Source organism: Streptomyces sp. NPDC008086 (assembly GCF_042957325.1).
Classification (GTDB): domain Bacteria; phylum Actinomycetota; class Actinomycetes; order Streptomycetales; family Streptomycetaceae; genus Streptomyces.
Genome location: NZ_JBIBIA010000007.1, coordinates 1 through 56,043, shown reverse-complemented (window position 1 = coordinate 56,043; position 56,043 = coordinate 1). Strand labels below are relative to the sequence as shown.

General features: G+C 70.8%; 53 protein-coding genes (1 of these 53 only partly in view). 23 read left to right on the top strand and 30 right to left on the bottom strand.

What is annotated here, in order from left to right; all coding sequences use genetic code 11:
* A protein-coding gene (locus ACFZBP_RS24775) for an FAD-binding oxidoreductase (protein WP_391416192.1) crosses the window boundary here: on the bottom strand, positions 1-96 show its 5' portion. The gene continues 960 nt to the left of window position 1, outside the view; 96 of the gene's 1,056 nt are visible here — the first part of the coding sequence; its start codon is at positions 94-96; its stop codon lies off the left edge, out of view.
* Positions 97-183: 87 nt separating this feature from the next.
* On the opposite strand from ACFZBP_RS24775, the gene ACFZBP_RS24770 reads away from it, so the two are divergent.
* Together ACFZBP_RS24770 and ACFZBP_RS24765 are read left to right on the top strand one after the other, a co-directional pair.
* A complete protein-coding gene (locus ACFZBP_RS24770; protein WP_383460611.1) occupies positions 184-1,323 on the top strand; it encodes a PucR family transcriptional regulator in 1,140 nt (379 codons plus the stop codon).
* A gap of 184 nt (positions 1,324-1,507) precedes the next feature.
* Positions 1,508-2,722 (top strand): macrolide family glycosyltransferase, encoded by a 1,215-nt coding sequence (locus ACFZBP_RS24765; protein ID WP_391416189.1) that lies wholly within the window; start codon positions 1,508-1,510, stop codon positions 2,720-2,722.
* 284 nt (positions 2,723-3,006) lie between these two features.
* On the opposite strand, the gene ACFZBP_RS24760 is transcribed toward ACFZBP_RS24765, so the two are convergent.
* Entirely contained in the window at positions 3,007-3,696 is a 690-nt protein-coding gene (locus tag ACFZBP_RS24760; protein ID WP_391416187.1) for a DUF4097 family beta strand repeat-containing protein, read from the bottom strand.
* 240 nt (positions 3,697-3,936) lie between these two features.
* Between ACFZBP_RS24760 and ACFZBP_RS24755 the strand changes: the two genes are divergently transcribed.
* Positions 3,937-4,677, top strand: coding sequence for a helix-turn-helix domain-containing protein (locus ACFZBP_RS24755; RefSeq protein WP_383460602.1), 741 nt, complete (start codon positions 3,937-3,939; stop codon positions 4,675-4,677).
* A gap of 78 nt (positions 4,678-4,755) precedes the next feature.
* Here ACFZBP_RS24755 and ACFZBP_RS24750 read toward each other — a convergent pair whose 3' ends face one another.
* Positions 4,756-5,802, bottom strand: coding sequence for a LacI family DNA-binding transcriptional regulator (locus ACFZBP_RS24750; protein ID WP_383460713.1), 1,047 nt, complete (start codon positions 5,800-5,802; stop codon positions 4,756-4,758).
* Positions 5,803-6,089: 287 nt separating this feature from the next.
* Between ACFZBP_RS24750 and ACFZBP_RS24745 the strand changes: the two genes are divergently transcribed.
* The 4 genes from ACFZBP_RS24745 to ACFZBP_RS24730 all read left to right on the top strand — a co-directional run bounded on the left by ACFZBP_RS24745 (position 6,090) and on the right by ACFZBP_RS24730 (position 11,037).
* The gene (locus ACFZBP_RS24745) at positions 6,090-7,421 is read left to right on the top strand and encodes an extracellular solute-binding protein (protein WP_391416184.1); all 1,332 of its coding nucleotides are present in this window, start codon (positions 6,090-6,092) and stop codon (positions 7,419-7,421) included.
* 11 nt (positions 7,422-7,432) lie between these two features.
* Entirely contained in the window at positions 7,433-8,473 is a 1,041-nt protein-coding gene (locus tag ACFZBP_RS24740) for a carbohydrate ABC transporter permease (RefSeq protein ID WP_383460593.1), read from the top strand.
* Complete coding sequence (locus ACFZBP_RS24735; protein ID WP_391416182.1) at positions 8,470-9,309, top strand: ABC transporter permease subunit; 840 nt, start codon at positions 8,470-8,472, stop codon at positions 9,307-9,309. Before ACFZBP_RS24740 ends, ACFZBP_RS24735 begins: the two co-directional genes overlap by 4 nt.
* Before the next feature lie 84 nt (positions 9,310-9,393).
* The gene (locus tag ACFZBP_RS24730) at positions 9,394-11,037 is read left to right on the top strand and encodes an alpha-amylase family glycosyl hydrolase (RefSeq protein ID WP_391416179.1); all 1,644 of its coding nucleotides are present in this window, start codon (positions 9,394-9,396) and stop codon (positions 11,035-11,037) included.
* 152 nt (positions 11,038-11,189) lie between these two features.
* Here the strand turns inward: ACFZBP_RS24730 and ACFZBP_RS24725 are convergent, their stop codons facing one another.
* The 6 genes from ACFZBP_RS24725 to ACFZBP_RS24700 all read right to left on the bottom strand — a co-directional run bounded on the left by ACFZBP_RS24725 (position 11,190) and on the right by ACFZBP_RS24700 (position 16,897).
* Positions 11,190-11,783, bottom strand: coding sequence for a hypothetical protein (locus ACFZBP_RS24725; protein WP_391416176.1), 594 nt, complete (start codon positions 11,781-11,783; stop codon positions 11,190-11,192).
* Positions 11,784-12,205: 422 nt separating this feature from the next.
* Positions 12,206-13,627: an ATP-binding protein gene (locus ACFZBP_RS24720; protein ID WP_383460581.1), complete on the bottom strand. Its 1,422-nt coding sequence runs from the start codon at positions 13,625-13,627 to the stop codon at positions 12,206-12,208.
* Positions 13,628-14,356 (bottom strand): response regulator transcription factor, encoded by a 729-nt coding sequence (locus ACFZBP_RS24715; RefSeq protein ID WP_383460579.1) that lies wholly within the window; start codon positions 14,354-14,356, stop codon positions 13,628-13,630.
* A 142-nt stretch (positions 14,357-14,498) separates the two neighbouring features.
* Complete coding sequence (locus ACFZBP_RS24710; protein ID WP_391416173.1) at positions 14,499-15,113, bottom strand: CE1759 family FMN reductase; 615 nt, start codon at positions 15,111-15,113, stop codon at positions 14,499-14,501.
* Positions 15,110-16,198, bottom strand: a complete 1,089-nt coding sequence (locus ACFZBP_RS24705) for a CE1758 family FMN-dependent luciferase-like monooxygenase (RefSeq protein WP_391416171.1) — start codon at positions 16,196-16,198, stop codon at positions 15,110-15,112. The genes ACFZBP_RS24710 and ACFZBP_RS24705 overlap by 4 nt, the downstream gene beginning before the upstream one ends.
* A gap of 81 nt (positions 16,199-16,279) precedes the next feature.
* Entirely contained in the window at positions 16,280-16,897 is a 618-nt protein-coding gene (locus ACFZBP_RS24700) for a TIGR03086 family metal-binding protein (protein ID WP_391416169.1), read from the bottom strand.
* Positions 16,898-16,959: 62 nt separating this feature from the next.
* Between ACFZBP_RS24700 and ACFZBP_RS24695 the strand changes: the two genes are divergently transcribed.
* On the top strand, positions 16,960-17,880 hold the full coding sequence (locus ACFZBP_RS24695; RefSeq protein WP_391416167.1) for a DUF6597 domain-containing transcriptional factor: 921 nt from the start codon (positions 16,960-16,962) through the stop codon (positions 17,878-17,880).
* A 72-nt stretch (positions 17,881-17,952) separates the two neighbouring features.
* Here ACFZBP_RS24695 and ACFZBP_RS24690 read toward each other — a convergent pair whose 3' ends face one another.
* The gene (locus tag ACFZBP_RS24690; protein WP_391416165.1) at positions 17,953-18,843 is read right to left on the bottom strand and encodes a zinc-binding dehydrogenase; all 891 of its coding nucleotides are present in this window, start codon (positions 18,841-18,843) and stop codon (positions 17,953-17,955) included.
* A 123-nt stretch (positions 18,844-18,966) separates the two neighbouring features.
* On the opposite strand from ACFZBP_RS24690, the gene ACFZBP_RS24685 reads away from it, so the two are divergent.
* Positions 18,967-19,374: a winged helix-turn-helix transcriptional regulator gene (locus ACFZBP_RS24685; protein WP_391416163.1), complete on the top strand. Its 408-nt coding sequence runs from the start codon at positions 18,967-18,969 to the stop codon at positions 19,372-19,374.
* A gap of 21 nt (positions 19,375-19,395) precedes the next feature.
* Here the strand turns inward: ACFZBP_RS24685 and ACFZBP_RS24680 are convergent, their stop codons facing one another.
* Positions 19,396-19,884 (bottom strand): hypothetical protein, encoded by a 489-nt coding sequence (locus tag ACFZBP_RS24680; RefSeq protein ID WP_391416161.1) that lies wholly within the window; start codon positions 19,882-19,884, stop codon positions 19,396-19,398.
* A 122-nt stretch (positions 19,885-20,006) separates the two neighbouring features.
* Between ACFZBP_RS24680 and ACFZBP_RS24675 the strand changes: the two genes are divergently transcribed.
* A complete protein-coding gene (locus ACFZBP_RS24675) occupies positions 20,007-20,342 on the top strand; it encodes a YnfA family protein (protein WP_383460558.1) in 336 nt (111 codons plus the stop codon).
* 19 nt (positions 20,343-20,361) lie between these two features.
* Here the strand turns inward: ACFZBP_RS24675 and ACFZBP_RS24670 are convergent, their stop codons facing one another.
* The gene (locus ACFZBP_RS24670; RefSeq protein WP_391416159.1) at positions 20,362-20,790 is read right to left on the bottom strand and encodes an SgcJ/EcaC family oxidoreductase; all 429 of its coding nucleotides are present in this window, start codon (positions 20,788-20,790) and stop codon (positions 20,362-20,364) included.
* A gap of 134 nt (positions 20,791-20,924) precedes the next feature.
* On the opposite strand from ACFZBP_RS24670, the gene ACFZBP_RS24665 reads away from it, so the two are divergent.
* The gene (locus ACFZBP_RS24665; RefSeq protein ID WP_391416157.1) at positions 20,925-21,704 is read left to right on the top strand and encodes an SDR family NAD(P)-dependent oxidoreductase; all 780 of its coding nucleotides are present in this window, start codon (positions 20,925-20,927) and stop codon (positions 21,702-21,704) included.
* Positions 21,701-21,829 carry a hypothetical protein gene (locus ACFZBP_RS24660; protein WP_391416155.1) on the top strand — a complete coding sequence of 43 codons (129 nt, stop codon included), beginning with the start codon at positions 21,701-21,703 and terminating at the stop codon, positions 21,827-21,829. Before ACFZBP_RS24665 ends, ACFZBP_RS24660 begins: the two co-directional genes overlap by 4 nt.
* A gap of 32 nt (positions 21,830-21,861) precedes the next feature.
* On the opposite strand, the gene ACFZBP_RS24655 is transcribed toward ACFZBP_RS24660, so the two are convergent.
* Positions 21,862-23,055 carry an RtcB family protein gene (locus tag ACFZBP_RS24655; protein WP_383460548.1) on the bottom strand — a complete coding sequence of 398 codons (1,194 nt, stop codon included), beginning with the start codon at positions 23,053-23,055 and terminating at the stop codon, positions 21,862-21,864.
* A 215-nt stretch (positions 23,056-23,270) separates the two neighbouring features.
* Here ACFZBP_RS24655 and ACFZBP_RS24650 point away from each other — a divergent pair, with 215 nt between their 5' ends.
* The 3 genes from ACFZBP_RS24650 to ACFZBP_RS24640 all read left to right on the top strand — a co-directional run bounded on the left by ACFZBP_RS24650 (position 23,271) and on the right by ACFZBP_RS24640 (position 26,612).
* Complete coding sequence (locus ACFZBP_RS24650) at positions 23,271-24,137, top strand: DUF3558 domain-containing protein (protein ID WP_391416153.1); 867 nt, start codon at positions 23,271-23,273, stop codon at positions 24,135-24,137.
* 137 nt (positions 24,138-24,274) lie between these two features.
* Positions 24,275-25,174, top strand: coding sequence for a DUF3558 family protein (locus ACFZBP_RS24645; RefSeq protein WP_391416151.1), 900 nt, complete (start codon positions 24,275-24,277; stop codon positions 25,172-25,174).
* A 166-nt stretch (positions 25,175-25,340) separates the two neighbouring features.
* Entirely contained in the window at positions 25,341-26,612 is a 1,272-nt protein-coding gene (locus tag ACFZBP_RS24640) for a DUF2637 domain-containing protein (RefSeq protein ID WP_391416149.1), read from the top strand.
* A 75-nt stretch (positions 26,613-26,687) separates the two neighbouring features.
* On the opposite strand, the gene lysS is transcribed toward ACFZBP_RS24640, so the two are convergent.
* Positions 26,688-28,433, bottom strand: coding sequence for a lysine--tRNA ligase (gene lysS, locus ACFZBP_RS24635; protein ID WP_383460990.1), 1,746 nt, complete (start codon positions 28,431-28,433; stop codon positions 26,688-26,690).
* Between the two features lie 251 nt (positions 28,434-28,684).
* Between lysS and argS the strand changes: the two genes are divergently transcribed.
* Positions 28,685-30,442 carry an arginine--tRNA ligase gene (gene argS / locus ACFZBP_RS24630; protein WP_391416146.1) on the top strand — a complete coding sequence of 586 codons (1,758 nt, stop codon included), beginning with the start codon at positions 28,685-28,687 and terminating at the stop codon, positions 30,440-30,442.
* Between the two features lie 78 nt (positions 30,443-30,520).
* On the opposite strand, the gene ACFZBP_RS24625 is transcribed toward argS, so the two are convergent.
* Positions 30,521-30,985, bottom strand: coding sequence for a peptidoglycan-binding protein (locus ACFZBP_RS24625; protein WP_383460996.1), 465 nt, complete (start codon positions 30,983-30,985; stop codon positions 30,521-30,523).
* A gap of 313 nt (positions 30,986-31,298) precedes the next feature.
* Here ACFZBP_RS24625 and ACFZBP_RS24620 point away from each other — a divergent pair, with 313 nt between their 5' ends.
* Genes ACFZBP_RS24620 through ACFZBP_RS24610 form a run of 3 tightly spaced genes read left to right on the top strand, consistent with a single transcriptional unit; the run spans position 31,299 to position 33,850 of the window.
* Positions 31,299-32,147: a peptidoglycan-binding protein gene (locus ACFZBP_RS24620; RefSeq protein WP_391416143.1), complete on the top strand. Its 849-nt coding sequence runs from the start codon at positions 31,299-31,301 to the stop codon at positions 32,145-32,147.
* On the top strand, positions 32,144-32,983 hold the full coding sequence (locus ACFZBP_RS24615) for a helix-turn-helix domain-containing protein (protein WP_391416141.1): 840 nt from the start codon (positions 32,144-32,146) through the stop codon (positions 32,981-32,983). The genes ACFZBP_RS24620 and ACFZBP_RS24615 overlap by 4 nt, the downstream gene beginning before the upstream one ends.
* A 36-nt stretch (positions 32,984-33,019) precedes the next feature.
* Positions 33,020-33,850: a DUF4253 domain-containing protein gene (locus ACFZBP_RS24610; protein WP_391416139.1), complete on the top strand. Its 831-nt coding sequence runs from the start codon at positions 33,020-33,022 to the stop codon at positions 33,848-33,850.
* 42 nt (positions 33,851-33,892) lie between these two features.
* Here the strand turns inward: ACFZBP_RS24610 and ACFZBP_RS24605 are convergent, their stop codons facing one another.
* Both ACFZBP_RS24605 and hemB read right to left on the bottom strand, forming a co-directional pair.
* Positions 33,893-35,104 carry an aminotransferase class I/II-fold pyridoxal phosphate-dependent enzyme gene (locus ACFZBP_RS24605; RefSeq protein WP_391416138.1) on the bottom strand — a complete coding sequence of 404 codons (1,212 nt, stop codon included), beginning with the start codon at positions 35,102-35,104 and terminating at the stop codon, positions 33,893-33,895.
* Positions 35,105-35,777: 673 nt separating this feature from the next.
* The gene (hemB, locus tag ACFZBP_RS24600) at positions 35,778-36,776 is read right to left on the bottom strand and encodes a porphobilinogen synthase (RefSeq protein WP_383461010.1); all 999 of its coding nucleotides are present in this window, start codon (positions 36,774-36,776) and stop codon (positions 35,778-35,780) included.
* Between the two features lie 223 nt (positions 36,777-36,999).
* Here hemB and ACFZBP_RS24595 point away from each other — a divergent pair, with 223 nt between their 5' ends.
* Positions 37,000-38,403 carry an FAD-binding protein gene (locus ACFZBP_RS24595; RefSeq protein ID WP_391416135.1) on the top strand — a complete coding sequence of 468 codons (1,404 nt, stop codon included), beginning with the start codon at positions 37,000-37,002 and terminating at the stop codon, positions 38,401-38,403.
* A 183-nt stretch (positions 38,404-38,586) separates the two neighbouring features.
* Here ACFZBP_RS24595 and ACFZBP_RS24590 read toward each other — a convergent pair whose 3' ends face one another.
* From ACFZBP_RS24590 to ACFZBP_RS24570, 5 genes are all read right to left on the bottom strand, one after another.
* Positions 38,587-40,293 (bottom strand): uroporphyrinogen-III synthase, encoded by a 1,707-nt coding sequence (locus ACFZBP_RS24590; protein WP_383461015.1) that lies wholly within the window; start codon positions 40,291-40,293, stop codon positions 38,587-38,589.
* Positions 40,290-41,249, bottom strand: a complete 960-nt coding sequence (gene hemC / locus ACFZBP_RS24585) for a hydroxymethylbilane synthase (protein ID WP_391416132.1) — start codon at positions 41,247-41,249, stop codon at positions 40,290-40,292. The genes ACFZBP_RS24590 and hemC overlap by 4 nt, the downstream gene beginning before the upstream one ends.
* On the bottom strand, positions 41,246-43,006 hold the full coding sequence (locus tag ACFZBP_RS24580; protein WP_391416129.1) for a glutamyl-tRNA reductase: 1,761 nt from the start codon (positions 43,004-43,006) through the stop codon (positions 41,246-41,248). The genes hemC and ACFZBP_RS24580 overlap by 4 nt, the downstream gene beginning before the upstream one ends.
* Positions 43,003-43,782, bottom strand: a complete 780-nt coding sequence (locus ACFZBP_RS24575; protein WP_383461023.1) for a redox-sensing transcriptional repressor Rex — start codon at positions 43,780-43,782, stop codon at positions 43,003-43,005. Before ACFZBP_RS24575 ends, ACFZBP_RS24580 begins: the two co-directional genes overlap by 4 nt.
* Positions 43,783-44,081: 299 nt before the next feature.
* The gene (locus tag ACFZBP_RS24570) at positions 44,082-44,372 is read right to left on the bottom strand and encodes a glutaredoxin family protein (protein WP_383461026.1); all 291 of its coding nucleotides are present in this window, start codon (positions 44,370-44,372) and stop codon (positions 44,082-44,084) included.
* A 131-nt stretch (positions 44,373-44,503) separates the two neighbouring features.
* Between ACFZBP_RS24570 and ACFZBP_RS24565 the strand changes: the two genes are divergently transcribed.
* The 3 genes from ACFZBP_RS24565 (at position 44,504) to ACFZBP_RS24555 (ending at position 48,506) form a co-directional block, all read left to right on the top strand.
* Positions 44,504-45,427, top strand: a complete 924-nt coding sequence (locus tag ACFZBP_RS24565) for an HAD family hydrolase (RefSeq protein WP_383461029.1) — start codon at positions 44,504-44,506, stop codon at positions 45,425-45,427.
* A gap of 806 nt (positions 45,428-46,233) precedes the next feature.
* Complete coding sequence (locus ACFZBP_RS24560; protein ID WP_079056454.1) at positions 46,234-47,007, top strand: ECF subfamily RNA polymerase sigma factor, BldN family; 774 nt, start codon at positions 46,234-46,236, stop codon at positions 47,005-47,007.
* Positions 47,008-47,258: 251 nt separating this feature from the next.
* On the top strand, positions 47,259-48,506 hold the full coding sequence (locus ACFZBP_RS24555; protein WP_383461032.1) for a DUF5667 domain-containing protein: 1,248 nt from the start codon (positions 47,259-47,261) through the stop codon (positions 48,504-48,506).
* A gap of 96 nt (positions 48,507-48,602) precedes the next feature.
* Here ACFZBP_RS24555 and ACFZBP_RS24550 read toward each other — a convergent pair whose 3' ends face one another.
* From ACFZBP_RS24550 to ACFZBP_RS24515, 8 genes are all read right to left on the bottom strand, one after another.
* Entirely contained in the window at positions 48,603-49,655 is a 1,053-nt protein-coding gene (locus ACFZBP_RS24550) for a 1-acyl-sn-glycerol-3-phosphate acyltransferase (RefSeq protein ID WP_391416125.1), read from the bottom strand.
* A gap of 14 nt (positions 49,656-49,669) precedes the next feature.
* The gene (locus ACFZBP_RS24545) at positions 49,670-50,728 is read right to left on the bottom strand and encodes an NAD-dependent epimerase/dehydratase family protein (RefSeq protein WP_391416123.1); all 1,059 of its coding nucleotides are present in this window, start codon (positions 50,726-50,728) and stop codon (positions 49,670-49,672) included.
* Positions 50,729-51,007: 279 nt separating this feature from the next.
* Positions 51,008-51,106, bottom strand: a complete 99-nt coding sequence (locus ACFZBP_RS24540) for a 30S ribosomal protein bS22 (RefSeq protein ID WP_003948845.1) — start codon at positions 51,104-51,106, stop codon at positions 51,008-51,010.
* Between the two features lie 157 nt (positions 51,107-51,263).
* Entirely contained in the window at positions 51,264-51,476 is a 213-nt protein-coding gene (locus ACFZBP_RS24535) for a helix-turn-helix domain-containing protein (protein ID WP_004984898.1), read from the bottom strand.
* A 129-nt stretch (positions 51,477-51,605) separates the two neighbouring features.
* Positions 51,606-52,421, bottom strand: coding sequence for a phosphatase (locus ACFZBP_RS24530; protein WP_383461040.1), 816 nt, complete (start codon positions 52,419-52,421; stop codon positions 51,606-51,608).
* A 405-nt stretch (positions 52,422-52,826) separates the two neighbouring features.
* Positions 52,827-53,999 carry an acetoin utilization protein AcuC gene (locus tag ACFZBP_RS24525; protein ID WP_383461043.1) on the bottom strand — a complete coding sequence of 391 codons (1,173 nt, stop codon included), beginning with the start codon at positions 53,997-53,999 and terminating at the stop codon, positions 52,827-52,829.
* The gene (locus ACFZBP_RS24520; protein ID WP_391416121.1) at positions 53,950-55,194 is read right to left on the bottom strand and encodes an MFS transporter; all 1,245 of its coding nucleotides are present in this window, start codon (positions 55,192-55,194) and stop codon (positions 53,950-53,952) included. Before ACFZBP_RS24520 ends, ACFZBP_RS24525 begins: the two co-directional genes overlap by 50 nt.
* A 66-nt stretch (positions 55,195-55,260) precedes the next feature.
* The gene (locus tag ACFZBP_RS24515) at positions 55,261-55,929 is read right to left on the bottom strand and encodes an HAD-IA family hydrolase (RefSeq protein ID WP_391416119.1); all 669 of its coding nucleotides are present in this window, start codon (positions 55,927-55,929) and stop codon (positions 55,261-55,263) included.
* Between the last annotated feature and the right edge of the window lie 114 nt (positions 55,930-56,043).

Sequence of the window (56,043 nt, the reverse complement as noted above, 5' to 3'; positions counted from 1 at the left end):
CGGGCTGACCAGGTCGAGGTAGTCCGACGGCAGCAGCGGTGTCGTGACCATCTCCAGCAGTTTCCACGCCCTGCCGCGGAGGGCTGCACTCGTCATGACTCCAGCTTGCTGTGCCTCAAGGCGTAAAGTCCTGACCGCAGGACGTGAATCTGGTCGGCTGAATTGTTCGCAGGGAACAAAAACATGAGCCATGCAATCCAGAGGGCCACCGAGCTGGCCCTGGATGAGACGACGGTCACCGCACTGCGGGCCGTGCTGAGGACCACCGCCGACGAGGTCGTCCAGGCGATCATCGACGAGGTCCCTCCGTACGCGGGCGCCCTTTCGGGCCGCATGGGCGGCACCATTCGCCGAGCCGTCCGCACCGCCCTGGGTCACTATCTGGACCTCGCGAGCGGGAACGCCACGGGCGGTGACGCCGGTGACGCAGCCTACGAGCTGGGCCGCGGCGAGGTGCGCGACGGCCGTTCGATGGACGCCCTCCTCAGCGCCTACCGCGTCGGCGCCCGCGTGGCCTGGCGATGCCTGGCAGCGGGTGCCGTACCCGCAGGTCTGCCCGCCGCCGAGGTCGCCAAGTTCGCCGAGCTGACCTTCGCCTACATCGACGAGCTCTCGGCCGCGAGCGCCGCGGGCCACGCCGACGAACTGGCCGCCCAGGGCCGGGCCCACGAGCGCCACCTGGAACACCTGGCCCGCGACCTCCTCGCCGGCGCGAGCCCGGACGTACTGCTTGCCTCTGCTCAACGGGCCGGGTGGCAGCCTCCGGTTTCGCTGACGGCGGTCCTGCTGCCCGCCGCCCAGGCCCGGCCTGCCTACCGCGCGCTCGACCCGAGCACCCTCGTCCTCGACGATCTGCCGGACGCCTCCGGCGTGCTGCTCGTCCCCGATGCCGACCGCGCCCATCTCTTGCGGCAGCTGACCGACCGCACCGCCGTGGTCGGACCGGCCCGGCCATGGACGCGTGCGTCCGCCTCGTACGCCCGAGCCGTACGCGCGCGCTCCCTCTCCTCCGATATCCGCGACACCGAGGACCACCTGCCCGAGCTGGTGCTGAGCGCCGACGCGGACGCTTTCGCAGACCTGCGTGCCCGAGCCCTCGCACCGTTGCGGACCTTGCCTGTCGCCACCGCGCGGCGGCTGGAGGAGACGCTGCGGGCGTGGCTGCTGCACCAGGGCAGACGGGATGAGGTGGCGGCGGCGTTGTTCGTCCATCCCCAGACCGTCCGGTACCGGATGTCGCAGCTGCGGGAGCTGTTTCCGGATCTCGCCTCGCCGCACCGGGTCCTTGAACTGACGCTGGCGGTGGGTCTTCGGGCCGGCTGACCCGTTCTTCGACCGTCCAGAACCGCGCCGGCGAGCGGTCCAGGAATCGTGGCCTCGTCCTCGGTGCTCATGCGGTGAAACGGATATCGGGAGGCATGTGGGCGGTTCCGGGTGGGAAGCGCGTTGCCCCGTCGGGCTTCTGGGCGTTTCCCTGGCGTAGACCTCTAGTCAAGGAAGTCCGGTCATGCCCCGTCCCGCACATATCGCCATGGTCGGTACGTCTGCGGTCAGCCATGTGCTGCCCAGCCTGGAGATCGTTCGTGAGCTGGTGGCCCGCGGTCATCGGGTGACGTACGCCGTCTCCGGTCGCGTCGCCGAGCTGATCTCCCCCACCGGCGCCGAGTTGGTCGGCATCGCGTCGACCCTTCCGGTCGCCGACGGTGACTGGCCGCAGGATCCCATCGGCGCCGCGTCCCTGTTCCTCGAGGAGGCGATGGCCGTGCTGCCGCAGTTGCACGCCGTGTACGACGACGCTCCCGCCGATCTCTACCTCCACGACGTCGGCGCGTACGCGGGGCGGGCGCTGGCCGAGGCGCAGGGCCGTGGTCTCGTGCAGCTGTCCGCCGCGCACGTGGGCTGGGATGGGGCCGGGGAGCAGATCGGTGCGTCGTTCGACGGGCTGCCCGGAGGTCCCGCGTACCGGGCGCGGTTCGGGGCCTGGCTGAGCCGGTGCGGGGCGGTGACCACGGACGTCGAGGAGTTCATCGGGCGTCCGCGTCGGGTGCTCGCCATGATCCCGCGGGCCATGCAACCGCATGCGGACCGGGTGGACGCCGAGGCGGCGACGTTCGTCGGCCCGTGCTTCGGCGCCGGTCAGGAGCGGGACGGCTGGAAGCGGCCGACCGGTGCGGAGAAGGTGCTGCTGGTGTCGCTGACCGGCTCGGCGTACCACGGGCCTCAGGAGATCCACCACCAGTGCCTGGCCGCGTTCGCGGATCTCCCCGGGTGGCATGTGGTGTTGCAGACCGACGGCACCGGTGGCGGTGGTGGAGGCGGCCCCCTCGGTCCGGGGAACCGGATTCCCGCCAACTTCGAAGTGCGGCCCTGGGAGCCGCCGTTGACGATTCTGGAGCATGCGGACGTGTGGGTCACGCACACCGGGATGGGCAGTTGCAGCGAGGGACTGTACGCCGGGGTGCCGATGATCGCGGTGCCGCAGGGGGCCGACCAGCACCTTCACGCCGGCCGGCTCGTCGAGCTGGGCGTCGCCCGCCGTATCGACGCCGCGGACGTCACGGCGGCGACGTTGCGTACCGCGCTGATGGAACTCATCGGCGATCCGCGGGTCGCCGCGCGCTCGGCCTGGCTGTGGTCCGAGGCCCGCGCCGAGGGCGGCACCCGCCGGGCCGCGGATCTGGTGGAGGAGCAGTTGGTGGGGGAGCAGCAGGTGGCGGGGTAGCAGCAGGTCGTCGGGGGCGGAGTGGCCGACCGCTCGGTTCGCGCATCACCACCGGCCCGACCGCTCGGTGGGCCCGACCGCTCGGTTCGGGCATCACCACCGGCCCGACCGCTCGGTTCGCGCATCACCACCGGCCCGACCGCTCGGTTCGCGCATCACCACCGGCCCGACCGCTCGGTTCGCGCATCACCATCGGCCCGACCGCTCGGTTCGCGCATCACCACCGGCCCGATCCCGTCCGCACCCCGACCCGCTGCACCCCGCCCCACTCCACCCCACGGGCCCTACAGGCTGCGCGCGGTGATGTCGCCGTACGCCGTGGTCGCGTGGATGGTGAGGCCTGCTGCGGTGCCGTCCGCGTTCTGGAGGGTGTTGTGGATCCGCCCGTAGCCGGTGCCGGCGTCGAGGGAGGCGGAGACTCCGCGGGCGGCGCCGACCGAGATGCCGCCGTGCTCGGTGCGCAGGGTGAGCGCGCCGTGCTGGGCCTCGGTGATGCGCAGGTCACCCTTCTGGGTGCTGATCCGCGCGGGACCGGCCAGGCGGCCGACCGAGACGTCGCCGGCCGTCAGGGTCAGCCGGGCGCTCGCGGCCTCGTCGAGCTTGACCGAGCCGTGGGCGCCCTCGAAGGTGACGTCGCCGAGCCGTCCGACGCCCCGGAACTCGCCGCTGGCCGTCTTCGCCTCGACGTGGGAGCCGGCCGGGAGCTGAACGGTGACCTCTACGGCTCCGGAGGGGCCGAAGTACTGGTTCTTCGCCTCGGGCGCCTCGATGCGCAGGACGCCGCCGTCACCGCCGTCACCGTAGGTGACCTGGATCTGCTCGGCCGCCTTCACGTCCCGGCTCTTGGTGGCGTCCGCGGGCAGGATCTCGACCGTGGTGTCGGCCCGGTCGGCGGCGATGAAGCGGACGTGCCCGGCGGGGATGTCCAGGACGACGGAGACCGGGGCGGGGGTGGAGGTGTCGAACTTCTGCATGATGCGCTCCTGTGTGTGCTTGCTTGCCTTCGTTTTCTGACATTAGAAACGCTACGTTGCGTTCGAAGATCTGGCAATCAATTCGTTGCACTCAATAGCCATCTATGCAGTTCACAGCCGTGAAATCATTGCAACGACCTTGAATTTAACGCAACGATCCTCAACTCAATCATTGCAATGAATGCCGATGAACGCTATGCTGGCGACATCAGAGCCCGCGAGACCCCGAAGGGAGCCCCCATGCCGGGAGGCAGGCTCACCCAGCAGGAACGGCAGCAGATCGCGCTGGGTCTGGCCGACGGCCTCGCCTACGCGGAGATCGCCAGGCGCCTCGAACGCCCCACCTCGACCGTCACCCGGGAGGTGATGCGCAACGGCGGCCCCACCGCCTACCGCGCCGACCTCGCCCACCGGGCCACCGAACGCCGCGCGCACCGGCGTCGGCAGGCCGCGCCCCGAGGCGGTGAGGCGCCCGCGCAGGCCTACGGGCGGGACGCCGAGGCTGTGCGGGAGTACGAGGAGACGTTCACGACCGTCCTGATACAGACGGGCACGCCCAAGATGATGGCCCGGGTGCTGACCTGCCTCTACACCAGCGACGCGGGCAGTCTCACCGCGGCCGAGCTCGTCCAGCGCCTCCAGGTCAGCCCGGCGTCCATCTCCAAGGCCATCGCGTTCCTCGAGGGCCAGGGCCTGGTCCGCCGGGAGCGCGACGAACGCCGGCGCGAGCGCTACGTCGCCGACAACGACGTCTGGTACCAGTCCATGATCGCCAGCGCCCGCGGCACCACCCAGCTCGCCGAGACCGCACGCGAGGGCGTGCATGTCCTCGGCCGTGACACCCCGGCCGCGATCCGCCTGGAGAACATCGCCCGTTTCCTCGACTTCGTCTCCGAGAGCATCGCCCGCGCCGCCGACCAGGCCCGCGACATCCTCCACACCCGGCCCGGGACGGCGTCGGACGACAGCAGCACCACCTGAGCGGGCGGCTCACGCCCCGGGCGTCCCCTGCCCCAGGTCCCTGCCAGCAGGTCCCTACCTGCTCCCTGCCCCTGCCCCCTACCCCCGGTCCGCCTCCTGCTCGTCCTGAGGGCGGGGCGCCGGGGCCGTGGTGGCCCGGGGGATCAGATGGGTCGGCAGGACCACGTGCCGTTCGCGCTCCGCCTGGGAGTCCTCGGGCACGTGGGAGTCCTCGATGAGCCGCAGCGCCAGCTCGCCCGCCTCGCGGCCGATGTCCGAGGGTGACTGGGCCACCGTGGACAGGTCGAACCAGTCGGCGAGCGGCTGGTCGTCGAAGCCGAGGACGGAGATGCGTTCCGGAACGGCGATCTGCGTCCGGCGCAGGGTCCGGATGACCGCGACCGCGACCTCGTCCTGTTCGGCGAAGATCGCGGTGGGCGGCTCGCGCAGGCTCAGCAGCCGGCCGAGCGCCTCGGCGGTGCCGCGCTTGTCGCCGGCCGTCGTCGCGGCGACCAGGTCGTCGTCGAGGGGGACGCCCGCCTCGGTGAGGGCCTGCTGGTAGCCGAGCAGCCGTTCGTTGGAGCTGAACGAGAAGCCGCTGGCGCCCACGGTCTCCAGGAACGCGATCCGGCGGTGGCCGAGGTTGAGCAGGTGCCGGGTGCCGTGCAGGGCGCCGGCCACGTCGTCGACGTAGACGCTCGGCCGGCCCTCGACATGCTGGCTGACGTAGATGACGGGCATGCCGAGGCTGTCCAGCCGGGCGGTCTCGGCGTCGGTGAGGTCGAAGGAGAACACCAGCAGCGCGTCGGCGTTGCGCCGCGCCGGGAGGCGTTCGAAGAACGAGGTGCGCTCGGTCATGTCGGGGATGACATAGACGTTGAGTTCCATGCCCGCCGACCGCAGCAGCGGGGCCAGGCTGGACAGGGCGGCCCCCATGAACCAGGCGTCGAGGGTGGGGACGAGCACCGCCACGTTCCCGGTCCGGCCCGTGACAAGGCTTGCGGCCTGCCGGGATACGGCGAAGTTCAGCTCGCGCGCGGCCTCCTCGACGCGGGCGCGCACCTCCGGCGACACCGTGGAGAGTCCGCGCAGGGTCCTGGAGACGGTGGATGTGGAGACCCCGGCCCGTTCGGCTACGTCAGCCATCGTGGGGTGCCGCTGAGCTGGTGGCATGAGCGGACGGTAGCACAGGCGGCACCGCGTTCCCGGGTCGCTGTGACAGCGCTTTCATCGCATCCCGCGCACCATTACCGCGAAGTAGCGCATTGACTTCGGGATAGCCCGCCCCTAGCTTGCAAGCGTTGTCCCGACAGCATCGAATCGCCGTTGAATCATCCCCAGCCTTGCTAGCCATAGGGCTTTGACCTGCTGGTTCTAACTCGGCAGGTTGTGACAACGCAGTCTCATGAGGTTCCCGCACGCCAGGAGAGACAGTGACGACCCAGATCTCGGCATCCCCGACATCCCCGACAGCCCAGAAATCCTCCACGGCCAGAGCCGCCGCCGTACTCACCGCCTCCGGCCTCCTCTTCGCCGCCTGCGCCTCCCCCGGCGGCGGTGACTCCGGGCAGGCCGGGGCCGCGGCGTCGTTCGAGGGGCGCGGCCCCATCACGTACGTCGCCGGCAAGGACACCTCCGGCACCGTCCAGCCGACGATCGACCGTTGGAACAGGCTGCACCCGACGGAGAAGGTCACCTTCATCCAGCTGCCGACGGACCCGGACGCGCAGCGCCAGCAGATGATCCAGAACGCGGAGACGAAGTCCGACGCCTACACGGTGCTTTCGCTGGACGTCGTGTGGACGTCGGAGTTCGCCGCCCACCAGTGGATCGACCGACTGCCCGAGGAGCGGTTCCCGTTGGGCGGGATGCTCGACCCGGTGGTCGAGACGGCCAGGTACCGGGGTGGCCTGTACGCCGTCCCGGCCAGCTCCGACGGGGGGATGCTGTACTACCGGACCGACCTGCTGAAGGAGGCCGGGATCGCCCGACCGCCCACCACCTGGGCGGAGATGAGAGCCGACTGCGCGAAGGTGCGGAAGCTGCCCGAGGCCGAGGGCATGTCCTGCTACGCCGGGCAGTTCCAGAAGTACGAGGGCCTCACGGTGAACTTCACCGAGGCCGTGAACTCGGCCGGCGGCACGGTCACCGACGCGAACGGCACGCCGCACGTCGACACCCCCGAGGCCCAAAAGGGCCTGGACTTCCTCGTCGGCTCCGTCAAGGACGGCACGATCCCCAAGGAGGGCATCACCTACCTGGAGGAGGACGGCCGCCAGGCGTTCCAGGCCGGCAAGCTCGTCTTCCTGCGCAACTGGCCCTACGTGTACGCGCTGGCCGCCAGGAGCGGGATCGAGGGCAAGTACGCCGTCGCCCCGCTGCCCGGGCTGAACGGGCCCGGCGCCTCCAGCCTGGGCGGGCACAACCTGGCCCTGTCGTCCTCCGCCGAGAACAAGGCCACGGCCCTGGACTTCATCAAGTTCTTCACCAACGAGGAGAACGCGGCCACCTTCCTCAAGGACGCCTCCCTCGCCCCGCCGTACGCCTCCCTCTACGACGACAAGGCGCTGACCGGGCAGTACCCGTACCTGCCCGTCCTGAAGGAGTCCATCCTGCGCGCCGTGCCCCGCCCGCGCGTCGTGCGCTACGGCGACGTGACCTCGGCGGTCCAGCAGCAGGCGTACGCCGCCCTGACCGGTGAGAAGAGCGGCGCGCAGGCGTTGAGGGACCTTCAGACGGCCCTGCGGAAGTCCGTCGCGCGATGAGGAGCGGGAGCATGGCCAAGACCGAGACCCCGACCGGAAGCCCTGGCCCGTCTCGACAGGACGCCGTGACCGGGCCACCCGCCGGGCCGGTGAAGCCCCCGCGGCGAGGCCCGCGCAACCCCGCCCGCGCCACCGCCGGCTCGGGCCGGATGGCCGCCCTGCTGGTGTCCCCGACCCTGCTGGTGCTGTCGATCGTCGTCGTGTACCCGACGCTCATGGCGCTGAAGGAGTCGCTGTACGGCCCGAAGGGACTGGACCCGGCGACCGGGTTCATCAGCGACACCGAGCCGTTCGTCGCGCTGAAGAACTACGCCGACATCTTCGGCGAGGCCGGGGAGCGGTTCTGGAACGCCTTCTGGAACACCACCTTCTTCACCGTCGTCACGGTCGGCCTGGAGACGGTGATCGGGGTGGCCATGGCCCTGATCATGCACAAGGCGTTCCGGGGCCGAGGCCTCGTCCGGGCCGGGATCCTGATCCCGTGGGCGGTGCCGACGGCGATCTCCGGCCTGCTGTGGCGCTGGATCTTCAACAGCGACGGTGTCGCCAACGCCCTGATCGGCCATCAGGTGCTGTGGACCACCGAGGGGTTCCACGCCAAGGTCGCGGTCATCATCGCCGAGGTGTGGAAAACGGCACCGTTCATCGGGCTCCTCGTGCTGGCCGGCCTCCAGGTGATCCCGAAGGAGGTCTACGAGGCGGCGCGACTCGACGGTGCCCGCGCGGCGAGGCAGTTCTGGCACATCACGCTGCCGCTGGTGAAGCCCGCGCTGCTGGTGGCGGTGCTGTTCCGGTGCATGGACGCGCTACGGATGTTCGACCTGCCGTACATCCTCGTCGGCGCACAGAAGCACTCGGTGGAGACCCTGTCCATGCTCGCGCAGAACGAGGCGTCCAACGTCCGCTTCGGACCGGCGTCCGCGTACGCCGTGCTCCTCTTCCTCTACGTCTTCCTCATCGCCCTGGCCTTCGTACGGCTGCTCGGCGCGGATCTCGTCGGAGGAGGCGCCGTCGGCCGACGTCGGCGCCGCCGCGGGGAGGTGACGGCATGACGACGACCGTCACCGCCAGGTGGCGCTCCGGGCTGCTGTACGCCGGAGTCTTCGCCGTCGTGGCCTACTGCCTGGCCCCGTTCTACTGGATGCTGGTCTCCAGCCTGCGCCGCACCTCGGACATCTTCGACACCTCGCTCGTCCCGTCGCCGGTGTCCTTCGAGAACTACCGGGCGGTGTTCGACCCCGCGCAGGGGTTCGGTCGCGCGCTGCTGAACAGCCTGGTCGTCGCCGGGGTCACCACCGTGCTGGCGCTGCTTCTGGCCACGTTCACCGCCTACGCGATGGCCCGGCTCGACTTCCGCTTCAAGCGGCTGATCCTGACCCTCGTCATCGCGACCTCGATGTTCCCGGTGGTGTCGATCGTGGTGCCGCTGCTGAAGCTGTTCACGGACGTCGGCTGGATCAACACCTACCAGGCGATGATCGTGCCCAGCATGTCCTTCGCGCTGCCGCTCGCGGTGTGGAACCTGACCACGTTCTTCCGGCAGATGCCGGACGAGCTGGAGCACGCCGCCATGGTCGACGGCTGCACCCGGGGGCAGGCATTCCGCAGGGTCATCGTCCCGTTGGCCGCGCCGGGCATCTTCACCACGGCGATCATCACCTTCATCTGCGCCTGGAACGAGTTCCTCATCGCCCTGTCGATGACCAACAAGCCGGACATGCAGACCGCGCCGGTCGCCATCTCCAAGTTCACCGGCGCCACGACGTACGAGACGCCGTTCGGCAGCCAGATGGCCGCGGGCGTCCTCGTCACGGTCCCGCTGGTGGTCATGGTGCTGCTCTTCCAGCGCCGCATCGTCGCCGGACTCACGGCGGGCGCGGCGAAGTAGCTCCGACCTCCTTCACGACTCCCTTCGCGACCTCCTTCCCGACTTCCTTCACCCCTCCCCCGACGACCAAGGAGCTTCCGAGCCTTGTCCTCCACCACCGCGCCCTGGTGGCGCAGCGCCGTCATCTACCAGGTCTACATCCGCAGCTTCGCCGACGGGAACGGCGACGGCATCGGTGACATCGCCGGCATCCGCTCCCGGCTGCCGTATCTGAAGTCGCTCGGTGTGGACGCCATCTGGATCAACCCCTGGTACAAGTCCCCGATGGCCGACCACGGTTACGACGTGGCCGACTTCCGGGAGATCGACCCGCTGTTCGGCACGGTCGCCGAGGCCGAGCGGCTCATCGAGGAGGCGCACGCACACGGGATGCGCGTCATCTCGGACATCGTGCCCAACCACACCTCCGACCGGCACGCCTGGTTCCGGGCGGCGCTGGCGGCCGGTCCCGGCAGTCCGGAGCGCGAGCGCTACGTCTTCCGGGACGGCCGGGGCGCCGATGGCTCCGTGCCGCCCAACGACTGGGTCTCCAGCTTCGGCGGACCCGCCTGGACCCGGCTGCCCGACGGCCAGTGGTACCTGCATCTCTTCGCCCCCGAACAACCCGACCTCAACTGGGAACACCCCGAGGTCCGGGCCGAGTTCGAGTCGATCCTGCGGTTCTGGTTCAGCCGGGGCGTGGACGGCTTCCGTATCGACGTCGCCCACGGGCTGGTCAAGCACCCGGAACTCCCCGACCTGCCGCCGCGCCGCGACCCGGACACCGCGCGGCCCTGGCAGCACGTCGACCACCCGCACTGGGACCGCGACGAGGTCCACGAGATCTACCGCTCCTGGCGCAGGGTGGCCGACGAGTTCCCCGGTGACCGGTCCTTCGTCGCCGAGGCCTGGGCGGACACCCCGGAGCGGCTGGCCGCGTACGTCCGGCCGGACGGCCTGCACACCGCGTTCAACTTCGACTTCCTGATGTCGAGTTGGCACCCGAAGGACCTGCGCGAGGTCATCGACGGCTCCCTGGAGATGCTCGGCGCGGTGGGCGCCCCCGCCACCTGGGTGCTCTCCAACCACGACGTCGTACGCCATCCCAGCCGGTACGGCCGCAGGGCCACCAAGCGCTGGGTGGCCAACACGCCGTACGAACCCGAGGGCCCCCTCGACCTGGAACTGGGCACCCGGCGCGCCCGCGCCGCCGCCCTGCTGATGCTCTCCCTGCCGGGCGGCGCCTACATCTACCAGGGCGAGGAACTCGGTCTGCCCGAGGTCGAGGACCTCCCCGAGGACATGCTCCAGGACCCGGTCTGGGAACGCTCCGGGCACACCAACCGCGGCCGCGACGGCTGCCGGGTCCCGATCCCCTGGTCCGGTGCCGACACCCCGTACGGCTTCAGCCCCGACGGCGCCGGCGCCGCGCCCTGGCTGCCGCAGCCGGGCGACTGGGCGCCGCGCACCGTGGCCGCCCAGACCGGCGACGAGAGCTCGATGCTGGAGCTCTACCGCACGGCGCTGCGCCTGCGCCGCGAGCACCCCGCGCTCGGTGACGGCAGTCTGACCTGGCTGGACGTCCCGGAAGGCGTCCTCGCGTTCGGCCGCGACCCGGGCTTCGTCTGCGTGGTCAACCTCTCGGCGGAGCCGTACCCACTGCCCGAGCACACGTCGGTGCTGCTCGCGAGCGGTCCCGTCGAGGGCGGCACGCTGGCGCCGGACCAGGCGGTGTGGCTGACGGTGTGACTCGCGCGGTGTCGGGGCGGGGCCTTCGGGTCCCGCCCCGACACCGGAGGCGGCCGATCCCTCTCCCGACCGTGCCTCGGCGAGCTGGGCGGCCGTCTGGCTGGGCCGGTTGCGCCCGAACAGCACCTCGCGGCCCTCACCGGGGCCCAGGGTCATGCCGCCGCCGAGCGCGAGGACGAAGAGGGTGCCGGGGAGGGGGGCGGAGGCGCCCCGGGCGAGGCTGCCGTGGGTGGGCGGCAGGGCGTCGGAGCCGGGGGCGGTCCGTACGCGCTGGTCGAGGGGCCGTGGGGTGCGGTGGCCTGCGATCCTGTGCCCTCCGGCAACCGCTTCGCGATGTTCTTCAGCGCGGTGGCCGACAGGTCCTCGGCCAGGGCGCACGCCTTCGCGGTCGGCTGCTCGCCCCGCACGGTCAGCCGGAACAGCTCGACGGCCGGGTCGCCGACGGAGTTGGTGTACGTGCGGTGCGGTGCGTGGACCACACAGCTGCGGTCGCCGTCCTCCTCGGGTGCGACGTAGCTCGTCGTCCCGGCGATCGGCGTCGGACGGCCGTTGTCCTCCAGTCGGTTGTCGCGGGTGAACGTCAGCTGGACGAAGGCCTGGTCGCCGTCCGGGCTCGACCCGCAGTCGTCACCGTCGCGCGTCATGCTCGCGACCTCCACGTTGCCGGCCCGCCGGACGGCCACGCCGCCGTCGAACTCCCTGGCCGCACTGGAGAGGTTGACCTCGACGCCCGCGAACACCGGCACGATGTTCGGGTGGTGCAGCCGGGCGGCGTACTGCGCCTTCTTGCGGAGTCTCCTGGCGGCCTGACCGTCGTCCGGGCGCGCGCACTTGACCGCGACGATCCACTTCAGCGTCTCGTCCCAGGCCTGCCACCAGGACGTCGGGCACGCTGCTCGCCCAGTCCCCGGCCCGCACGGTCCCCACGGACAGGGCGTACGGGATCGGGTGCTCGGCCATCAGCGGATGGACGTCCCGGTTCCGCTCGGCACCGAGATCAACTCCAGCAACGCCCACCCGATCCCGGCCTCGTCGATCCCCGCCAGGACGGCAGCCTCCAGGTCAGTCAACACGCCGACGTACCTCCCCTCGCCCGAGCTGCCGCGCGGCTCCCGAACAGAGTCGCCCATACCCAGGGAGAACCTCCGGCGAAGCTCGGTCGCGACGGTTAGGCCGAACCCCCCACGGTGAACCCGATCGCCGTTCCGCCGCCCTCCCGCCGGAAGGCGAACGGCGCCCCACCGTGGGACAGCGCGACCTCCCGCACGATGGACAGCCCCAGCCCCGACCCGGGCAGCGAGCGGGCGTCCGGGGCGCGGTAGAAGCGGTCGAAGACACGGATCAGGTCGTCCTCGGCGATGCCCGGCCCCCGGTCGAGGACCTCGACGCGCACGGTTCCGGGGCGGGCCGGGCCGGCGACGTTGATCTCGATGGGGGCGATGCCGTCGCTGTCGAACTTCGCGGCGTTCTCGACGAGGTTGGTCACGGCGCGCTGGAGCATGGCGGGCCGGCCCTCGGTCGTGGTGTCGCCGCTCGCGCGGACCACGATCCGCCGTCCGGTGCGCCGTCGCGCGAGGCCCGCGACGTCCTCGGCGATGTCGGCGAGGTCCACCCGCTGGGCCGGCTCGGTGTCGGACTGTCCGGCGGCGAGGTCGACCAACTCGTTGACGAGGTCGGTGAGTTCGCGGGCCTCCTGGCCGAGGTCGGCGACCAGTTCCTCGCGGGTGGCGGGCGGCAGTTCGTCGATGCGGCGCAGGAGGGAGATGTTCGTACGCAGGGAGGTGAGCGGCGTACGGAGTTCGTGGCCCGCGTCCTGCACCAGCCGCCGCTGGTCCTCCTCCGACTGGGCGAGCCGGCCCAGCATGCGGTCGAAGGCCCGGCCGAGGCGGCCGACCTCGTCGTATCCGGTGACCGGTACCTGGATGCCGAGGCGGCGGGTGCGGGCGACGTTCTCGGCGGCGGAGGTGAGGACGACCAGGCGGCGGGTGATGCGCCGGGCCAGCCACCAGCCGAAGAGCCCGGCGAGGGTGACCACGGCCGCCATCAGCAGCAGCGTCCGCTGCTGGAGGGCCCGCAGCAGGTCCTCGGTGTCGCTGAACTCCTGGGCGACCTGCACCGCGCCCCGTCCGCCGCCGAGCGCGACGGTGGCGATGCGGTAGACGTCGCTGTCGACGCCGACGTCCTTGTGCTGGACCATCCGCCCGGCCGTCCCGTCGGCCGCGATCCGCCGGTCGTCGGAGGTGACCGGCAGCCCCGGCCGGCCCGGGTCGACGACGGCGCCGTCCGGGCCCAGCACCTGGACGTCGGTACGGGCGGGCCGTACGAGGTCGTGGCCCGGCGCGGAGGAGGAGAAGTCCTGCGGAGTCATCGGCCGCTGCCGCACCTCGCCCCGCAGATCCTGCACGACCTCGTCGAACACGGACTCCTGGTCCACCCGCACCAGCCGGGCGGCGGCGGTGTACGACAGCAGCCCGACCAGGACCGTGACCACGGCGGTCACGGTCGCGAAGGACACGGCGAAGGTGGTGCCGAGCCCCGATCTGCGGCGCCCCGTCAGCAGCCGCCCGAGCCGACGCCGGGCCGCGCCCACTCAGTCCTCCCGCAGCACGTAACCCACCCCGCGCACCGTGTGGATCAGCTGCGGGGCACCCGGCTCGTCGAGCTTGCGGCGCAGGTAGCCGACGTAGACGGCGAGGTTCTTGGAGCCGGGGCCGAAGTCGTAGCCCCAGATGCGGTCGTAGATGGTGGCGTGGTCGAGGACGATGCCGGCGTTGCGGACCAGCAGCTCCAGCAGTTCGAACTCGGTCCGCGTCAGCTCCAGCTCCCGCCCGCCCCGCCACACCCGGCGCGCCTGCGGGTCCATCCGCAGCCCGGCCGCCTCGACCAGCCGGCCGGAGGGCTCGGGGGCCGCGGCTGGCTTCGGTACGTCGACGGGGGCAGGGCCGGTCGAGTCGCTGGTGCGGCGCAGCAGGGCGCGCAGCCGGGCGAAGACCTCCTCGACGTCGAAGGGCTTCACCACGTAGTCGTCGGCGCCCGCGTCCAGGCCGGCGATGCGGTCCTGGGTCTCCACGAGCGCCGTCAGCATCAGGATCGGGGTGCGGTCGCCCTCGGCGCGCAGCACCCGGCAGACCTGGAGGCCGTCGATGCCGGGCATCATCACGTCGAGGACGAGCACGTCCGGCGGGGTGCGGTGGGCCTGTGCCAGTGCCTCGACCCCGTCGGCGACCGCGGTGACCTGGTAGCCCTCCAGGGTCAGCGCGCGCTCCAGGGCGTGGCGGATGGCGCGGTCGTCTTCGGCGAGGAGAACAGTCTGGGGCACGGGTTCAGTCTGCCAAGGCCTCCGGCGGTTCGGCCGTGTGAGGGAGCTTACGATCACCCTTCTTACTGGGATCTCACCCTCACACGGCCGCCCCTGGGGGCTCCGCCCCCAGACCCCCCTCTCGGCCTGAACGGCCTCGTCCTCAAGCGCCGGACGGGCTGGAGAGCGCCGCCAGCTGCTCCGCGAACGGCACCACCTCGGGCTCGGCCCTCTCCCTGCCGGGCCGTCCGGCCATCAACCCGGCCAGCTCCCCCGCCGCCCGCTCGATCCGCCCGTCAAGACCCGGCGCGCCCCAGTCCTCCGAGGCGGCGTACACACCCGTCGGGACGACCACGGCACGCAGATGGGCGAAGAGCGGGCGCAGGGCGTGTTCCAGGACCAGGGAGTGCCGGGTCGTGCCGCCGGTCGCGGCGATCAGCACCGGCAGGCCGGCCAGCGCGTCCTTCTCGATCACGTCGAAGAACGACTTGAACAGCCCGCTGTAAGAGGCGGAGAAGACGGGCGTGACGACGATCAGTCCGTCCGCCGAGGTGACGGAGTCGATGGCGGCGGCCAGCCTGCGCCCCGGGAACCCGTTCGTGAGGTTGTGCGCGATCTCCACCGCGAGGTCGCGCAGCTCGACGACCTCCACCTCCACCGCGGCCTCCCGGCCGACGGCGGTCGCGAGCCGGTCGCCCAGCAGCCGCGTGGAGGACGGGACGCTCAGCCCCGCGGCTGCATCGAGGCGCGCCTCCGGCACGACGACGACGAGCTTCATGCGACGACCTCCTTCTGGGCGTCGGCGAGCAGGGACTGGTGGGTCGGCGCCGCCGGCACCCCCTCGGGGCGGCGCGCCGCGAACTCCTTGCGCAGCACGGGTACGACCTCCTCGCCGAGCAGGTCGAGCTGCTCCAGCACGGTCTTCAACGGCAGCCCGGCGTGGTCCATCAGGAACAGCTGGCGCTGGTAGTCACCGGCGTACTCGCGGAAGGCCAGCGTCTTCTCGATCACCTGCTGCGGGGAGCCGACGGTCAGCGGGGTCTGCTCGGTGAACTCCTCCAGCGAGGGCCCGTGCCCGTACACCGGGGCGACGTCGAAGTACGGCCGGAACTCCCGCACGGCGTCCTGCGAGTTCTTCCGCATGAACACCTGCCCGCCCAGCCCGACGATCGCCTGCTCGGGTGTGCCGTGTCCGTAGTGGGCGTACCGGGTCCGGTACAGCTCGACCATCCGCTTGGTGTGGTCGGCCGGCCAGAAGATGTTGTTGTGGAAGAAGCCGTCGCCGTAGTACGCCGCCTGCTCGGCGATCTCCGGCGAGCGGATCGAACCGTGCCAGACGAACGGCGGTACGCCGTCCAGCGGCCGGGGCGTGGACGTGAACCCTTGCAGGGGCGTACGGAACTTCCCCTCCCAGTTCACGACGTCCTCGCGCCACAGCCGGTGCAGCAGGGCGTAGTTCTCGACGGCGAGGTTGATGCCCTGCCGGATGTCCTGCCCGAACCACGGGTAGACCGGGCCGGTGTTGCCGCGCCCCATCATGAGATCCACCCGCCCGTCGGCCAGGTGCTGGAGCATCGCGAAGTCCTCGGCGATCTTCACCGGGTCGTTCGTGGTGATCAGCGTGGTGGAGGTGGAGAGGATCAGCTTCTGCGTGCGGGCCGCGATGTAGCCCAGCATCGTCGTCGGCGAGGACGGCACGAACGGCGGGTTGTGGTGCTCGCCGGTCGCGAAGACGTCGAGGCCGACCTCCTCGGCCTTCAGCGCGATGGCGACCATGGCCTTGATGCGCTCGCGCTCGGTCGGCGTACGGCCGGTCGTCGGGTCCGGCGTGACGTCGCCGACGCTGAAGATCCCGAACTGCATGGTCGCTCACCCTCCATATTGTTGACCGTTCAACTATACCCCGTGAACGGTGAGCGCCACACGACTATTCCGTCCCCCTGCTCATCCCTTCCAGTGCGGGTCCCGCCCGGTCCGCGCCAGCAGCCGCTCGAACGCCGACGCGCCCTCCGCCACCGGCACCGGGTCCCCGAAGACGCCCATCTTCCGGGCCGTCGGCGCCAGCTCGTCGACCGCGCCCGCCAGCTGCTCCACGACGGGCGCCGCCACCTCCCCCAGCCGGTACTCCCGGCCCGTGGCCCGCGCCAGATCCCACACATGCACGGTCAGATCGAGCAGCGCCATCGAACCGACGAGCCGCGCGGGCATGCTCATGGCGCCGGTGACACCCTCCTCCGCACCGGGCACGGACCAGGCCGCCACCAGCTTGTCGATCTCGTCCGCGAGCCGCTCCCGCCAGTCCGCACCCGCGCCGACGCGATCGGGCGTCTCGGTGAAGTCGGACGCCTCCTTCGCGGCCAGCCTCTGGAACTGCACGACCACCTGGAAGACGTGGTTGACCAGGGTCTTCACGTCGTACTCGGCACACGGTGTCGGAGCGGCGAGCGCCTCCTCGGGGATGGCCCGCACCACCGGGACGGCCCTCTCCCTCGCCATGCCCAGCAGCTCACCGATGCCGTACACGACCTCGTTCTCGTTCGCCTTCGCACTCTTCGTGTCCATACCCCGACCGTAGGGACGCCGAGGCCTGCCCCTCTTGAAGAAACGCGACGTACGATCCGGCCATGGAGGCACCCCGCCAGGACACCCGCGGGATCGTCGACCCGGCCGGGCTGCTGAACCGCGTACGGTTCCGCCGGCACGAACCCGCCGAGCCGCTGCGCCGGTACGTCGAGTGGTACTGGCTGATCGACTGGGACCTGCCCGCCCCCTACGCCTCCACCGTCGTCCCGCACCCGGCCGTCAACCTCACCTTCCAGTGGGACGAGTCCGAAGGCGGGCCGTACGCCGAGGTCACCGGCGTCGCGCTCGGCCTCTACACCCGGAAGCTGACCGGGCGGGGGCGGGTCTGCGGGGTGAAGTTCCGGCCCGGCGGTTTCCGGCCGTACGCCCCCGAGGCGCCGGTCTCCCGGTGGACGGGGCGCGCCCTGTCCGCCGAGGAGGTGTTCCCGCAGGCCACGGGCGACGCCGCCCGCGCGCTCGTCACCCCCGCCGACGACCGCGCCCGCGTGGCCGCCCTCGACGCCTTCCTCCTCGCCCTGCCCCGCACCCCGGACCCGCAGGCCGACCTCGCCATCGCCCTCGTCCGACGCATCCGCACCGACCGCGCCGTCCGCCGCGTCGGCGACCTCGCCGAGGAGCGGGGCCTGTCGGTGCGGGCGCTGCAACGGCTCTTCTCGGCCTACGTCGGCGTCAGCCCCAAGTGGTGCGTCCTGCGCTACCGCATCCACGAGGCCCTGGAACACGCCGGCACCCGCACCGACATCGACTGGGCCGGCCTCGCCGCCGAGCTCGGCTACGCCGACCAGGCCCATCTTGTACGGGACTTCACGGCGACGGTGGGAGTACCGCCGACGGCGTACGCGGCGGAGGCGGCGGAGGCGGCGGAGGCGGCGGAGGCGGCGGAGGCGGCGGAGGCGGCGGAGGCGGCGGAGGCGGCGGAGGCGGCGGCCGAGGGTGCGGCGGGCCAGAGGGCCGCGGAGTAGGCGGCCCGCGGGCTAGGCGGCCCGCCCGCGGACCAGGGGTGCCGTGCAGGGCGCTCACAGCACCCCCAGGGCCTACGGCACCAGCACCAGCCGACCCCGCACCCCGCCCTCCTCCAGCCGCGCATGCGCCTTCGCGGCCTCGTCCAGCGGGAACGTCTCGGCCACCCGGGTCGTCAGCACCCCGTCGTCCACCAGCCGCACCAGCTCCGCCAGCCGTGCCCCGTCGGCGCTCACCTCGACCGCCCCGGTCCACACGCCCCGCACCGACGCGGGCTCGGCCTGCGGGATGACACCGACGTACCGGCCCCCGTCCCGCACCCACGCGAGCGCGGGCTCACCGAGGACAGCGGCGTCCAGCACCCGGTCGAAGCCCCGCTCGGCGACGACACCGCTCGTGAAGGACCCGGCCCCCAGGAACCGTACGAACTCCTCGTCCCCCTCCCGCGCCAGCCCGGTCACCTCGACGCCCCGGCGCGCGGCGAGCTGCACGGCGTACGCCCCGAGCGCCCCGGCCGCGCCCGTCACCAGCAGCGACTGGTCCGGCGTCACCTCCAGCAGATCAAGGGCCTGGGCGGCGGTCAGCGCGTTCAGCGGCAGCGTCGCCGCGTGCACGGCGTCCACCGTGGCGGGCGCCTTCGCGACGGCGTCCACCGGGACGACCACGTACTCGGCGTGCGTGCCGAGCGGCTTGACCAGGCCGTAGTCCAGGGCGACCACCTGGTCCCCGACGCTCCAGGAGCCGGCCACCCCCACCGCGTCCACGGTCCCGGCCACGTCCCAGCCGAGCCCGATCCGCTTGCCCGCGCCCCCGAAGACACCGGCCCGCACCTCCGCGTCCACGGGGTTCAGCGCGGCGGCCGCGACCTTGATCCGCACCTGACGGGCCCCGGGCTCCGGGATCCCGGCCTCCGCGACCCGCACGTTCTCCGGCCCACCGAACGAGTCCACCACAACAGCACGCACGGCCATCTCCTTGGTTGTCAGCCTCCGGGATGTTCTCCCGTTCACTGCCGACAACCCTAGGAAGAGTTACTATCCAGGAGTAAGTAGTTACCTGGGAGTGCGTACCTACCTCGGAGGTGAGCCATGGCGACCATGACGGCAGCCCAGCGCCGCGAGCAGGCCCGTGTCGAGTACGACGCGTTCCTCAAGAGCTGCCCCACCAACCAGCTCCTGGACCGCATCAGCGACAAGTGGGTCAGCCTCGTCGTCTCCGCCCTGGCCCCCGGACCCATGCGCTACAGCGACCTCGGCCGCAAGATCGCCGGCGTCAGCCCCAAGATGCTGACCCAGACCCTGCGCTCCCTGGAACGCGACGGCCTGCTCGACCGCACCGTCACCCCGTCCGTCCCGGTCCGCGTCGACTACGAGCTCACCGCCCTCGGCCAGAACCTCGCCCAGCTGCTGACCGCCGTGAAGGACTGGGCGGAGACCCACTTCGACGAGGTCCGCGAGGCCCGCGAGCGCTACGACACCGAGGGCCCCGACAGCTGACGCCGAGCGCGGGCCAGGGTGTCAGAAGTGGTACTCGTCCCCCGTGTCCAGCAGCAGCACCCGCTGGCCGCCGCTGCGCAGGGTGCCGTCCACCGGCCCGCCGCTCCACACGGTGTCGAACTCCACCAGCACCTCCGAGGCCGCGTCCCGCAGCCGTACCCGCAGAGCGACCGGCTCCCCCACCCCGCCCGCGTCCAGCGCCCCGAGCCCGCACCATACGACCCGCTCTCCGGCCCGCGCACACCCCTGCGGCAGCTCCTGCCGGTCCGCCAGCGGCTCCGACCAGCGCATCCGGACCATCGCCGTCGCGTCCGGCACAGCGCCCTGCCCGGTCCGGCGCGGCGTGAACCGTACGTCAACCCGGTCGCCGCTCAGGACGGCGGAACCGTGATAGGTCAGTTCCACCACGGGACCGACGCGCCGGCCGGGCGCTCCCGCCGCCGGAGCCACCCCGCCCACCACCGCCACCACGGCGGCCCCGCACACCGCAGCAACCCGCATCCGCCGCATATCGCCCGCTCCTCGCTCCACCACCGTGATCGTCCAGGGATGTATCCCACGCCGAGCGCGCCGCAGGCGCCGTCCAACAGGTGACGCGAACGTCCGGAGCGGAGCATGCGAAGCTGGCCGCCATGCTCGTCCTCCGCTCCGTCGCCCTGTTCGCCGTCGCCGCCCTCTTCGAGATCGGCGGCGCCTGGCTGATCTGGCAGGGCGTACGCGAACACCGCGGCTGGCTGTGGATCGGCGCCGGCGTCATGGCCCTCGGCGCCTACGGCTTCGTCGCCACGCTCCAGCCCGACGCGAACTTCGGCCGCATCCTCGCCGCGTACGGCGGTGTCTTCGTCGCCGGTTCGCTGGCCTGGGGCATGGTCGCGGACGGCTACCGCCCGGACCGCTGGGACGTCACGGGCGCACTGATCTGCCTCGCGGGCATGGCGGTGATCATGTACGCGCCGCGAGGAAACTGAAACGGGGCCGCGGAACGGTTCAGGTCGGCGGCAGCAGCCCCAACTGTCCCAGGAACTCCATCTCGTCGAAGTAGAGCCGGTAGTCGACGATGTGCCCGCTGTCGTCCACGGTGGCGAAGTCCACCCCGCGGATGCTGATGTCCTTCTGCGTCGGCGCCATCGTCTCGCCCGTCGGCAACTGGATCGGCCCCGTGTTGCGACCCCGGAAGATCCCCTCGTCGATGGCCGTGTTGCCGACCTCGTAGGAGTGCACCGACTCGTACGAACCGTCGGGAACCGCCTCCGTCATCTGCCGCCAGTACCCGACGATGTCCTCCCGCCCGTGCAGCTCGCCGCCGTCGGGGGTGACGGCGACCGCGTCCTGGGCGTAGAGCTCTGCGATGGCCTTCGGGTCCGCCGTGGTGATCGCCGCGGTGAGCCGGTCCATGACCTCTCGCGCCTGTCCCATGATGCACCTCCCGTGCCGGAGGACCACCCCTCCCATTCTCCCACCGCCACCCCGGGTCGGCCGCCCGCCTATCCTGGCCGGACAGTCGCCCGACCGGCCCGACGCCCTGGACCCGAACCGCACGAGGAGCAGCCATGCCCACCGCCGCACCGTCCGCCGCCTCCCGCATCGCCGTCGTCACCGGTGCGAGCAGCGGAATCGGCGCCGCCACGGCACGCCGACTCGCCGCGGCCGGCTACCGGGTCGTCCTCACCGCCCGCCGCAAGGACCGCATCGAGACGCTGGCGGAGGAGATCAACGCGGCCGGCCACTCGGCGGCGGCCTACCAGCTGGACGTGACGGACCGCGCCGCGGTCGACGAGTTCGCGACGGCCTTCAAGACGATCGGCGTCCTCGTCAACAACGCGGGCGGCGCCCTGGGCGCCGACCCGGTCGCGACCGGCGACCCGGCCGACTGGCGCACGATGTACGAGACGAACGTCATCGGCACCCTGAACCTCACCCAGGCCCTGCTGCCCAAGCTGGAGGCGAGCGGCGACGGCACGGTGGTCGTGGTCTCCTCCACCGCCGGCCACGGCACCTACGAGGGCGGCGCCGGCTACGTCGCCGCCAAGCACGGCGCCCACGTCCTCGCCGAGACGCTCCGTCTGGAGATCGTCGGCCGGCCGGTGCGCGTCATCGAGATCGCGCCCGGCATGGTGAAGACCGACGAGTTCGCCCTGACCCGCTTCGGCGGCGACACGGACAAGGCACAGAGGGTCTACGAGGGCGTCGCCGAGCCCCTCACGGCCGACGACGTGGCCGACACCATCACCTGGACGGTCACCCGCCCCAGCCACGTCAACATCGACCTCCTGGTCGTGCGCCCCCGCGCGCAGGCGTCCAACACGAAGGTCCACCGGGAGCCGCGGTGACGGACGACCACCGCAAGGACCCGCACAACGAACGCCAGATGTGGTGGTGGCTCGGCTACTTCCTCTTCGGCATCCACATCGTGGCGTTCGTGATGATCTACGCGGTGACGCACGCGCCGAAGTAGCGGCTGACGGCTGACGGCCCGCCAAGAGGCCGTCAGCCCTTCACGCACACCACCTGCTTCAGCTTCGCCACGACCTCCACGAGGTCCCGCTGCTGGTCGATGACCTGCTCGATCGGCTTGTAGGCGCCCGGGATCTCGTCCACGACACCGGAGTCCTTACGGCACTCCACGCCCCGCGTCTGCTCCTCCAGGTCCTTCGTCGAGAACCGCCGCTTGGCCGCGTTACGGCTCATGCGCCGACCCGCGCCGTGCGAGGCCGAGTTGAAGGACATCGGGTTCCCGAGGCCCTTCACGATGTACGAACCCGTGCCCATGGAGCCCGGGATGATGCCGTACTCGCCGGAGCCGGCCCGGATCGCGCCCTTGCGGGTCACGAGCAGGTCCATGCCCTCGTAACGCTCCTCGGCCACGTAGTTGTGGTGGGCGCTGATCTCGGCCTCGAAGGTCGGCTTCGCCTTCTTGAACTCCTTGCGGACCACGTCCTTCAGGAGCGCCATCATGATCGTGCGGTTGTACTTGGCGTACTCCTGCGCCCAGAACAGGTCGTTGCGGTACGCCGCCATCTGCGGGGTGTCCGCGATGAAGACGGCGAGGTCGCGGTCGACCAGGTTCTGGTTGTGCGGGAGCTTCTGGGCCACGCCGATGTGGTACTCGGCCAGTTCCTTGCCGATGTTGCGGGAACCGGAGTGCAGCATCAGCCAGACGGCACCGGTGGTGTCCGTGCAGACCTCCACGAAGTGGTTTCCCCCGCCGAGCGTCCCCATCTGCTTGCCGGCGCGCTCCGCACGGAACTTGACGGCCTCCGCGACCCCGTCGAACCGCCCCCAGAAGTCGTCCCACCCGGCGGTGGCGAACCCGTGCATCCGCCCCGGGTCGACCGGGTCGTCATGCATCCCCCGCCCCACCGGAATCGCCTGCTCGATCTTCGACCGCAGCCGCGACAGGTCCCCCGGCAGATCATTGGCCGTGAGCGACGTCTTCACCGCCGACATCCCGCACCCGATGTCCACCCCGACCGCGGCGGGACACACGGCACCCCGCATCGCGATGACGGACCCGACCGTCGCGCCCTTGCCGTAGTGGACGTCCGGCATGACCGCCAGGCCCTTGATCCACGGCAGGGTCGCGACGTTGCGCAGCTGCTGCAGGGCGCCTTCCTCGACCGTCGCCGGATCGGTCCACATACGGATCGGAACCTTCGCGCCCGGCATCTCCACGTACGACATATCGTCCTCTATCCCCCGGAACTCACATACAAGTCTGAAATCGCAAAACCGGCGCCAGGGTCGACGAAAAGGGACAACGGACCGGCGTCCACGGCAGTGCGTGCGATACACATTGTCTCCAGGGGTCGCCCCCGCCCGGCAAGCGAATAACCAGCGGGGACACCGAAAGACCGGCAACGTGCCGAGCACCCGGCACCGTCGAGAGGAGCCTGACCGTGCAGCGGAAGGCGTATGTATCCGGCGTCGCCGCGCTCCTCGTGGCGCTGCTGGCCGGCTGCACCGGCAGTTCCGACGACGGCGGCACGACCGACGACTCGAACCCGGGCGACGCCGGTACGGCGACGGCGGCGGCCGAGCCCGGCCGGTACGCCACGCTGCCCGAGCCGTGCGGCGCGGTCGGCCAGGAGATGCTCGACCTGCTGCTGCCCGGCATCGAGCAGGTGACGGACGAGGAGCAGCGGGAGAAGGCGTACGAGGGCACGCCGACGATCACCTACGACACCGACCGCAGGGCCGGCTGCCGTTGGAAGGCCGAGTCGACCGAGGCCACGGACCGGCTGTTCGTCGACTTCTCGCGGGTGGTGTCGTACGACACGGCGGTCAGCGACGACAGCGAGGCGGAGCAGCTGTTCGCGACCCGGCAGGAGAAGGCCGACCTCCCGGAGCCGACGAGCTCCGAGAGCGACGACGAGGACACTCCGTCCGCCGACCCGAGCGGCTCGCCCGCCTCCTCGGCCTCGCCCTCGACATCCGCGTCCCCTTCCTCCCTTTCCTCCTCTTCGTCACCTTCGTCGTCCTCTGCCGAGTCCTCCTCTCCGTCCGACGGTGTGACCCCGGCCGACCTCCAGCCCCGCGTCCTGGACGACCTCGGTGACGAGGCGTTCCTCGACGACGAGCTGAGCAGCTCCGGTTCGACGGCTCAGCAGCGCACGGTGACTGTGGCGTTCCGCACGTCCAACGTGATCGTGACGATCGAGTACGAGGAGCAGCCGGGGACCGTCGGCGTGGTCCCGGACAGTGAGGAAATGCAGGACAGGGCGCGGAAACTGGCGGCGCAACTGGCCGACGTGCTGGCGGAGTAGCGCCCCTCGGTCACCCCCGTACGCCCGAGTGCGACGTAACCGAAACGAGACCACACACCTTCTTCACCGCGTACCGTGGCCCCTCGGACCCGATCCGAACGCAGGAACCACGAGTGTCAGTCATGAGTGAAGGAACCATGCAGCGAGCAGCAGAGCGTAGGCAGCGTGACGGGCGTGACCAGGGCGAGCAGCGGCTGAGGGGCGGTCTGCACCGTGTCCTTGTCGGTGCGGCCGTCGTCCCGGTGATGCTGATCGCCGCGGGCTGTTCCTCGGACTCCGGTTCGGACGACGGTGCGGGCGACGGCGCGAAGTCCTCGTCCGCGTCCGCGGAGGCGTCCGCGAGCCCCTCGCCGACGGTGCAGGCGGCCGTGTACAAGTCGCTTCCCCAGCCGTGCAAGGTGCTGTCGAAGAAGACGCTCGAGGACCTGGTCCCGGAGGCGAAGTCCGGCAAGGCGGGCACCTCGGACGAGGCGGGCACGCGCGGCTCGTGCTCCTGGAGCAGCCTGGACAACAACGGTGTGAAGGGCTCGCAGTTCCGCTGGCTCAACACCTCCCTGCTGCGCTTCGACTCGGACGTGTCGCGCGGCTCGGGCGAGAAGCAGGCGCGGGAGTACTTCGAGACGCAGGTCCAGGACGCCCGTTCGGTGGACGGCGCGAAGAACACGAAGTCGGAGCCGGTCGCCGGGGTGGGCGACGAGGCGACGGCGGTGCGCTACGACCTGAAGAAGAAGGAGGGTTCCTTCAAGCAGGTCACGGTCGTGGCCCGGGTCGAGAACGTCGTGGTCACGGTCGACTACAACGGCGCCGGTTTCGCCGGGGACAAGACCCCGAGCTCGGACGCCCTGAACAAGCTGGCGCAGAAGGCCGCCAAGGAGACGGTGGCCTCGGTGACGAAGACGAACGGCAGCGGCACCGCGGGCACGCCGAGCAGCGCCCCGTCGAAGTCGGCGTCGAAGTCTCCCTCGAAGTCCCCGTCCGGGAGCCCCTCGAAGGAGGCGTCCGCCTCCCCTTCCAAGTCAGCGTCGAAGAAGAGCTGACCGTCACACCTGCCCCACCCCTGCGTCACAACACGCAGCTCAGCCATGCGTGTTGCACGAGCCCGGCTCCCCTCGGGGACCGGGCTCGTGCCGTACGTGAATCCGTACGACGCACAGATGTGCCACCCTGTTGCGCGCAACAACACGCACTGGGAGGGGAGTACGAGTGGCCGCGCCGCTGCAGCTGACTCGGATGCACCGCGTTCTCATCGGTGTGGTCGTGTTCGGCGCCGTGATCATCGCCGGCATCGGCTTCGCCGGTTCTTACGCGGCCGTCCGCGAGCTGGCCATCAAGAAGGGGTTCGGGAACTTCAGTTATGTGTTCCCGATCGGCATCGACGCGGGCATCTGCGTCCTGCTCGCCCTCGACCTTCTCCTGACCTGGATCCGCATCCCGTTCCCGCTGCTGCGGCAGACGGCGTGGCTGCTGACGGCGGCGACGATCGCCTTCAACGGCGCGGCGGCCTGGCCGGACCCGCTGGGCGTCGGCATGCACGCCGTGATCCCGGTCCTGTTCGTGGTGGCGGTGGAGGCGGCCCGGCACGCGATCGGCCGCATAGCGGACATCACGGCCGACAAGCACATGGAGGGCGTCCGCCTCACCCGGTGGCTGCTCTCGCCGGTGCCGACGTTCCTGCTGTGGCGCCGGATGAAGCTGTGGGAGCTGCGCTCCTACGAGCAGGTCATCAAGCTGGAGCAGGAGCGTCTTGTCTACCAGGCCCGGCTGCGCTCCCGCTTCGGCCGGGCGTGGCGGCGCAAGGCACCGGTGGAGTCGCTGATGCCGCTGCGGCTGGCCCGCTACGGGGTGCCGCTGGCGGAGACGGCCCCGGCGGGTCTGGCGGCCGCGGGCATCGAGCCGGCGCTGTTGCCTCCGGCGCCGAAGCAGGTGCTGGACGTGGCTCCGGCGCCCGTACCCCAGCAGGCGGCGCCTGTGGGCGAGCAGCGCCCGGAACTGGTCGCCACGCCCGACCAGGAGCAGCCGGAGCAGCCCGAGCAGCCGGAGTACGTGCAGGACTGGTTCAACACCCCGCGCAACGTGGAGTACCAGGGCGGCTACGACCCCGCGTACAACACTCAGGAACAGTACGACCAGTGGTACCAGGAGCAGCTCCAGGCGGAGCAGTACCAGGAGCAGTTCCAGGAGGAGCCGCCCGTCCAGGAGCCCTCCCCGGAGGACACCGGCACCTTCCCGATCCCCGTGAGCCCCAACCGCACCCGCCAGCTCGGCGAGGGCGGCGGCGCCCCGGAGCCGGGTGAGGACGAGTACTACCAGATCTTCCGTCAGTCGATAGACGGCAGCTACCCCACGCCCCGCGTGCTCGGCGACAACATCCAGGCGACGTACGGCACATCGCTCAGCCCCAGCGCCCTGAAGGCCCTCGCGGAACGCTTCCAGCAGCGCCACTCGGCGGAGCTGGAAGAGGACCACATCGCCTAGGCCCTGCGGGTCGGCGTGTACGACGATGGGGGCGCCCGGTGTTCGCCGGGCGCCCCCATCACCGTAGAACCGGCGTCACTCCCCGAGCAGGGCCCGCACCCGCTCCTGCCCCACCGCCAGCAGCAGCGTGGGCAGCCGCGGCCCCGTGTCCCGCCCGACCAGCAGGTGGTACAGCAGGGCGAAGAACGACCTCTGCGCCGTCTTGATCTCCGGCGGCAGCTCCTTGGGCGTGGCGTCCGCGGAGAACCCGGCCTGCACCTTGGGCACGCCGTACACGAGGTGGGTGAGCCCGTCCAGCGACCAGTGCGACTCCAGCCCGTCGAGGAGGAGCCGCAGCGACTGCTGGGAGGCCTCGTCGAGGGACTTCAGCAGCTCGGCGTCGGCCTCGTCGCGCACGATGGTCCGCTGGTCGGCGGGCACCTGCGTGTTGATCCACGCCTCGGCCTTGTCGTACCGGGGACGGGCCTCGTCCAGCGAGCCCAGCGGGTTCTCCGGGTCGAGCTCGGAGAGGATCCGCAGGGCCTGGTCCTGGTGGCCGGCGGTGATGTCGGCGACGGAGGCGAGCGTCCGGTACGGCAGCGGCCGCGCCGTACGCGGCAGCTCACCGCCGGCCGTGCGCACCGCGCGCGAGTGCGCGGCGACGTCGGCGGGCAGCGCGGAGCCGTCCGCGACCTTCGCGTCCAGCTTGTCCCACTCGTCGTAGAGCCGCTGGATCTCCTGGTCGAAGGCGATCTTGAAGGACTGGTTGGGCCGGCGGCGGGCGTAGAGCCAGCGCAGCAGCTGCGGCTCCATGATCTTCAGCGCGTCGGCGGGGGTGGGCACCCCGCCACGCGACGAGGACATCTTCGCCATGCCGCTGATCCCCACGAAGGCGTACATGGGCCCGATGGGCTGCTTGCCGCCGAAGATCCCGACGATCTGCCCACCGACCTGGAAGGAGGACCCCGGGGACGAGTGGTCGACGCCGCTGGGCTCGAACACGACCCCCTCGTAGGCCCACCGCATGGGCCAGTCGACCTTCCAGACCAGCTTGCCGCGGTTGAACTCGTTCAGCCGGACGGTCTCCGCGAAGCCGCACTCGTCGCAGGTGTACGACAGCTCGGTCGTGTCGTCGACGTACGAGGTGACGGTGGTCAGGTCCTTCTCGCAGTTGCCGCAGTACGGCTTGTACGGGAAGTACCCGGCGGACCCGGAGCTCCCGTCGTCCTCGGCGGCCGCGCCCGACCCCTCGGCGGCCTCCAGCTCGGCCTCGTCGACCGGCTTCTGCGACTTCTTGGCACCGGCCTTCTGCTTGGTCCGGTACTGCGCGAGAACGGCGTCGATGTCACCGCGGTGCTTCATGGCGTGCAGGATCTGCTCGCGGTAGACGCCCGAGGTGTACTGCTCGGTCTGGCTGATCCCGTCGAACTCCACACCCAGCTCGGCGAGCGCCTCGACCATCGCCGCCTTGAAGTGCTCGGCCCAGTTCGGGTACGCCGACCCCGCGGGCGCCGGCACGGACGTCAGCGGCTTGCCGATGTGCTGCGCGTGGCTCTCGTCGGAGACGCCCTCGATGCCCTTGGGCACCTTGCGGTAGCGGTCGTAGTCGTCCCAGGAGATCAGGTGCCGGACCTGGTGCCCGCGCCGCCGGATCTCGTCGGCGACCAGGTGCGGGGTCATGACCTCGCGCAGATTCCCCAGGTGAATGGGCCCGGACGGCGACAGCCCGGACGCGACGACGACCGGTTTGCCCGGGGCCCGACGCTCCGACTCCTCGATGACCTCATCCGCGAAACGGGAGACCCAGTCGGTGGTCTCGGTGCTCTGAGCCACGATCGGCACGTCCTTCTTTCTCCAGGGCAGCCAGCACGGTCAAAAGGGCTGCGCCCCAAGTCTAGGCGGCGCAGCCGCCTCCCAGGGGCGCGGGACTGTGCCCGATATGCGGCTCCGCCGCGTGGGCGCGACCAGCCACACACGGCCCGCACCCGGCAATGCACAGCACCCCCGAGTTCGTAGCCGCAAAAACCCCTTTACCCCCCATGGGATACTGACCGTGTCTATCCATTCCCACAAGGAGAACGGCACCCACTCACATGGCCTCGGTCACGTCCCTCACCGCGTTCGTCCACCAGCGCATCGCCGACGCCCTCGCTTCCGCTCTCCCGGAAGCCGCCGGAGGCGACCCGCTCCTGCGACGCAGCGACCGCGCCGACTTCCAGGCCAACGGGATCCTCGCCCTCGCCAAGAAGGCCAAGTCGAACCCGAGGGACCTGGCGACCGAGGTCGTCGGCAACATCGTCACCGGTGACGTCATCAAGGACGTCGAGGTCTCCGGCCCCGGCTTCCTCAACATCACCGTCGCCGACCGGGCGATCACCGAGAACCTCGCCGCCCGGCACGCGGACACCGACCGCCTCGGCGTACCGCTGAAGGACGACGCGGGCATCACGGTCGTCGACTACGCCCAGCCGAACGTGGCCAAGGAGATGCACGTCGGCCACCTGCGCTCCGCCGTCATCGGCGACGCCCTGCGCGGGATGCTCGACTTCACCGGCGAGAAGACGATCGGCCGGCACCACATCGGCGACTGGGGCACCCAGTTCGGCATGCTCATCCAGTACCTGTTCGAGCACCCCGGCGAGCTGGCCCCGGCCGAGGACGTCGACGGCGAGCAGGCCATGTCGAACCTGAACCGGGTGTACAAGGCCTCGCGTGCGGTCTTCGACGCGGACGAGGAGTTCAAGGAGCGGGCCCGTAAGCGGGTCGTCGCCCTGCAGTCCGGCGACAAGGAGACCCTCGAGCTGTGGCAGCAGTTCGTGGACGAGTCGAAGGTCTACTTCTACTCGGTCTTCGAGAAGCTGGACATGGAGGTCCGGGACGAGGAGATCGTCGGCGAGTCCGCGTACAACGAGGGCATGCCCGAGACGGCCCGCCTCCTGGAGGAGATGGGCGTCGCGGTCCGCTCCGAGGGCGCGCTCGTCGTCTTCTTCGACGACATCCGCGGCAAGGACGACCAGCCGGTCCCGCTGATCGTGCAGAAGGCCGACGGCGGCTTCGGCTACGCGGCCTCCGACCTGACGGCGATCCGCAACCGTGTCGTCGACCTGCACGCGACGACGCTGCTGTACGTCGTGGACGTACGTCAGTCGCTGCACTTCAAGATGGTCTTCGAGACGGCCCGCCGGGCCGGCTGGCTGGGCGACGACGTCACCGCGCACAACATGGGCTACGGCACGGTGCTGGGCGCCGACGGCAAGCCGTTCAAGACGCGTGAGGGCGAGACCGTACGGCTGGAGGACCTGCTGGACGAGGCCGTGCAGCGGGCCGCCGAGGTCGTACGGGAGAAGGCGCAGGACCTCACCGAGGACGAGATCCAGGAGCGGGCGGCACAGGTGGGCATCGGCGCGGTGAAGTACGCCGACCTGTCCACGTCCCCCAACCGGGACTACAAGTTCGACCTGAACCAGATGGTCTCGCTGAACGGCGACACGTCCGTGTACCTCCAGTACGCGTACGCCCGTATCCAGTCGATCCTGCGCAAGGCGGGCGAGAGCAGGCCGGCCGCGCACCCGGAGCTCGGACTGCACGCGGCGGAGCGGGCGCTCGGCCTGCACCTGGACGCGTTCGGCGACACGGTCTTCGAGGCCGCCGCGGAGTACGCCCCGCACAAGCTGGCCGCGTACCTGTACCAGCTGGCGTCGCTGTACACGTCGTTCTACGACAAGTGCCCGGTGCTGAAGGCGGACACGTCGGAGCAGGTGGAGAACCGTCTGTTCCTGTGCGACCTGACCGCCCGGACCCTCCACCGGGGCATGGCCCTGCTGGGCATCCGGACGCCCGAGCGGCTCTGAGCGGCAGGAAGTGGCCGCGGCCCGTCCTCTCCCCCGAGGGAGGACGGGCCGCGGCGTGTGTGCGGTCGGCAGGCCGGCTCAGCAGCCGGTGCCGTTGAACTTCCAGAACGCGGACCTGGTCTCCGGTCCGGCGACGCCGTCCACGTCGAGGTGGTAGCCGAAGATGTCGCCGAAGAGGTTCAGGTAGCGCTGCAGCGCCCTGATCGTGTCGGGACCGACGACTCCGTCGACGGTGCCGGCGTCGTGTCCCCTGGCGTTGAGGAAGCGCTGCGCCGCCTTCCAGCTGTTGCTGCCGAGCTGGCCGTCGATCGTGCCGGGGTTGTAACCCCGGTCGCGCAGCCAGCACTGCCAGTTCTTGGCCCGGGCCGTGTTCAGGCCGAGGTTGTTCACGGCGAGGACGGAGACGTCCTGGGCGCTCACCGCGGGCTTGGCGGCCGGCTGGGCCGCCGCGAAGCCGGTGCCCGCGGCCGCCACCGTGCCGGCGGCGAGCCCGAGGACGGCGGTGAGGCTGACGACGGTCCTCGTCAACGCGTTCGAACTCATGGTTCTCCCTTGGCTCGTGGGACGGCACCTGACGTGCCGCCGGCTGACGGGACGAGAGTGCGGGGCGGGCGGCGCGGGCCACCACCGTTGCCGCCCAAGTGACGTCATCACGGGATGTCCCGGCCCTGACCTGCAAGGTCACCGCCCGCAAAGACGTCACGGCGAGACGGCCGGGACGGGCGTTGGCCGATTCCCTACCTGTGCGGGAACCCGCTTCCGCCGTGGGCCGTGAATGCTGTTGCAGAATGCGACCGGGGCCGGCCCGCTGACCGACGGGCCGCGCGCCCGGACCGTGAACGCGTGTGGGGGGAACATGTCGCGTTGGGCAGCGCTGCCCGCGGAACTGGATCCGCGTGTGCGGCAGTTGGTGGTGCGCTTACGCCGGCTGAAGGACCACAGCGGGCTGAGCCTGCGGCAACTCGCGGCGCGGACCGGGTACAGCGAGAAGTCGTGGGAACGCTATCTGGGCGGCAGGTCGCTCGCGCCCGCCGAGGCCGTCGAGGCGCTGGCCCGGGCGACGGGCGAGAATCCGAGCCGCCTGCTGGCGCTGCACGAGGTCGCGGCGGAGGCATGGGCCACCCGGCGCGCGGAGTCCCCGCCCGAGGCCACGAAACCCACTGGAACCCCGGCCCCCGAGACCGCCGCCACCACAACCACAACCGCCACCGCCACCACCACCAGCACCAGCACCAGCACCGAGCCACGCTCGCCGGGCCGTTCGCTGCGCGTCGCGCTGGCGGCGGGGGCCGTGGCGCTGGTCCTGGCCGTCGCCACGGCGGTCCTCCTCGTCGTACGACTGGGTGGTGACACGGCGCAACGACCTGCGGCCTCCCTCGCCGCGACCGCCGCCTCGGCCGCCACACCGCCGACCGCGTCGGCCGCGCGGCCGGAACGCCCGTACACCTGCCGTGTCGAGCGGATCGACGGCCGCTGGTTCGCGGGCCTCAGCCGCACCGAGGGCGCCATCCTGGCGAACGGCCATGCAGGGCCGGAGGTGGCCGAGGCGCAGTGTCTGCTGCGCCGGGCGGGCGTCTCGCCGGGCGGCATCGACGGGATCTTCGGTCCGCTGACGGAGCGCGCGGTCAGGCGGGTGCAGCAGCGGTCCGGTCTGGTCGAGGACGGCATCATCGGGCCGCACACCTGGAAGGCCCTACGCCGATGACGACGCCGTCCCCGGAACGGGCCCGACTGGCAGCCGCACTGCGGGAGTTGAAAGGGCGGACCGGGCTGAGCCTGGCCGCCCTCGCGGCGAAGACCGCGTTCAGCAAGTCGTCCTGGGACCGCTACCTCAACGCCCGGACGGTCCCTCCGCGCGACGCCGTCCAGGAGCTGTGCCGCCTCGCCGGTGAGCCGGAGGGGCGCTGTGTGGCGCTGTGGGAGATCGCGGAGTCGCAGGGCAGCGGACGGGCGACGGAGGAGGCACCCGCGCCTCCGGAAGGGCCGCCCCCGGGCGGGGACGCCGCCGACGACGGCTCCGTGCGGCGCAGCGCGACCCTCGTGGCGGTGCTCGCGTCGGTGTGCGCCGTGGCCGTCGGGGGCCTCGCCGCGGTGGCCCTGCTGCTGCCGCACCGGGACGCCGAACCGCGCGCTTCGCTGTCGCCGGCCCCGGCCACGACCGGACCGCGCTGCCAGGGGGAGGCCTGCGAGGGCAAGAGCGCCATGCAGATGAAGTGCGCGGCCGGCCCGCAGACCCTCGCCGCGCACCGGACCGCCTCCGGCGCCTGGATGGAACTGCGCTACAGCCGGGAGTGCGGCACGAGTTGGGCCCGAATGTGGTCGACGCACATAGGCGACCGGCTCGAGATGTCGGTCGGCGACAAGGGCGGCGGCCCCGGTGCCGATGGCGTCCGCAGCGCGGAGATCGAGAACGACGTCGACGCGGACAACTACGTCTACACCCCCATGACCGCGGCCCGCCCCGGAACCGTCGTCCGGGCCTGCCTCCACCCGGCCGCGGGCGGCGGCACGGAGTGCTTCGACAGCCGAGTGGGCAGGTGAGGCGCGTTGTCAGTGGCTGCCCCTACAGTCGCTGACATGGCGACACTTCCGAACCCTCTGCCCAGGCTCGCGTCCCTCGGACTCCACCTGCCGCCCGGCGGCCTGGTGGACGATGGGGGCACCTCCCACGCCCTTAAGGCAGTGGGGGACGACGACGGACCGTGGCACGAGCCGCTGCTGTGGCTGTCGGACGACCGGGCGACGCCGGGCGACTGGACCGCACTGCATCGGACGGCACCGGCCGTCGGCCTGCTGCCGCTCGTCCTGGACGTCGGCGCCGGTCACGGCGGCCCGGAGCTGTGGGAGTTGATGCCGGACGAGATGTCGTACGCCGGGGATCACGACGCCGACGAGGTGCTGGAGGAGTTCTGGGAGGAGTACGCGGAGGACGACGCGGCCTGGCCCGGCCTTTCCACGCCCCCCGGTACCCCCGAGCCCCTCCCCGGCACCGCCCCCGCCCAGGACCCCGATTCCGTCGCCGCCGCCATCGTGGACTCCCTCCTCGACGGCCGCGGCCCGCTCAAGGACCCCCGCCTCGCCCTGGTCCCGGCCCGCCGCAGCGCCGACATCCCCACGGCGATCGGCTGGACGGGCCCGGCCAACCACGAGAACGACACCGGCCGCCTGTCCGCGGTGCTCCGCTCCTGGGAGGACCGGTTCGGCATACGCACCGTGGCCCTGGGCTTCGACACCCTGCTGGTATCCGTCGCCGCCCCGCCCACCACCCTCGCCGACGCGGAGGCCCTGGCCGCCGAGCACTTCGCTTTCTGCCCGGACAACATCTGGCAGGGCACCGACAGCACCCTGCGCGCCTACGCCGAGAACCAGCTCCTGAACCAGCCGGCCTGGCACTTCTGGTGGGACTGACCGAAGGACACGGCCGACCTGCGCCCCAGGGCGCAACCCGCCCTAGGCCTGACGCAGCCCCTCCCCCAGCCTCCTGAGCCCCTCCCCGATCCCCTGCGGCGTCTGCGTCACGAAGCAGAGCCGCATCGTCGACCGGTCGGGCTCACCGGCGTAGAAGGGCGCCCCGGGCACATAGGCGACATCGTGCCGCACCACCTCGGGCAGCAGGGCCGTCGTGTCGTACGACTCCGGCAGCCGGACCCAGAGGAACATGCCGCCCTCGGGCCGACCCCAGGCGGCGCCCTCCGGGAGGGCGTCGGCCAGGCCCGCCAGCATGACGTCACGGCGCTCGCGGTAGACGTCCCTGACGCGGGCCACATGGGCGTCGAGGCCGGACAGACAGCGGGCGGCGGCGAGCTGGTTGACGGTCGGGGTGTGCAGGTCGGCGGCCTGCTTGGCGACCGCACAGGCCCGCCGCAGAGCGGCGGGAGCGCGCAGCCAGCCCACCCGCATCCCCGGCGCCATGACCTTGGAGAAGGAGCCGAGCAGCACCGTGCGGTCCTCCGCCCCCGGGTACGAGGCGATCCACGGCACCCGCTCGCCCTCGTACCGCAGTTCGCCGTAGGGGTCGTCCTCGACGATCCACACCCCGCTCCGGGCGGCGACCTCGGCGACGGCCGCCCGGCGCTCGGCGGGCAGGGTCCTGCCGGTCGGGTTCTGGAAGGTGGGCACGGTGTAGAAGAGCTTCGGCCGCTCCCGCTCCACCAACTCCTCCAGCGCCCGCGGATCCACCCCGTCCGCGTCGCCGGGCACGGCCACGACCCGCGCTCCCGCGAGCCCGAACACCTGAAGTGCCGCCAGATAGCAGGGGTCTTCGACGAGAACCGTGTCACCGGGCTCCAGCAGCGCGGTGGCCAGCAGCGACAGCCCCTGCTGGGAGCCGGTGGTGACGAGGAGGTCGTCGGCCCCCGTCGCCAGTCCGCGTGCCGACATCCGCGCAGCGAGCCCGGCACGCAGGCTCGGCTCGCCCTCCGTCGTGGAGTACTGCAACGCCTGCGCCGGCGTCTGCGCGAGCGCGTCCCGGAAGGCGGCGGCGATGCCCTCCCGGTCGAACAGCTCCGGCGCCGGCAGCCCGCCCGCGAAGTTGATGACCTCGGGCCGCGCGGTGACGGCGAGAATGTCCCGCACCGGCGAGCCCCCCACGGCACCGGTCCGCGCCGCGAGCGACGGCACGGCGGCTGGGACTGGGCGGGGCGCTGGCTCGATGACGGTCATGACACGGCTCCTTCGGCTCGGCGACGAGGGGTGACGGCTCGTGCCGGGCAGCCTAGAGAACTACGTGTCACCTACAAGCGACTTTCCGGGATGCGGACGGGAAGGGCGGGGGCAGGACTCGGAACGGGGTCGTGCGAGCGTCGGTGCAGAGCCCGGCCGGGCCGGACCAGGAACCGAATCCCGCCCCACGCCGCCCCCGCGCACCCCGACGACACCCGCGTCCACCCCACCGCACGTCCCACACCCACCCATCGGGACAGCACATCCCCGCAGGTCAGCGGCGTTCCCACCGCTCGGGCGTCCCGAATTCGCGCCCCATGGTGGCGGCCGGGACGGATGATCACGCAGGCTGGGCCCCGACACCGACCCCCACACCCGGAGAGGGCCGCACCATGTCCGCGTCCGCACACCCCCCTCGCCCCCGCGCCCGGCTGCTGGGGCATGCTGCCCTCGCCGCCACGCTGGTGGCGATCATCGCGCTGACGCTCACCGCGTGCGAGGACGGCCAGGGCCTGCGCGACGAGGGCCCGTCGACCCCGACGAGCCCCACGGCCACGACACCGACAGCCCCCACGAAGCCCCCGACACCGCCGGCATCCCCAACCTCGCCGACGTCCCACGGAAGGTGACGGAGCCGGACCGTGGGTCCGTCAGCCGAGCCGCATGCCCGTGGTCAGCCGCGCTCCAGCTTCTGCGCCGCCTCGGTCGCCCAGTAGGTCAGGATGTTGCGCGCACCGGCCCGCTTGATGCCGGTCAGCGTCTCGAGGATCGCCCGGTCCCGGTCGATCCAGCCCTTCTCGGCGGCGGCCTCGACCATCGAGTACTCGCCGGAGATCTGGTAGGCGGCGACCGGCACGTCCACGGCGTCGGCGACCCGCGCCAGGATGTCGAGGTAGGGCCCGGCGGGCTTGACCATCACCATGTCGGCCCCCTCCTCCAGATCAAGGGCAAGCTCCCTCAGCGACTCCCGCACATTGGCCGGGTCCTGCTGATACGTCTTCCGATCACCCTTCAGCGACGAGCCGACGGCCTCCCGGAAGGGCCCGTAGAAGGCGGAGGCGTACTTGGCGGTGTAGGCGAGGATCGCGACGTCCTCCCGCCCGATCTGGTCGAGGGCGTCCCGGACGACCCCGATCTGCCCGTCCATCATCCCGCTGGGCCCCACGACATGGGCCCCGGCGTCGGCCTGGACCTGCGCCATCTCGGCGTACCGCTCAAGGGTGGCGTCGTTGTCGACACGCCCTTCGGCGTCCAGCACCCCGCAGTGCCCGTGATCGGTGGTCTCGTCGAGGCACAGGTCGGACATGACGAGCAGCTCGTCCCCCACCTCGGCCCGCACGTCCCGGAGGGCGACCTGGAGAATCCCGTCGGGGTCGGTCCCGGGCGTCCCGAGGGCGTCCTTCTTCCCCTCCTCCGGCACCCCGAAGAGCATGATCCCGGAGATCCCGGCCGAGACCGCCTCCGCGGCGGCCTTCTTCAGACTGTCCCGCGTGTGCTGAACGACCCCCGGCATGGCCGCGATCGGCACCGGCTCGCTGACGCCCTCGCGCACGAAGGCCGGGAGGATGAAGTCGGCGGGGTGCAGCCTGGTCTCGGCGACCATGCGCCGCATGGCGGGAGTGGTCCGCAGACGCCGCGGCCGCGTACCGGGAAAGGATCCGTACGTCGTCATGCCACCTACGCTACGCCCGCCCCGACGGCACCTTTGCCGACGTGCCGTCGGCACGGATTCAGCCCTCGGTGCCCGCATGCGCCGCCCACAACCGAGGTCCATCCTGAAGAAGGGCCCCAGCCCTCAAACGCAAGGACCCGACGGCAGAAAAGGAAACACACCCCCTCCCCTCTCCCCGCCGCCGCAGTCCCTCCGTACGAACGCGCACACCACGGAGGACGCGATGACCGCCGCCAACCCCACCCACCACAACACCCCCGACCTCTTCGCCCTCTCCGAGATCCATGGCCCGGTCCTGCGTCCCGGCGACGACGGCTACGCCGACGAGGTCACCGGCTTCAACCTGGCCGCGTTGCACACCCCGGACGTGGTCGTGGGCGCGACGGGCGCCGACGACATCGTGAGGGCCCTGCGCTGGGCGTCGGCCACGGCCACTCCCGTCGCCGTGCAGTCGACGGGCCACGGCGCCAACTTCCCCATCGACCACGGCCTGCTGATCAGCACGGCCCGCATGACGGACGTACGCGTCGACCCCGACCGGCGCCTGGCGACCATCGCGGCCGGCGCGAAGTGGCGCCACGTCCTGGAGGCGACGGCCCCGCACGGCCTCGCCGCACTCTGCGGCACGTCCACGGACGCGGGCGCGGTCGGCTACACCCTGGGCGGCGGACTCCCGGTCCTGGGCCGTGCCTACGGCTACGCGGCCGACCTGGTCCGCTCCTTCCAGGTCGCCACCCCCGAGGGCACGCTCCGCGAGAGCGACCCCGACCACGAACCGGAACTCTTCTGGGCGCTGCGCGGCGGCAAGGGCAACGTAGGCGTGGTGACCTCCATGGTCTGCGAGCTCCTGCCCGTCCCCACCCTCCTCGGCGGCGGCATCTACTGCGCCGGCGAACACACCGAGCCCCTGCTCCGCACCTGGGCCGACTGGACCCACACCCTCCCCGACGGCATGTGCAGCACCTTCAGCCTGCTGCGCCTGCCCCCCATCCCGGAGATCCCCGAGCCGCTACGAGGCGGCTTCTGGGCCCGCGTGGCCATCGCCTGGCCCGGCGTCCCAGCCGAGGGCGAAGACCTCCTCGCCCCCATCCGCGCGGCGGCCCCGGTCACGGTCGACACGGTCGAAGTCATGCCGTACGCGGCCCTCGACCGCATCCACATGGAGCCCCAGGACCCCCTCCCCGCCCGCGAGTCCTGCGCCCTGCTGCACGACCTCACCCCCGAGGCCATCGACACGTTCCTGTCCCAGGCCGGCCCCGACGCCCCCGACTGCCCCCTCCTGGTGGTCGAGATCCGCCACCTCGGCGGCGCCCTCTCCCGCCCCGCCCGCACCCCGGACGCCATCTGCTCCCGAGACGCGAACTACCTCCTGGAAGCAATAGGCGTCCTGGCAGCCCCACCAGCAGCGGAGCCCATAGAACAAGCCACCCGCTCCCTCTACGCCGCAATGTCCCCGTACGGCACGGGCCACACCATGGTCAACCTCCACGGCACCCCAGGCGACGAACGCGACCGAGCCCGAGCCTGGACCCCGGAGGCCTACGACCGCCTACGCCAGGACAAGTCCACCTACGACCCGAACAACCTGCTCCGCTTCGGCCACACAATCAGCCCGTCCGGCGTTTGAGGACAAGCCTTTACCGGACCACGCAGACCCAGGCACCCCCAGCCCGTCCGGCGTTTGAGGACGAGGCCCGAAGGGCCGACAGCGGGGTCTGGGGGCGCAGCCCCCAGCGGGGTCGAAGGGGCAGCGCCCCTTCAAGGGATGGGACGGGTAGGGGCGGCGGGGGCGAAACACCCCCGCCCACACCTACGTCGTGGACCGCCTCCGCCGAGCCCCCGGCCGCCGCTCACTCGGCCGAGTAACCGCATCCCCAGCCTCCAGAGCGGCAGCCCGCCTCCGCATCCCGAACTCCGCCAACGCCTCAGCCAACTTGTGCACAGACGGCTCCGGAGCCATCACATCCACCCGAAGCCCATGCTCCTCAGCGGTCTTCGCCGTAGCAGGCCCGATACAAGCGATCACCGTCACGTTGTGCGGCTTACCAGCGATCCCCACCAGATTCCGCACAGTCGACGACGAGGTGAAGAGAACGGCATCAAAGCCACCCCCCTTGATCGCCTCCCGAGTCTCCGCCGGCGGCGGCGAAGCCCGCACGGTCCGATAGGCGGTGACGTCATCGACCTCCCAGCCCAGCTCGATGAGCCCAGCCACAAGCGTCTCCGTGGCGATGTCGGCCCGAGGCAGGAACACCCGGTCGATCGGGTCGAAAACGGGGTCATACGGCGGCCAGTCCTCAAGCAGCCCCGCAGCGGACTGCTCCCCACTGGGCACGAGATCAGGCTTCACCCCGAAGGCGATCAACGCCTTCGCCGTCTGCTCCCCCACCGCCGCGACCTTGATCCCGGCGAACGCACGAGCGTCGAGCCCGTACTCCTCGAACTTCTCCCGCACGGCCTTGACGGCGTTCACCGAGGTGAAAGCGATCCACTCGTAACGGCCCGTCACCAGCCCCTTGACCGCCCGCTCCATCTGCTGAGGCGTCCGCGGCGGCTCGACAGCGATCGTCGGCACCTCGTGCGGCACGGCCCCGTACGACCGCAACTGGTCGGAGAGCGAAGCGGCCTGCTCCTTCGTCCGCGGCACGAGCACCCGCCACCCGAAGAGCGGCTTGGACTCGAACCACGACAGCTGATCACGCTGGGCCGCGGCAGAACGCTCACCGACCACGGCTATCACCGGCCGCCCGCCTTCCGGCGAGGGCAGCACCTTGGCCTGCTTCAACGTCTGCGCGATGGTCCCGAGCGTCGCGGTCCAGGTCCGTTGCCGAGTCGTCGTACCGGCAACCGTCACGGTCAACGGCGTATCGGGCTTCCGCCCCGCGGACACCAGCTCACCGGCGGCCGCGCCCACGGCATCGAGCGTCGTCGACACGACGACGGTCCCGTCCGACGCCCCGACCTCGGTCCAGCACCGGTCGGAAGCCGTCCGCGCGTCCACGAACCGCACGTCCGCGCCCTGCGCGTCCCGCAACGGCACACCGGCATACGCCGGCACACCGACGGCAGCGGCGACACCGGGCACGACCTCGAACGGCACGCCCGCCGCGGCACACGCCAGCATCTCCTCGGCGGCGTACGCGTCGAGCCCGGGATCCCCGGACACCGCACGCACGACCCGCCTGCCGCCCCGCGCGGCCTCCATGACAAGATGTGCGGCATCCCGCACCGCGGGTAGCGCAGCGGTCGTTGACGCGCCGTCAACAACCGCTAGTTGAGGCGTGCCTGTGCCCGGAGCGGCGTCCGCATCGGGACCCGTGTCCGTGTGCACTTCGGCGACACCGTGCCTGGCGTGCACGCGTACCACGTCGAGCACCTCGTGCTCGGCGACGAGTACGTCCGCGTTCGCCAGCGCCTCCACGGCGCGCAGAGTCAACAGCCCCGGATCCCCGGGTCCGGCACCGAGGAAGGTGACGTGCCCGTGTTCAAGGCCGGCGGGAAGGGTGGTGGGGCTCACTGTGCTCGCTCCCCCATCAGACCGGCCGCGCCCTGGGCAAGCATCTCGGTGGCGAGTTCGCGACCGAGCGCCAGCGCTTGGTCGTGCGTCTCGGGCACGGGACCGGTGGTGGACAGCTGCACCATCCGCGTGCCGTCGGTCGTACCGACGACGCCGCGCAGGCGCATTTCCTTGACAATCTGCCCGTCGGCCAGCAGGTCGGCCAGCGCGCCCACAGGGGCGGAGCAGCCGGCCTCCAGGGCGGCGAGCAGTGATCGCTCGGCGGTCACGGCGACCCGCGTGAACGGGTCGTCGAGCTCGCCGAGCGCGGCGACGAGGTCCGCGTTGCCCGCGGTGCACTCGATCGCCAGGGCCCCCTGGCCGGGGGCGGGCAAAACAGTGTCGACCGACAGAAAGTCGGTCACCTCGTCGATGCGACCGATGCGCCGCAGCCCAGCCGCAGCGAGCACCACCGCATCCAGCTCACCATCACGCACGTACCGGATCCGGGTGTCGACGTTCCCGCGGATCGCGACCGTCTCGATGTCCAGCCCGTGGCTGCGCGCGTACGCGTTCAGCTGCGCCATCCGGCGCGGCGAACCCGTACCGATGCGCGCCCCGCGCGGCAGGTCGGTGAACTTCAGGGCGTCCCGGGCGACGATCACGTCGCGCGGGTCCTCCCGCTCGGGTACGGCCGCGAGGGTCAGTTCCTCGGGCTGCGAGGTCGGCAGGTCCTTGAGGGAGTGCACCGCGAAGTCGACCTCGCCCCGCAGGAGCGCGTCGCGCAGAGCGGTGACGAACACGCCGGTGCCGCCGATCTGCGCGAGGGCCTCGCGCGAGACGTCGCCGTACGTGGTGATCTCGACGAGTTCGACGGGCCGTCCGGTCACCTGGCTCACGGCGTCCGCGACCTGCCCGGACTGGGCCATGGCCAGTCTGCTGCGCCGGGTGCCGAGCCGTAGTGGCTGCTGGGTCATCGTGGGCCTCGGTTCTTCTCGGTGCTGTCCTCGGCCCGGGAGACGGAGGCCACCGTCTCCTGGTCGAGGTCGAACAGGGTCCTCAGGGCATCCGCGTACCCCGCGCCGCCCGGCTCTGCCGCGAGCTGCTTGACCCGTACCGTCGGCGCGTGCAGCAGCTTGTCGACGACGCGCCGCACGGTCTGCGTGATCTCGCTGCGGTGCTTGTCGTCGAGTCCCGGCAACCGGCCCTCCAGACGGGCGATCTCGTTCGCCACGACATCGGCGGCCATCGTGCGCAGCGCGACGACGGTGGGCGTGATGTGCGCGGCCCGCTGCGCCGCGCCGAAGGCGGCGACCTCGTCGGAGACGATACGGCGGACCTGGTCGACGTCGGCCGCCATCGGCGCGTCGGCGGAGGCCTCCCCCAGCGACTCGATGTCGACCAGCCGCACCCCGGCGAGCCGGTGCACGGCCGCGTCGATGTCGCGCGGCATGGCGAGGTCGAGCAGCGAGAGGACCGGCGCGGGCCGGGGCACCTGGGCGACCGGCTCGGGCTTGCGGCGCTCGGGGATCCGGCCGACGGTGGCCACGGTCGCGGCGAGCGCGGTGATCAGCTCGGCGTCGGCCTCGGGGCTGCGCCGGGCCGCCTCACGCCGGTCGACGGCACTGCCCGCGGCCCAGCTCGCGTGCTGCTCCAGCGTGGCCGCGTCCATCCCGGCGACGGCGGCCTCCCCCATGACAGAGAAACCTCCCTGCACGGCGGCCATGTCCAGCGGACAGCCCTCGTCGGTGCCGACGCTGGTGGGCGGCAGCGGAGTCCGCCGCGCGTCGCCGGCGTCGGCGTCGCTCCTGGCGTCGGTCGTCGTACGACCGCTGTCACCGGCCTCGTCGAAGGCGACCGGCTGACCGGTACGGCCTTCCACCGACGCGGCGACCTCTTCCGCGGTGAGGACGACCCCGGTCGCGCCGGTACAGGAGACGACCACATCGGCACGTGTCAGCTCGCCCGGCACCGCGTCCATCGGTACCGCGCGGGCCAGCACGTCCGTTCCGTCGGCGTCGCCGAGGCCCTGTCCATATTGCTCTCCGAGCAGGGCCGCGAGCCGCTCGGCGCGGTCGTAGGTCCGGTTGGCGACGACGATCTCGCCGACCCCGACCCGCGCGAGCGTGGCGGCGGCCAGCGAGGACATCGAGCCGGCGCCGATGACCAGCGCCCGCTTGCCACGGGCCCAGTCCTCCACGGCCGTACCAGCGGACAGCTGCTCCAGGCCGAAGGTGACCAGGGACTGTCCGGCGCGGTCGATACCGGTCTCGGAGTGGGCGCGCTTGCCGACGCGCAGGGCCTGCTGGAACAGGTCGTTCAGCAGCCGCCCGGCGCTGTGCAGCTCCTGCGCCTTGGCGAGGGAGTCCTTGATCTGCCCGAGGATCTGGCCCTCGCCGACGACCATGGAGTCCAGCCCGCAGGCCACGGAGAACAGATGGTGGACGGCCCGGTCCTCGTAGTGCACGTACAGATACGGCGTGAGCTCGTCGAGCCCCACCCCGCTGTGCTGGGCGAGCAGCGTGGACAGCTCGGCGACACCGGCGTGGAACTTGTCCACGTCGGCGTACAGCTCGATGCGGTTGCAGGTGGCGAGCACCGCGGCCTCGGTGGCGGGCTCGGCGGCGACCGTGTCCTGCAGCAGCTTGATCTGGGCGTCCGCACCGAGCGCCGCGCGCTCCAGGACGCTGACCGGCGCGCTGCGGTGACTCAGCCCCACGACGAGGAGACTCATGCCGGCATCACGGCGGGTACGTCCCCGTCGGGCCCCTGGTCGGCGGACGCGGCGGCCTCGGTGGGCTCCTCGCGGGTGACGGCGGCCGGTCCGGTGCCGTCGGTGTGGGCGTCCTCGCCGGCCTTGCGCTGCTCGTGGAAGGCGAGGATCTGCAGCTCGATCGACAGGTCGACCTTGCGTACGTCGACGCCGTCCGGGACGGACAGCACGGTCGGCGCGAAGTTCAGGATGGAGGTGACGCCGGCGGCCACGAGCCGGTCGCAGACGGCCTGGGCGGCACCGGCGGGGGTGGCGATGACACCGATCGACACGCCGTTGTCCTGAATGATCTTCTCCAGGTCGTCGGAGTGCTGCACGGGAATCCCGGCGACGGGCTTCCCGGCCATCGCAGGGTCGGCGTCGATGAGCGCGGCGACCCGGAAGCCGCGGGAGGCGAACCCGCCGTAGTTGGCGAGCGCGGCGCCGAGGTTACCGATACCGACGATCACAACCGGCCAGTCCTGGGTGAGCCCCAGCTCACGGGAGATCTGGTAGACGAGATACTCGACGTCGTAGCCGACACCCCTCGTGCCGTACGACCCCAGGTACGAGAAGTCCTTGCGCAGCTTCGCGGAGTTGACCCCCGCCGCGGCCGCGAGCTCCTCGGAGGAGACCGTGGGTACCGAGCGCTCGGACAGCGCGGTCAGGGCTCGGAGGTACAGCGGAAGCCGGGCGACGGTGGCCTCGGGAATCCCTCGGCTACGGGTCGCCGGTCGGTGAGTTCGGCCAGTTGCCACGGTGCTCCTGCGGGTAGAGCGGGACTGCCGGCGGTCAGTCGTCCCCAGACCGCCCCGTCGAATGCAGGCTATGTCTTTGTGAACGCGTGCACAAAGATGGTGTCCGATTTGCCCGCCCAACGTGACCGGGCTCACGCACGCCCGGCGCACTGATCTGGAACCGGCGCACACGCACCACCGTTCCTCACCTCTTGGGGGCAAAACCGCACACTCTCCTCAACGATCCCCGCCCCCGAGACCAAGTCGCCGTCGATCCTAAGCCGTTTTCGGCAAAGTTGGACTACCCGGTCAGTACTCGGTCACCGCCCGGTCAGTGCTTTGCGGAGGCGATCTTCGTTCACCCGCCAGAAGGTGTGCTGGGCCCCGTCGACGAGGACCACGGGGATCTGTTCCCAGTACTGGTCATGGAGTTGGGGATCCTGGTTGATGTCCTTCACGTCCCAAGCGACCCCCAGCTCGCCGCAGACCTTCTCGACCACTTTCTGTGCCTCATCACACAAATGACAGTCGGGCTTCCCGATCAGGGTGACGAGCCGGTCCTGCGGGGACTTGGCTGCGGCGCGACGAAAAAGAGGGCTCATGTCAGCCATTCTCCCGCGCCGCCACGCGGAGGCCCGGCCGCTGCTCCACCACCCTCTTTAACTGCGCGGTCGCGGAGAGTTCACAACCTTCAAACCTCTCGACTCCGGAAGCACCGAACAAACTGGCTATGCTCACGGTCATGGCCGCTCTTGGATGGCTCACTCCCCGTAGGCGCTCAGCCACGGCGCGGAGCGTGTTGGCTGGCGAGGCTTCGGCGGAGGCAGCGCGGAAATCGTCGCAGGAAGCGACGGAGGTCTCCGAGACCGACGAACCGGAGTTCCCGGTGCTCGGCGACGAGAAGGCCGCCGCCTTCTTCGACCTGGACAACACCGTGATGCAGGGCGCCGCCCTCTTCCACTTCGGGCGGGGCCTGTACAAGCGGAAGTTCTTCGAGACCCGCGACCTCGCCAAGTTCGCCTGGCAGCAGGCATGGTTCCGGCTGGCCGGGGTCGAGGACCCCGAGCACATGCAGGAGGCCCGCGACTCGGCCCTGTCCATCGTGCAGGGCCACCGCGTCGCCGAGCTCCAGTCGATCGGCGAGGAGATCTACGACGAGTACATGGCCGAGCGCATCTGGCCCGGCACCCGCGCCCTGGCCCAGGCCCACCTGGACGCGGGCCAGAAGGTCTGGCTGGTCACAGCCGCCCCGGTGGAGATCGCCACGGTGATCGCCCGCCGCCTCGGCCTGACGGGCGCGCTAGGCACCGTCGCCGAATCCGTCGACGGCGTCTACACGGGCAAACTGGTCGGCGAACCACTCCACGGCCCCGCGAAGGCGGAGGCGGTTCGCGCCCTGGCCGCCGCGGAGGGCCTGGACCTCTCCCGCTGCGCGGCCTACAGCGACTCGCACAACGACATCCCCATGCTCTCCCTCGTCGGCCACCCCTACGCCATCAACCCCGACACCAAGCTCCGCAAACACGCCCGCAAACTCGACTGGCGCCTCCGCGACTACCGCACCGGCCGCAAGGCCGCAAAGGTAGGCATCCCGGCCGCAGCCGGAGTCGGAGCGGTAGCCGGCGGCACAGCAGCAGCAATCGCCCTACACAGACGCCGCCGCTGATCACCCACAGTCACGTCACCCCACCCCCCCCAGCTCCCTCCGACGCGCGCCACCCCAACCCTCCGACGCGCGCAGCCTCACCCCCTCGGGCGCACGCCGCTTTCCCAGCCCTCCGGCGCACGCCGCTTTCCCAGCCCCTGACGCGGGCCGCTTTCCCAGCCCTCCGGCGTGCGCCACCTCAGCCTTTCCGGGGCACACCGCTTTCCCAGCCCTCCGGCGTGCGCCACCTCAACCCCTCCGGGGCACACCGCTTTCCCCACCCTGACGCGTACCGCTTTTGCAGCCCCCGGTGTGGGCCGCTTTCCCAACCCGTGCGCGTGCCGTCTCACCCCCTCCGACGTCCGCATACTTCAGCCCCTCCGGCGTTTGAGGAGCGGGGGTCCAGGGGGCAGAGCCCCCTGGCGGGGTCGAAGGGGCGGAGCCCCTTCAGGGATGGGACGGGTAGGGGCGGCGGGAGCGAGAACCCCAACCAGGGCACCAAGTTGACCACGCCCGGTCACACAACCCAATCCGCACCCCATACCCCCACAACCCCCTGTCCAGTCCCCTTGGCTGCACACGACCACAACACGCCCCGGAGACAGCCCGAACACGGACGACTTCGATCAACAACCGATCACTCTCCGGCACTTGACCGGCCGCCAAACGGTTACAGAAGAGACGCAACCGGTGATTTGAGCAACTGGGCGTAGCAGTGCCTGCACGAAGCGTTATTCTCCTCAGACGCAAACCGGTACCCCTCCGTCGCTACGACGGGTGAACGGTCCCGCACTGCACGTGATGGAAGCTCTGCCTCTGGGAGTCCCGTGTACCCACACGTCGGGGTTGACGCCTCGGGCCTGGCTACGCTGCGCGCAACGGTCAAAGACCTGTTGCGCGGCTTCGTCCCCACCGCGTACGCCGTCCCCGCCCTCGCCGTAACCACCGCGCCCGTAGGCCCGTGCTACGCGCTCGCCGACGGCGGCGCCGCCGTCGGCAGACGGGGACGCTCGGCCGGTACGGCAACCGCCCGTCGGCCTGCCGCTGACAGCGACAGCGCTCGAATGATGGATCTCGTGGAACGCGCACAGGCCGGCGAGGCCGACGCGTTCGGAAGGCTCTACGACCAGTACAGCGACACCGTCTACCGCTACATCTATTACCGGGTCGGAGGAAAGGCCACCGCCGAGGACCTCACGAGTGAGACCTTTCTGCGGGCGCTCCGGCGCATCGGCACCTTCACCTGGCAGGGCCGCGACTTCGGCGCCTGGCTCGTCACCATCGCCCGCAACCTCGTCGCCGACCACTTCAAGTCCAGCCGCTTCCGACTGGAGGTCACCACCGGCGAGATGCTCGACGCCAACGAGGTCGAGCGCTCCCCCGAGGACTCCGTCCTCGAGTCCCTCTCCAACGCCGCACTCCTCGACGCCGTACGGCGACTCAACCCGCAGCAGCAGGAGTGCGTCACCCTCCGTTTCCTCCAGGGCCTCTCCGTCGCCGAGACCGCCCGCGTCATGGGCAAGAACGAGGGCGCCATCAAGACCCTCCAGTACCGAGCCGTCCGCACCCTCGCCCGGCTCCTCCCGGACGACGCCCGCTGAGCGCGTCCCCCACACCGAACAAGCACACTCCGCAACCTTCAACTCACCCTCGGTGAAAGTCCGTTGACTTCGCGGTCCGTTCATCCTCCGTCCGTAACCCAAGTGCCAAGCCGCTCGTTGTGCGGGATGCAGGCTCCCTGTGGTCACTCCCTGGCCGACATCGATCACTCGATCGTGTGGATTCGGTCAGGGCGTGCAACCCTCAGGACCCCCTGGGGAGTCGACCGTCATGACGAGAGGAGGTGCCGCCAGTGATCGCGAACGTATCGGCACACCGGCGGGCGAACGCCTTCGCCCAGTCCCTGGAGGAGCTGTCCGACCGGGGCTCGGCGGCCGAGCAGGCCGAGCAGCCCGATGGATCGGCACCGGCACCGGCTGCTGCGGAACAGTCCGAGCAGGGGCGCCTGTTGGCCCTCACCACGAGTCTCGGCGAGTTGCCCAAGCCCGTACTCGACCCCGAGGTCAAGGTCGTCCAGCGGGCCCAGCTCGTGGCCGCGATGGAGGCCATGCTCCAGGAGGGCTCTGCGGGAGGCGAGGCGGGACCCGTCCTGCCCGAGCAGCGTTCGGAGCGGGCGAGAGGCGCGCATCGGGCGTCCCCGCTGGGCAAACTGCGACCACGTTCACGGCTGGCCAAGGGCCTGACCGCGGGCGGACTCAGCGTCGGTGTCGCCGCGAGCGCCTTCGGCGGAGTCGCCGCGGCGAGTTCCGAGGCCCTGCCCGGTGACTCTCTCTACGGCCTCAAGCGCGGCATAGAGGATTTCAAGCTCAACGTCCTGGCCGACGGCGACGACGAGCGCGGGCGAACATATCTCGACCAGGCCTCGACCCGGCTGAACGAGGCCCGGCGGCTGATGGAGCGGGGCCGCGGCGGGCAACTCGACCACGAGTCGCTCGGCGAGATCCGCCGCGCCCTGTCCGGGATGCGGCACGACGCCGCGGAGGGGCATCGTCTGCTCCGCGAGGCCTACCAGCGCCACCCGGACTCCCTGGGGCCCATCCAAGCCCTCTCCGCCTTCTCACGCTCGCACCGCGAGGTGTGGGGCCACCTCCGCGAGCGGCTTCCCGTCCAGCTCGGGGACGTCAGCGAGCAGGTGTCCTCGGTCTTCGACGCCATAGACGACGAGGTCGCCCCGCTGCAGTCGCTCCTCCCGCCCACGCCGGCACAGGGCGGCGACGGCAAGGGTCGCGGCGGTTCCGGCTCCGCGTCGACCGGCACGTCCGGCTCCGACCGGTCCGCCCGCCCCAGCGCCGGCGGCAGCGGCTCCTCCGACGGCAACCGGTCCAGCAGCCCCAGCAAGTCCGCCGACAGCTCGGCGGGAGAGAACGAAGGCCTGCTCGGCGGCAACACCGGCGGCCTCCTCGACCCCCCGAAGGACACCGGCAGCACCGGCACGTCCCCCTCCACCTCAACCCCGAGCACAGAACCCGCCGTCACCCTCCCACCCCTGCTCCCCGGCCTCCTACCGGGCCTGGGCATCGAGGGCGAGAACACCAACTGACAACCCCAAACCCAGCCGTACGGCGATGGGGCGCCCCTCGTGAAGGGGGCGCCCCATCGCCGTACGAACACTACGAACGCTTCTCCACCCAGCCCGTCAGAAGAACACCGACCGCCGCTGCACCAACAACTTGTACAACGTGTGCTGGATCTGCTCCCTGACCTGATCCGTCAGATTGAACATCAACATCGGATCCTCAGCCGCCTCCGGCGGATAGCCATCCGTGGGAATCGGCTCACCGAACTGAATCGTCCACTTCGTCGGCAACGGAACCGCACCCAGCGGCCCCAGCCACGGAAAGGTCGGCGTCAACGGGAAGTACGGGAAGCCCAGCAGCCGGGCCAGGGTCTTCGCGTTGCCGATCATCGGGTAGATCTCCTCCGCGCCGACGATCGAGCACGGGATGATCGGCGTGCCCTTGCGCAGGGCCGTGGAGACGAAGCCGCCGCGGCCGAACCGCTGGAGCTTGTAGCGCTCGCTGAAGGGCTTGCCGATGCCCTTGAAGCCCTCCGGCATCACGCCGACCAACTCGCCCTGACCCAGCAGCCGCTCGGCGTCCTCTGCGCAGGCGAGGGTGTGGCCGAGCTTGCGGGCGAGTTCGTTGACCACCGGGAGCATGAAGACCAGGTCGGCGGCGAGCAGACGGAGATGCCGGCCCGCCGGGTGGTGGTCGTGCACGGCGACCTGCATCATCAGGCCGTCCAGCGGCAGCGTCCCGGAGTGGTTGGCGACGATCAGCGCGCCGCCCTCGGACGGGATGTTCTCGACGCCCTTCACCTCGACCCGGAAGTAGTTCTCGTACACCGGGCGCAGCAGGGACATCAGGACCTGGTCGGTGAGCTCCTGGTCGTACCCGAAGTCGTCGACCTCGTAGTCCCCGGTGAGGCGGCGGCGCAGGAAGGCCAGCCCGCTCGCGATGCGCCGCTCCAGACCGCCGTCGTCCTGGGGCCGCTGGGGCGGCTGTTCCTCACGTGTCACAGGAACATCATCCTGCGCGAAGGCCCGTCCCGGGAGGGGCTGGACCTCGCGTACCAGCGCGGATTCACCGCTCTTACGCCGACTCCCCGCACTGCGGCGCCGCTGCGGCCGCTGCACGGCGCTCCCACGGGACCGGTCGTCGTCGAACGGAATGACCTTGGCGTCCGCCATCGTTGATGCGCTCCTCAGTTGGCGCTCTGCGTCGGAAGGGGGCCGCCCATCGCGGGCAGCGCGGCGATCCGGTCGACGGCCCCCGCAAGGGCCTCCGGCGGCAGGAGTCCGGGACCGCGGCTCTTGGCGAAGTCCGCGAACGCCTCCGCCGTCGTGTACTTCGGCTTGAATCCGAGCGTCTCTCGCATCTGGTCCGTCGCCACCACCCGACCATGGGTGAGCAACCGGATCTGCTCGGGCGAAAAGTCCGACATTCCCAGCGTACGCACCAGAGACCCCGCCCAGGTGACGGCGGGCAGCAGCAGCGGCACGGTGGGCCGGCCCAGGCGGCGGGAGCACTGCGAGAGCAGCAGGACACCGTCGCCGGCGATATTGAACGTGCCACTGTTCAGCGTGCCCCGCTCCGGCTCGTGCGAGCCGATCCGCAGCACCTCGATCACGTCGTCCTCGTGCACGAACTGAAGCCGCGGGTCGTAGCCGAACACCGTCGGCAGGACCGGCAGCGAGAAGTACGAGGCGAGCGGCGTGTCCGCGGTCGGACCGAGGATGTTGGCGAACCGCAGCACGCACACGGCGACATCCGGCCGCCGTCGCGCGAACCCGCGCACATACCCCTCGACCTCGACCGCGTCCTTGGCGAAGCCGCCGCTGGGCAGCGACTTGGGCGGGGTGGTCTCGGTGAAGACGGCCGGATCCCGGGGCGCGGACCCATACACATTGGTACTGGACTTGACCACGAGCCGCTTCACGGTCGGGGACTTCTGGCAGGCGCCGAGCAGCTGCATCGTCCCGATGACGTTGGTTTCCTTCACCGTCATTCGGCTGCCGCTGCCGAGCGCGGTTCCGGTCACGTCCATGTGCACGACGGTGTCGGCGCCGCTCTCGGCCAGCACCCGCGCGATGGTGGGCTGCCGGATGTCGGCCTGGACGAAGTCGGCACCCCCGAGATGGTGCTCGGGCGGAACCGCGTCCACGGCGACCACCCGGTCCACTTCCGGGTCACGCTGGATCCGTCGTACGAACCGGCCCCCCAGTTGACGGGCCACTCCGGTCACGAGCACGACCTTGCCCAAGATCAGCGCCTTCCTTCCAGCACTCGTCCCGCCGCGTACCCTGCCGAGTTCCCCGTGTGCGGCCAACTTAGCGGGTCGGTGTTGCGCTGTGATGACCGCCCAATGCATGAAGTGACGAGATTTCCCCGCGTACCACCAGACTGGCTCAGACCCGGTCCAGACGTACGCACGGAGTTCGGCCCTTCGCACACGACATCGATCGATACACGTGTGGCCCCCCACCCGATCTCGGATCTGGTGGGGGGCCACATTGCACGCCACTTTCGCGGCGCGCCGCGCTTACTTCTTGTTGCGACGCTGAACGCGCGTGCGCTTGAGCAGCTTGCGGTGCTTCTTCTTAGCCATCCGCTTGCGCCGCTTCTTGATAACAGAGCCCACGACTACCCTCGCTCACTTCTCATCACTCGGCGTTGGGCGCCATGGGCCCATACGACCTACGAGGGGCTAGCCTACCCGCCCGAGCGCTGAGGTCGTAATCGAGGGGGAGAGGGGGAATCCCGAAGAGCCCTGAGGACCCCCCTCGCACCCACTGCCGTCAGGCGGTTTCCACCCCCACATAGCTCTCGCGGAGGTATTCGTGAACCGCTTGCTCCGGGACGCGGAACGAACGTCCCACCCGGATCGCGGGCAGATGACCGCTGTGCACCAGCCGGTACACGGTCATCTTCGACACTCGCATCACCGAGGCGACTTCCGCCACGGTAAGGAACTGAACCTCGTTCAGAGGCCTCTCGCCAGCTGCAGCCATGACACACCTGAACCTTCCGCACTCGACGGCCACCGGCTTCCCCTTCCGGTGACTCTTCGTCGCTGCGTGCTCACTCCCCAATGTAGGTGCCAGTGATGCGAGTGGGGAAGAGGTGCACCCATCGGCGGCCTACTGGGACAGACACGCTCGATTGAGTACGTAGCGGGTAAGCGGCCGGTAGTAATCAGACCGCACAGCGTCATCAAGTGGAACGACGACCGACACACACCCCTCGGCCTCCCCCACAAAGAGCGCGGGGTCATCCGTATCGGCCAGACCAATGGCCTCAAACCCCAGCTGACCTGCCCCGCAGACCCAACCGTGATCCCCGATCACCAACTCCGGCAACGGCCCGCCGGCCTCCGCCGCGGCCGCCAGCGCGGTACGAACCGGGAGCGGCGAGTGGGTGTGTGCGCCGGTCTCACGCCCGGTGCTCGGAGCGCCGGGTTCCCGCACCAACGCGACTCCTCGTACGTAGGCAAGGTTGTACGTGCGTAGGCCGAACCGGGTCGTTATGTCGACACAGCGACCATGCGCCGGGGTGAGAACGGCACATCCCGCCGCCGACAACGCGTCCGCCAAGGCGGCGTAGAAACCGAGCAGCCGATGCGGATGACCCGTCCCTAACAACACCGGCGCCCTGCGCTGCGCGGCCTCCCCGACCCGATCGGCAAAGGCATCCAGCCCACTCAAAGTCCGCCCCGGATCGATCACATCCAGTCCGGAAACACAATCCGGATCGGCCGAAACCCCACACCTCTCCGCCATCAACGCGATCAAATCCCGCTGCCCCCACGCCCCCTCAGGATCGAGCCCGATGAGCACCCTCGGATCCCGAGCCGCAAAGAGCCGATAACTCCTGAGACTCAGCTCCCGAGAAGTAGCCACAGTCCCGGCAAGCCGAGCAGCCAGGAGATGGGCGCGAAGGGCTCCGGTACTCACCACGTCAGCGATGGTGCCGAACAAACCGCCCCAGGACCCCCGGAACGCGACAACACCGCACAGTCGGGCTAACGAACAGACGCATGCTCCGCCCAGGCCCTTCCAGCCCGCCCGGCATTCGAGACCGAGTCCTTGCCGTCCCGAACCTCCACCCACCCGCAGGGCCGGGGATCGTCAGCCCGTCCGGCGTCCGAGGCCGAGTCCTTGCCGCCCCCAACCCCCACCCACCCGCAGGGGCTACGCAGGCCCAGGCCCTTCCAGCCTGTCCGGCGTTTGAGGACGAGGCCCGGAGGGCCGATGGCGGGGTCTGGGGCGGCAGCCCCAGCGGGGTCGAAGGGGCAGCGCCCCTTCAAGGGATGGGACGGGTAGGGGCGGCGGGGGCGAAATCCCCGGCCCCCCCACCCCCACCTACGCCAACAACCCCCGCAACGGAAACACAGCCCGCCGCGTAGCCAACACCGCCTGGTCCAACCGATCCGCAGGGTCGTACCCCGCCTCCCACCCAGCCCAGGAAATGGGCCACCGCCCGTCGGTCATCCGGGCCGGCCCCAACTGCCGGGTCCGAGCGAACACTTCCTGCCGCCACCCCTCAGGAATCACTGCCTCAGGCTCGATCGCCCGCCCCGCAGCAATCCCCACCAGATGCGTCCACGACCGCGGCACAACCTCCACCACGGCATATCCACCCCCGCCCAGCGCCACCCACCTCCCGTCGGAGTACTCGTGCGCCAGGTCATGACAGGCCACCTGCACAGCCCGCTGCGCATCCAACGACACGGCAAGATGCGCCAGCGGATCCTCGAAGTGCGTATCGGCCCCGTGCTGCGTCACCAACACCTGCGGCCGGAAGTCAGCGATCAACTCCGGCACCACGGCGTGGAACGCCCGCAACCACCCCGCGTCCCCGGTCCCAGCAGGCAACGCCACATTCACGGCCGTACCCTCCGCGGACTCCGCCCCGGTCTCCTCCGGCCACCCCGTCTGCGGGAACAACGTACGAGGATGCTCGTGCAACGACACGGTCAGCACCCGCGGGTCCTCCCAGAACGCCGCCTGCACCCCGTCCCCGTGATGCACATCCACATCGACATACGCGACCCGCTCGGCCCCCAGCTCCAACAGCCGGGCAATCGCCAGCGAGGCGTCGTTGTAGATACAGAACCCCGAGGCACCCCCCGGCATCGCATGATGCAGCCCACCCGCGAAGTTCACCGCATGCAGCGCCTCCCCCCGCCACACGGCCTCCGCAGCCCCCACCGACTGCCCCGCGATCAGCGCGGACACCTCGTGCATCCCGGCGAACGCGGGATCGTCCATCGTCCCGAGCCCATACGACTGGTCCGCCGCCCCAGGATCCACAGAGGCCGCCTTCACGGCCTCGATGTAGTCCTGCCGATGCACCAGCCGCAACGTCGACTCCCCGGCCGGCTGCGCCGCGACGACGTCCACGTCCTTGTCCAGCCCGAAGGCATCGACGAGTCTCCTGGTCAGGGCGAGCCGGACCGGGTCCATCGGATGGTCCCGACCGAAGTCATAGCCCGTTACTGCCTCGTCCCACATCAGCTGTGCGCGGCCGCTCATGCCCGTCACCGTATCGGTCCGGTTGAGCGGCGAACGACCGGGCGTACACAAGCGTCACCAGCACCAACACCATCGGCACAAGCATCGCCCCGCGGTAGTTCCACGCATCGCCCAGCGCCCCCACCAAGGGCGAACCGATCAAAAACCCCATGTAATTGAACACATTGAGCCGCGCGATGGCCGCGTCCGAAGCCCCAGGCCCGTACTTCTCGGAAGCGAGCCGCCCGGCCGCCGCGAACGTCTGCGGAACCAACACACAGAGTCCCAGCCCCAGCAGCGTGAACCCCACCATCCCGACCCACGCCCCCGGAGCCCCGGCCACCACCGCGAACCCCCCGGCCGCCACCAAGGCCCCCATCCGCACAACCGCGACAGCCCCGAACCTCCGCACCCCGAAGTCCCCGATGGCCCGCCCCACCAGCGTGGTCACCATGTAGACGTTGTACGGCACGGTAGCCAGCTGCTCCGAACTCCCCAGCACGTCCTGGAGATACTTCGCACTCCAGTTGGAGACGGTCGAGTCCCCGATATAGGCGAAGGTCATCACCAGACACAGCGGCAGGAGCACCTTGAAGGCCACGGCCCCTGTCTCCCCCGCCTCCCGGGCTCCCACATCGGCCCCGCCGCCACCCTGAGGGCCCCCGTCGACGTACCACCGACTCACCACCAAGGCAGCCGGCAGCAACACCACCACGACTGGCAGATACGACGCGACCAGCGCCAGATCCCAGTGCGCCCCCACCCACGCCAGCGAGGCCCCCACGATCCCACCCAGGCTGTACACGGCATGAAAGCTGAGCATGATGCTCCGCCCGTACGACCGTTGCAGGCTCACCCCGAGCATGTTCATCGAGGCATCGAGCACACCCACGGCCAGCCCGAACGCGGCGAGCGCGAGCCCCAGCTCGACCATCCGCTCCCCCGCCCCGACCCCGAGCAGCGCCAGGAGCACGACCGGCTGGGACCACCGCAGCAACCGGCTCGCCGGTATCCGCTTCACCAACCGCTCGGTCGTGACACTCCCCACGCCGGCCAGGATCGGCACCGCAGCCAGAAACGCGGGCAACAGCGCGTCGGAGACCCCGTACCGGTCCTGAATGGCCGGAATCCGGGTCACCAGCAGGGCAAAGGCGACCCCCTGAGCGAAGAAGCTGAACGCCAACGAGGCCCTACCGCGCCGCAGCACATCAGTCATGGCGGCGAGCGTAAGGCCCCGGGATACTGGTGGGTAGATCCAGCCAAAGATGAATTTCCCTCAGGTTCAGCGGCCACCCCGGCCGGAGGCAGCGAGCAGCACATCGACCAACTCCCCCATCCCGCCGAAGAGTCGCGTGGCCCCGCCCAACTTCCCCGCTGGCGTCATCGCCGTGAACCCGTACACGTCCATTCCTGCCGCCACCGCGGCCTGGACCCCCAACGGGCTGTCCTCGACGACGACACACCGCTCCGGCACGACCCCCATGCGCTCGGCCGCATACAGAAACAGATCCGGCGCCGGCTTCCCCCGCCCCACATCTTGCGAGCTGAAGATCCGCCCGTCGTCGAAGAACCGGTCCAGCCCCGTCGCCCGATGCCCCACCCGAATCCGCTCATGACTCCCGGACGACGCGACACAGTACGGCACCTGGTCCCCAGCGAGCTTCTCAAGCACGTCGACGACGCCGGCCACCGCCGTCAACTCCCGCTCGAACGCAGCGAACACCCGCGCATGAAACACCTCGTCAAAGCCCTCGGGAAGCCGCTGCCCCGTCCGCTCCAGCACCAGCTCATGCACCCGATGCATCGCCGCACCCATGTAGTCCCGTATGGAGTCCTCGTACGAAGTCGGGTGCCCCAACTCGGTGAGATACGCGGCGAGGAGCCGGTTGGAAATGGGCTCACTGTCGACGAGCACACCGTCGTTGTCGAAAATGACGAGGTCATAGCGCATGGCACGAGCCTAAGCGCTGCAGGCTCTGGAAATGCAGAAAGCCCCCGGACCGGTATCCCCGGCCGGGGGCTCTCTCACAATTTGTTCGGCGGCGTCCTACTCTCCCACAGGGTC

What these genes read in the sequence shown, in the direction of transcription:
- ACFZBP_RS24770 (WP_383460611.1), top strand. Translation starts at nt 184, where the DNA reads ATGAGCCATGCAATCCAGAGGGCCACCGAGCTGGCCCTGGATGAGACG.
- ACFZBP_RS24765 (WP_391416189.1), top strand. Translation starts at nt 1,508, where the DNA reads ATGCCCCGTCCCGCACATATCGCCATGGTCGGTACGTCTGCGGTCAGC.
- ACFZBP_RS24760 (WP_391416187.1), bottom strand. Translation starts at nt 3,696, where the DNA reads ATGCAGAAGTTCGACACCTCCACCCCCGCCCCGGTCTCCGTCGTCCTG.
- ACFZBP_RS24755 (WP_383460602.1), top strand. Translation starts at nt 3,937, where the DNA reads ATGCCGGGAGGCAGGCTCACCCAGCAGGAACGGCAGCAGATCGCGCTG.
- ACFZBP_RS24750 (WP_383460713.1), bottom strand. Translation starts at nt 5,802, where the DNA reads ATGGCTGACGTAGCCGAACGGGCCGGGGTCTCCACATCCACCGTCTCC.
- ACFZBP_RS24740 (WP_383460593.1), top strand. Translation starts at nt 7,433, where the DNA reads ATGGCCAAGACCGAGACCCCGACCGGAAGCCCTGGCCCGTCTCGACAG.
- ACFZBP_RS24735 (WP_391416182.1), top strand. Translation starts at nt 8,470, where the DNA reads ATGACGACGACCGTCACCGCCAGGTGGCGCTCCGGGCTGCTGTACGCC.
- ACFZBP_RS24710 (WP_391416173.1), bottom strand. Translation starts at nt 15,113, where the DNA reads ATGAAGCTCGTCGTCGTCGTGCCGGAGGCGCGCCTCGATGCAGCCGCG.
- ACFZBP_RS24705 (WP_391416171.1), bottom strand. Translation starts at nt 16,198, where the DNA reads ATGCAGTTCGGGATCTTCAGCGTCGGCGACGTCACGCCGGACCCGACG.
- ACFZBP_RS24700 (WP_391416169.1), bottom strand. Translation starts at nt 16,897, where the DNA reads ATGGACACGAAGAGTGCGAAGGCGAACGAGAACGAGGTCGTGTACGGC.
- ACFZBP_RS24695 (WP_391416167.1), top strand. Translation starts at nt 16,960, where the DNA reads ATGGAGGCACCCCGCCAGGACACCCGCGGGATCGTCGACCCGGCCGGG.
- ACFZBP_RS24685 (WP_391416163.1), top strand. Translation starts at nt 18,967, where the DNA reads ATGGCGACCATGACGGCAGCCCAGCGCCGCGAGCAGGCCCGTGTCGAG.
- ACFZBP_RS24680 (WP_391416161.1), bottom strand. Translation starts at nt 19,884, where the DNA reads ATGCGGCGGATGCGGGTTGCTGCGGTGTGCGGGGCCGCCGTGGTGGCG.
- ACFZBP_RS24675 (WP_383460558.1), top strand. Translation starts at nt 20,007, where the DNA reads ATGCTCGTCCTCCGCTCCGTCGCCCTGTTCGCCGTCGCCGCCCTCTTC.
- ACFZBP_RS24670 (WP_391416159.1), bottom strand. Translation starts at nt 20,790, where the DNA reads ATGGGACAGGCGCGAGAGGTCATGGACCGGCTCACCGCGGCGATCACC.
- ACFZBP_RS24665 (WP_391416157.1), top strand. Translation starts at nt 20,925, where the DNA reads ATGCCCACCGCCGCACCGTCCGCCGCCTCCCGCATCGCCGTCGTCACC.
- ACFZBP_RS24655 (WP_383460548.1), bottom strand. Translation starts at nt 23,055, where the DNA reads ATGTCGTACGTGGAGATGCCGGGCGCGAAGGTTCCGATCCGTATGTGG.
- ACFZBP_RS24645 (WP_391416151.1), top strand. Translation starts at nt 24,275, where the DNA reads ATGCAGCGAGCAGCAGAGCGTAGGCAGCGTGACGGGCGTGACCAGGGC.
- argS (WP_391416146.1), top strand. Translation starts at nt 28,685, where the DNA reads ATGGCCTCGGTCACGTCCCTCACCGCGTTCGTCCACCAGCGCATCGCC.
- ACFZBP_RS24625 (WP_383460996.1), bottom strand. Translation starts at nt 30,985, where the DNA reads ATGAGTTCGAACGCGTTGACGAGGACCGTCGTCAGCCTCACCGCCGTC.
- ACFZBP_RS24620 (WP_391416143.1), top strand. Translation starts at nt 31,299, where the DNA reads ATGTCGCGTTGGGCAGCGCTGCCCGCGGAACTGGATCCGCGTGTGCGG.
- ACFZBP_RS24615 (WP_391416141.1), top strand. Translation starts at nt 32,144, where the DNA reads ATGACGACGCCGTCCCCGGAACGGGCCCGACTGGCAGCCGCACTGCGG.
- ACFZBP_RS24610 (WP_391416139.1), top strand. Translation starts at nt 33,020, where the DNA reads ATGGCGACACTTCCGAACCCTCTGCCCAGGCTCGCGTCCCTCGGACTC.
- ACFZBP_RS24605 (WP_391416138.1), bottom strand. Translation starts at nt 35,104, where the DNA reads ATGACCGTCATCGAGCCAGCGCCCCGCCCAGTCCCAGCCGCCGTGCCG.
- hemB (WP_383461010.1), bottom strand. Translation starts at nt 36,776, where the DNA reads ATGACGACGTACGGATCCTTTCCCGGTACGCGGCCGCGGCGTCTGCGG.
- ACFZBP_RS24595 (WP_391416135.1), top strand. Translation starts at nt 37,000, where the DNA reads ATGACCGCCGCCAACCCCACCCACCACAACACCCCCGACCTCTTCGCC.
- hemC (WP_391416132.1), bottom strand. Translation starts at nt 41,249, where the DNA reads ATGACCCAGCAGCCACTACGGCTCGGCACCCGGCGCAGCAGACTGGCC.
- ACFZBP_RS24580 (WP_391416129.1), bottom strand. Translation starts at nt 43,006, where the DNA reads ATGAGTCTCCTCGTCGTGGGGCTGAGTCACCGCAGCGCGCCGGTCAGC.
- ACFZBP_RS24570 (WP_383461026.1), bottom strand. Translation starts at nt 44,372, where the DNA reads ATGGCTGACATGAGCCCTCTTTTTCGTCGCGCCGCAGCCAAGTCCCCG.
- ACFZBP_RS24565 (WP_383461029.1), top strand. Translation starts at nt 44,504, where the DNA reads ATGGCCGCTCTTGGATGGCTCACTCCCCGTAGGCGCTCAGCCACGGCG.
- ACFZBP_RS24550 (WP_391416125.1), bottom strand. Translation starts at nt 49,655, where the DNA reads ATGGCGGACGCCAAGGTCATTCCGTTCGACGACGACCGGTCCCGTGGG.
- ACFZBP_RS24535 (WP_004984898.1), bottom strand. Translation starts at nt 51,476, where the DNA reads ATGGCTGCAGCTGGCGAGAGGCCTCTGAACGAGGTTCAGTTCCTTACC.
- ACFZBP_RS24525 (WP_383461043.1), bottom strand. Translation starts at nt 53,999, where the DNA reads ATGAGCGGCCGCGCACAGCTGATGTGGGACGAGGCAGTAACGGGCTAT.
- ACFZBP_RS24520 (WP_391416121.1), bottom strand. Translation starts at nt 55,194, where the DNA reads ATGACTGATGTGCTGCGGCGCGGTAGGGCCTCGTTGGCGTTCAGCTTC.
- ACFZBP_RS24515 (WP_391416119.1), bottom strand. Translation starts at nt 55,929, where the DNA reads ATGCGCTATGACCTCGTCATTTTCGACAACGACGGTGTGCTCGTCGAC.